The organism is Pseudomonas mercuritolerans (assembly GCF_025706525.1).
In the GTDB taxonomy this organism is placed as follows: domain Bacteria; phylum Pseudomonadota; class Gammaproteobacteria; order Pseudomonadales; family Pseudomonadaceae; genus Aquipseudomonas; species Aquipseudomonas mercuritolerans.
Genome location: NZ_JAMSHA010000011.1, coordinates 1 through 57671 on the forward strand (window position 1 = coordinate 1; position 57671 = coordinate 57671).

44 protein-coding genes and 5 pseudogenes (1 of these 49 running past the window's edge) are annotated in these 57671 nt (G+C 56.2%); 29 read left to right on the forward strand and 20 right to left on the reverse strand.

The window, feature by feature from the left end; translation table 11 throughout:
- Positions 1 to 236: 236 nt before the first annotated feature.
- From ND528_RS25630 to ND528_RS25640, 3 genes are all read right to left on the reverse strand, one after another.
- Positions 237 to 668, reverse strand: coding sequence for a bleomycin resistance protein (locus ND528_RS25630; protein WP_122750386.1), 432 nt, complete (start codon positions 666 to 668; stop codon positions 237 to 239).
- 227 nt (positions 669 to 895) lie between these two features.
- Positions 896 to 2176 (reverse strand): translesion error-prone DNA polymerase V subunit UmuC, encoded by a 1281-nt coding sequence (gene umuC, locus ND528_RS25635; protein WP_130910197.1) that lies wholly within the window; start codon positions 2174 to 2176, stop codon positions 896 to 898.
- Positions 2163 to 2594: a LexA family protein gene (locus ND528_RS25640; RefSeq protein WP_039762904.1), complete on the reverse strand. Its 432-nt coding sequence runs from the start codon at positions 2592 to 2594 to the stop codon at positions 2163 to 2165. Before ND528_RS25640 ends, umuC begins: the two co-directional genes overlap by 14 nt.
- A gap of 98 nt (positions 2595 to 2692) precedes the next feature.
- On the opposite strand from ND528_RS25640, the pseudogene ND528_RS25645 reads away from it, so the two are divergent.
- Both ND528_RS25645 and ND528_RS25650 read left to right on the forward strand, forming a co-directional pair.
- Positions 2693 to 3404 (forward strand): annotated as a pseudogene (locus ND528_RS25645) (SOS response-associated peptidase family protein).
- Positions 3405 to 3582: 178 nt separating this feature from the next.
- Complete coding sequence (locus ND528_RS25650; protein WP_130910194.1) at positions 3583 to 3948, forward strand: histone-like nucleoid-structuring protein, MvaT/MvaU family; 366 nt, start codon at positions 3583 to 3585, stop codon at positions 3946 to 3948.
- A 167-nt stretch (positions 3949 to 4115) separates the two neighbouring features.
- On the opposite strand, the pseudogene potE reads toward ND528_RS25650, so the two are convergent.
- Positions 4116 to 4273: pseudogene (gene potE, locus ND528_RS25655) on the reverse strand (putrescine-ornithine antiporter); the annotation flags it as partial.
- Between the two features lie 197 nt (positions 4274 to 4470).
- Between potE and ND528_RS25660 the strand changes: the two are divergent.
- The 14 genes and pseudogenes from ND528_RS25660 (at position 4471) to ND528_RS25725 (ending at position 23875) form a co-directional block, all read left to right on the forward strand.
- On the forward strand, positions 4471 to 4905 hold the full coding sequence (locus tag ND528_RS25660; RefSeq protein ID WP_130910193.1) for a hypothetical protein: 435 nt from the start codon (positions 4471 to 4473) through the stop codon (positions 4903 to 4905).
- Positions 4906 to 6138: 1233 nt separating this feature from the next.
- Positions 6139 to 6654: an Hcp family type VI secretion system effector gene (locus ND528_RS25665; protein ID WP_007949952.1), complete on the forward strand. Its 516-nt coding sequence runs from the start codon at positions 6139 to 6141 to the stop codon at positions 6652 to 6654.
- A 124-nt stretch (positions 6655 to 6778) separates the two neighbouring features.
- Positions 6779 to 9685 carry a type VI secretion system Vgr family protein gene (locus ND528_RS25670; RefSeq protein WP_130910192.1) on the forward strand — a complete coding sequence of 969 codons (2907 nt, stop codon included), beginning with the start codon at positions 6779 to 6781 and terminating at the stop codon, positions 9683 to 9685.
- On the forward strand, positions 9682 to 14370 hold the full coding sequence (locus ND528_RS25675; protein ID WP_263471492.1) for an RHS repeat-associated core domain-containing protein: 4689 nt from the start codon (positions 9682 to 9684) through the stop codon (positions 14368 to 14370). The genes ND528_RS25670 and ND528_RS25675 overlap by 4 nt, the downstream gene beginning before the upstream one ends.
- Positions 14371 to 14373: 3 nt before the next feature.
- Positions 14374 to 14715, forward strand: a complete 342-nt coding sequence (locus tag ND528_RS25680; RefSeq protein WP_263471493.1) for an immunity protein Imm33 domain-containing protein — start codon at positions 14374 to 14376, stop codon at positions 14713 to 14715.
- Positions 14716 to 14808: 93 nt separating this feature from the next.
- Entirely contained in the window at positions 14809 to 15072 is a 264-nt protein-coding gene (locus tag ND528_RS25685) for a PAAR domain-containing protein (protein WP_130902052.1), read from the forward strand.
- 123 nt (positions 15073 to 15195) lie between these two features.
- Positions 15196 to 19895, forward strand: a pseudogene (locus ND528_RS25690) (RHS repeat-associated core domain-containing protein).
- Positions 19892 to 20353 carry a hypothetical protein gene (locus ND528_RS25695; protein ID WP_263471494.1) on the forward strand — a complete coding sequence of 154 codons (462 nt, stop codon included), beginning with the start codon at positions 19892 to 19894 and terminating at the stop codon, positions 20351 to 20353. The pseudogene ND528_RS25690 and the gene ND528_RS25695 overlap by 4 nt, the downstream one beginning before the upstream one ends.
- Positions 20354 to 20527: 174 nt before the next feature.
- Positions 20528 to 20830 (forward strand): Imm15 family immunity protein, encoded by a 303-nt coding sequence (locus ND528_RS25700; RefSeq protein ID WP_263471613.1) that lies wholly within the window; start codon positions 20528 to 20530, stop codon positions 20828 to 20830.
- Positions 20831 to 20850: 20 nt separating this feature from the next.
- Entirely contained in the window at positions 20851 to 21033 is a 183-nt protein-coding gene (locus tag ND528_RS25705) for a hypothetical protein (RefSeq protein ID WP_263471495.1), read from the forward strand.
- Between the two features lie 108 nt (positions 21034 to 21141).
- On the forward strand, positions 21142 to 21759 hold the full coding sequence (locus tag ND528_RS25710; protein ID WP_263471496.1) for a hypothetical protein: 618 nt from the start codon (positions 21142 to 21144) through the stop codon (positions 21757 to 21759).
- Positions 21760 to 21798: 39 nt separating this feature from the next.
- Positions 21799 to 22050, forward strand: a complete 252-nt coding sequence (locus ND528_RS25715; RefSeq protein ID WP_263471497.1) for an Imm32 family immunity protein — start codon at positions 21799 to 21801, stop codon at positions 22048 to 22050.
- A gap of 384 nt (positions 22051 to 22434) precedes the next feature.
- A complete protein-coding gene (locus ND528_RS25720) occupies positions 22435 to 22899 on the forward strand; it encodes a hypothetical protein (protein ID WP_263471498.1) in 465 nt (154 codons plus the stop codon).
- 65 nt (positions 22900 to 22964) lie between these two features.
- Positions 22965 to 23875, forward strand: a pseudogene (locus tag ND528_RS25725) (DNA/RNA non-specific endonuclease).
- 538 nt (positions 23876 to 24413) lie between these two features.
- Here the strand turns inward: ND528_RS25725 and ND528_RS25730 are convergent.
- Both ND528_RS25730 and ND528_RS25735 read right to left on the reverse strand, forming a co-directional pair.
- On the reverse strand, positions 24414 to 24623 hold the full coding sequence (locus ND528_RS25730) for a hypothetical protein (protein ID WP_263471499.1): 210 nt from the start codon (positions 24621 to 24623) through the stop codon (positions 24414 to 24416).
- Between the two features lie 76 nt (positions 24624 to 24699).
- Positions 24700 to 24876, reverse strand: a complete 177-nt coding sequence (locus tag ND528_RS25735; RefSeq protein ID WP_263471500.1) for a DUF3606 domain-containing protein — start codon at positions 24874 to 24876, stop codon at positions 24700 to 24702.
- A gap of 230 nt (positions 24877 to 25106) precedes the next feature.
- Here ND528_RS25735 and ND528_RS25740 point away from each other — a divergent pair, with 230 nt between their 5' ends.
- Both ND528_RS25740 and ND528_RS25745 read left to right on the forward strand, forming a co-directional pair.
- A complete protein-coding gene (locus ND528_RS25740; protein ID WP_263471501.1) occupies positions 25107 to 27311 on the forward strand; it encodes a patatin-like phospholipase family protein in 2205 nt (734 codons plus the stop codon).
- A 133-nt stretch (positions 27312 to 27444) separates the two neighbouring features.
- A pseudogene (locus ND528_RS25745) lies at positions 27445 to 27810 on the forward strand (histone-like nucleoid-structuring protein, MvaT/MvaU family).
- A 166-nt stretch (positions 27811 to 27976) separates the two neighbouring features.
- Here ND528_RS25745 and ND528_RS25750 read toward each other — a convergent pair.
- A complete protein-coding gene (locus ND528_RS25750) occupies positions 27977 to 29191 on the reverse strand; it encodes an OmpA family protein (protein ID WP_263471502.1) in 1215 nt (404 codons plus the stop codon).
- Between the two features lie 91 nt (positions 29192 to 29282).
- On the opposite strand from ND528_RS25750, the gene ND528_RS25755 reads away from it, so the two are divergent.
- Entirely contained in the window at positions 29283 to 30926 is a 1644-nt protein-coding gene (locus ND528_RS25755) for a hypothetical protein (protein ID WP_263471503.1), read from the forward strand.
- A gap of 177 nt (positions 30927 to 31103) precedes the next feature.
- On the opposite strand, the gene ND528_RS25760 is transcribed toward ND528_RS25755, so the two are convergent.
- The 6 genes from ND528_RS25760 to ND528_RS25785 all read right to left on the reverse strand — a co-directional run bounded on the left by ND528_RS25760 (position 31104) and on the right by ND528_RS25785 (position 37642).
- Complete coding sequence (locus ND528_RS25760) at positions 31104 to 31775, reverse strand: hypothetical protein (protein ID WP_263471504.1); 672 nt, start codon at positions 31773 to 31775, stop codon at positions 31104 to 31106.
- A gap of 330 nt (positions 31776 to 32105) precedes the next feature.
- Complete coding sequence (locus tag ND528_RS25765) at positions 32106 to 32630, reverse strand: cupin domain-containing protein (RefSeq protein WP_263471505.1); 525 nt, start codon at positions 32628 to 32630, stop codon at positions 32106 to 32108.
- A 104-nt stretch (positions 32631 to 32734) separates the two neighbouring features.
- Complete coding sequence (locus ND528_RS25770) at positions 32735 to 35137, reverse strand: TonB-dependent receptor (RefSeq protein ID WP_263471506.1); 2403 nt, start codon at positions 35135 to 35137, stop codon at positions 32735 to 32737.
- Between the two features lie 67 nt (positions 35138 to 35204).
- Positions 35205 to 36155, reverse strand: a complete 951-nt coding sequence (locus tag ND528_RS25775) for a FecR domain-containing protein (protein WP_263471507.1) — start codon at positions 36153 to 36155, stop codon at positions 35205 to 35207.
- Complete coding sequence (locus ND528_RS25780; protein WP_263471508.1) at positions 36155 to 36664, reverse strand: sigma-70 family RNA polymerase sigma factor; 510 nt, start codon at positions 36662 to 36664, stop codon at positions 36155 to 36157. The genes ND528_RS25775 and ND528_RS25780 overlap by 1 nt, the downstream gene beginning before the upstream one ends.
- An 81-nt stretch (positions 36665 to 36745) precedes the next feature.
- Positions 36746 to 37642, reverse strand: a complete 897-nt coding sequence (locus tag ND528_RS25785) for a helix-turn-helix domain-containing protein (RefSeq protein WP_263471509.1) — start codon at positions 37640 to 37642, stop codon at positions 36746 to 36748.
- 162 nt (positions 37643 to 37804) lie between these two features.
- On the opposite strand from ND528_RS25785, the gene ND528_RS25790 reads away from it, so the two are divergent.
- The 5 genes from ND528_RS25790 (at position 37805) to ND528_RS25810 (ending at position 44142) form a co-directional block, all read left to right on the forward strand.
- Entirely contained in the window at positions 37805 to 39163 is a 1359-nt protein-coding gene (locus tag ND528_RS25790; RefSeq protein ID WP_122881066.1) for a glutamine synthetase family protein, read from the forward strand.
- A 154-nt stretch (positions 39164 to 39317) separates the two neighbouring features.
- Positions 39318 to 40406, forward strand: a complete 1089-nt coding sequence (locus tag ND528_RS25795; protein ID WP_263471510.1) for a polyamine ABC transporter substrate-binding protein — start codon at positions 39318 to 39320, stop codon at positions 40404 to 40406.
- The gene (locus ND528_RS25800; protein ID WP_263471511.1) at positions 40403 to 41704 is read left to right on the forward strand and encodes an NAD(P)/FAD-dependent oxidoreductase; all 1302 of its coding nucleotides are present in this window, start codon (positions 40403 to 40405) and stop codon (positions 41702 to 41704) included. Before ND528_RS25795 ends, ND528_RS25800 begins: the two co-directional genes overlap by 4 nt.
- A 216-nt stretch (positions 41705 to 41920) precedes the next feature.
- Positions 41921 to 43576, forward strand: coding sequence for a PqiB family protein (locus tag ND528_RS25805; protein WP_130910171.1), 1656 nt, complete (start codon positions 41921 to 41923; stop codon positions 43574 to 43576).
- Between the two features lie 17 nt (positions 43577 to 43593).
- Positions 43594 to 44142, forward strand: a complete 549-nt coding sequence (locus ND528_RS25810) for a PqiC family protein (RefSeq protein ID WP_212616324.1) — start codon at positions 43594 to 43596, stop codon at positions 44140 to 44142.
- Between the two features lie 6 nt (positions 44143 to 44148).
- Here ND528_RS25810 and ND528_RS25815 read toward each other — a convergent pair whose 3' ends face one another.
- Entirely contained in the window at positions 44149 to 45087 is a 939-nt protein-coding gene (locus ND528_RS25815; protein ID WP_330221325.1) for a site-specific integrase, read from the reverse strand.
- Positions 45088 to 45330: 243 nt separating this feature from the next.
- Here ND528_RS25815 and ND528_RS25820 point away from each other — a divergent pair, with 243 nt between their 5' ends.
- From ND528_RS25820 to ND528_RS25840, 5 genes are all read left to right on the forward strand, one after another.
- Positions 45331 to 46710 carry a UDP-glucose dehydrogenase family protein gene (locus ND528_RS25820; RefSeq protein ID WP_263471512.1) on the forward strand — a complete coding sequence of 460 codons (1380 nt, stop codon included), beginning with the start codon at positions 45331 to 45333 and terminating at the stop codon, positions 46708 to 46710.
- Positions 46711 to 46953: 243 nt separating this feature from the next.
- Positions 46954 to 48132 (forward strand): MFS transporter, encoded by a 1179-nt coding sequence (locus tag ND528_RS25825; RefSeq protein WP_263471513.1) that lies wholly within the window; start codon positions 46954 to 46956, stop codon positions 48130 to 48132.
- A 156-nt stretch (positions 48133 to 48288) separates the two neighbouring features.
- On the forward strand, positions 48289 to 48975 hold the full coding sequence (locus ND528_RS25830) for an HPP family protein (protein WP_263471514.1): 687 nt from the start codon (positions 48289 to 48291) through the stop codon (positions 48973 to 48975).
- 237 nt (positions 48976 to 49212) lie between these two features.
- Entirely contained in the window at positions 49213 to 50319 is a 1107-nt protein-coding gene (locus tag ND528_RS25835; protein ID WP_212616321.1) for an enoyl-CoA hydratase/isomerase family protein, read from the forward strand.
- Between the two features lie 3 nt (positions 50320 to 50322).
- On the forward strand, positions 50323 to 51474 hold the full coding sequence (locus ND528_RS25840; protein WP_212616320.1) for an acyl-CoA dehydrogenase family protein: 1152 nt from the start codon (positions 50323 to 50325) through the stop codon (positions 51472 to 51474).
- A 91-nt stretch (positions 51475 to 51565) separates the two neighbouring features.
- Here the strand turns inward: ND528_RS25840 and ND528_RS25845 are convergent, their stop codons facing one another.
- The 6 genes from ND528_RS25845 to ND528_RS25870 form a co-directional block, all read right to left on the reverse strand.
- Positions 51566 to 52339, reverse strand: coding sequence for an enoyl-CoA hydratase (locus ND528_RS25845; RefSeq protein WP_024012950.1), 774 nt, complete (start codon positions 52337 to 52339; stop codon positions 51566 to 51568).
- Positions 52340 to 52354: 15 nt separating this feature from the next.
- Positions 52355 to 53482, reverse strand: coding sequence for an acyl-CoA dehydrogenase (locus tag ND528_RS25850; protein WP_263471515.1), 1128 nt, complete (start codon positions 53480 to 53482; stop codon positions 52355 to 52357).
- A 142-nt stretch (positions 53483 to 53624) separates the two neighbouring features.
- Positions 53625 to 54818 (reverse strand): acetyl-CoA C-acyltransferase, encoded by a 1194-nt coding sequence (locus ND528_RS25855; protein ID WP_263471516.1) that lies wholly within the window; start codon positions 54816 to 54818, stop codon positions 53625 to 53627.
- 12 nt (positions 54819 to 54830) lie between these two features.
- Complete coding sequence (locus tag ND528_RS25860; RefSeq protein ID WP_263471517.1) at positions 54831 to 55592, reverse strand: SDR family NAD(P)-dependent oxidoreductase; 762 nt, start codon at positions 55590 to 55592, stop codon at positions 54831 to 54833.
- An 18-nt stretch (positions 55593 to 55610) separates the two neighbouring features.
- Positions 55611 to 57275 (reverse strand): AMP-binding protein, encoded by a 1665-nt coding sequence (locus ND528_RS25865; RefSeq protein WP_263471518.1) that lies wholly within the window; start codon positions 57273 to 57275, stop codon positions 55611 to 55613.
- Positions 57276 to 57573: 298 nt separating this feature from the next.
- On the reverse strand, positions 57574 to 57671 hold the 3' end of the coding sequence (locus ND528_RS25870; protein ID WP_263471614.1) for an AraC family transcriptional regulator. Its footprint extends 919 nt past the window's final position; only the last 98 of its 1017 coding nucleotides appear in the window; its start codon lies off the right edge, out of view — the gene reads right to left on this strand; the stop codon is at positions 57574 to 57576.

Sequence of the window (57671 nt, forward strand, 5' to 3'; positions counted from 1 at the left end):
TGCTGCAAGCTGATCAAGAACGCAGATCAGTTCTTCGGTTTTCGGTCCCATTTCTTAACATCCTTCAAGTGAAACACGGTATGGGAAGTAAGTCCCGCTGCCGAGTGTTTCTTGTCAGTCTCGCTGCGTAAGCTACTGTTTCGCCATCAGGTTGTCCAAGGGCCGCTCCTGGCCGATTGATGCCTGTCACAAAGGGCAGCAATCGACCCTAAACTGACGGTCGCCTTAGCCTGACTTCAGATTGAAAAAAACGGGCGCTCTCCCAAACGCTCTACCAACCTTACGAGATAGCCATCGGGATCCTGGACGATGAATTCGCGCTGACCGGTTTCGACATTGTTAGCCCGATACCAGGTGTCTTTGCATTCTCGATAGAGTGGAAATCCAGCCTGACCAAGTTTTTGGATGATCGGGCCGACAGCCACAACGTCAATCTGGAGGTTGATTCCTCTTCCAAACGGTTTACTCAGGGGGGCCGTTAGCCATTGACCTGCGTCCGGGTCAGCCTGCTCAAGCATTACTTGCGCACCGTTCGAATCGAGGTAAGCGAATCCGTCTTCTGGGCGTTGATAAGCCACTTCAAGTCCTAGACAAGAAACCCAAAAGGCCAGACTGCTATCCAGGTCAGTGACCATTAACTCTGGAACCAGTTTGCTACGTTCGAACATGAGATGACTTCCATTTCAATCGGCTCATTCGCCGGGGGAACAGTGTAAAAAGCTGATCGCGAAATCAGGCTGTGCTCTCCTGGCACGGTGCCCCAGGAGAAGGTGGCGTGCGTCATGATGCCCGGTCAGCTGAGTATTATCGAGTCGAGTTGAATGGCGGCTTTTGGCCGTAAGCAGCCGTTCAAGCCTGCTCGTTTCTGCGGCGGTGTATGCCCATCTTGTAGTCACTACTTGGCTCTGACCGTCCACAGCTGATCTAGCTTCGTCGTGTAACTCTGACTCATCAGCTCCCGACGCATTGCCCAATCAGGGGCGGCAGGCACGCTGGCTAAACGCAGCGCTCCCTTTCCCCAGCGGCCATTTATCTCATCCAGAACGTTCATCACTTTGTCCGCCATCACGGGTTGCGAATGGGCGAACAGGTCATCAGTGAATTCGCCGGGCTGCCGCAAATCCATCAGCAGCACTTCCGCCTTGCTGTATTTGTAGCCGGGACGGAAGAGACGATTGACCGCTTCGGTCGCAGCCTTCGTCATCAGCCGCACGTCGTTGGTCGGGTACGGCAACTCCACCAAGGCGCCATTCGCATATTTCGCTTCGTCAGGGTTGAACATGCCGGTCCGTATGCTCACGCGGATCTTCTTGCACAGCGAGTTTTGCGCTCGGAGCTTTTCCGCCGCGCGTTGGGTGTAGGTGGCGACGGCCTCTTTTATCGGCTCAATTTGGGTCAGCCGCATACCGAACATTCTGCTGCAGCAAATCTCCTGCTTCGGTGGGTCAGCTTCCCCTAGTTCTAGACATGGTGTACCGGCCAGCTCGCGAGCAGTCTTCTCGATCACCACGCTGAATTTCTGGCGAAGCATCCATGGATCGGCTTTCGCCAAGTCCATGGCGGTCTTGATGCCCATCGTTTCCAGATGAGCCTTCATTCGCTTGCCAATGCCCCAGACTTCGCCGACATCGGTGTTGCGCAGCGTCCAGTCCCGTTTGAACGGATCGCACAGATCCACCACGCCTCCCGTGACATCCAGCAGCCGTTTGGCCGTGTGGTTGGCGAGCTTGGCGAGTGTCTTGGTGCGCGCGATCCCCACCCCGACTGGAATTCCTGTGCGCTTGAGAAGGGTGGAGCGCATGTGCCTGCCAAACGCGGACAGATCTCCAGGCATGCCAGTCAAATCAGCAAATGCTTCATCAATGCTGTAGACCTCAAGTGCCGGCACCATCGATTCGATGATCGTCATGACGCGTTCGCTCATGTCTCCGTAAAGAGCGTAGTTACTGCTGAAGGCCACGATCCCATGCCGGCGAAGATGGTCCTTGATCTGGAAATACGGCTGGCCCATTTTTACGAACGGCTTGGCGTCGTAGCTACGCGCGATCACACAGCCGTCGTTGTTGGACAGAACCACGATAGGTGTCTTGGCGAGGTCCGGTCTAAAGACGCGCTCGCAGCTCGCGTAAAACGAGTTGCAGTCGATCAGGGCGAAGACAGGCTCACGTGTTGTCATGATCGCGCACGCTGTATTTCACAACGCCCCAGATCACAAGCTCATCGCCTTCCATGACATGTCTCGCCGGATATTTTGGGTTCTCTGATACAAGCACCACGGCGTTCTCGCGCAGAAGCAGGCGCTTGCAGAACGGTTCCGAATTCAACGCGGCGATAACGATATCGCCACTGACCGCTTCGATGCTCCGATCGACGATCACCATATCCCCGGAATAGATACCCGCGCCTTGCATGCTGTCTCCATCTATCTTTACCAGGTAAACGTGCGGCGCCCGGATATCGAAAAGCTCATCCAGGGAAATGTGCTTTTCGATGTGATCAGCCGCAGGAGAGGGAAAGCCCGCCGGTACCTTGGATGAATAAAGTGGCAGCTTCTTACCGCCAGTAGCGAGTGGGCCGAGAAGGGTGATGCTCATGATGCAAGCCTTAAAAGGTTAACTGTACATGCATACAGTTAACGATTTGGTTCGCTTGCGGTCAATCTCATAGGTACGACAATTCGACGGGTGACAGCATGTGCGGACGCTACTCGATCTACGAATCGATGGATCACTATCTTAAGGAGCTTGCGCCAAAGCAGTTGGTGATCAATGGCTATGACCTCTGGCCAGTCGAGCGGTACAACGTCGCACCGTTAACGCGGGTGGAAATCATCCGGCCGGTGGAAGAGGGCCTGAGCATCGATAAGGTCAAATGGAGATGGGCGCCATTCTGGGCGAAGGGAAAGCGTCCTGATCCTATCAATGCAAGAGTCGAGACCGTCATCACCGGCAAGTTTTTCAACCAGCTCTGGCCAAACGGACGCGTACTCGCGCCGGCGAACGGCTGGTTCGAGTGGGTCAGGGACGAAGAAGATCCGAAGAAAAAACAGCCGTATTTCATCACTCTGAAAGAGCAAATTCCCATGTTCTTCGCAGGGTTGGCCGAGGTGCACGAAGGTATGGAACCGGATGATCGCGACGGCTTTGTCATCATCACCGCTGCGAGTGACGAAGGCATGGTCGATATCCACGATCGCAAACCCCTGGTCTTATCGCCTCAGCACGCCCGTGAATGGGTCGATCCCGACACTTCGCCTGAACGAGCTCGCGAACTCGCAATGGAGCACTGCAGGCCTGCTACGGATTTTCACTGGTACAAGGTTGGCAAGGATGTGGGGGAATGTTCGTAATCAGGGCTCGCACCTGATTCAGCCGATATCGCTGGCTTCGGATGTGGACGACTGACTAAAACCGAGAGTCGACAGTAATCGTCCGCGGAACGACGAGCGCCCCATAATTATCCGGAATTATGGTCGAGCCATAATTATCGCCGATTTATAATTTTCCCTAGCCCGGTTACGAAGCGGGCAAGAAATGCCGATCTGCAATACACTCTTAGTTACCTATCTAATCGAGACCTGTCATGTCCAAACTCGCAGAATTCCGCCAGCTCGAAAAACACCTCGCCGAACAGCTGCAAGCACTCGAAGCCTTGAAGGGCGATGCAGGCCTCAAGAAAGAAATCGAATTCGAAACGAAGCTGCGCGATTTGCTCGCAAAATACGGCTACAGCTTAAAGGACGTAATCAACCTGCTAGATCCACAAGTAGGCCGCCGCGCTCCAGCTGTCGAGGCGAAAGCTGGCAGCCGCAAGCCTCGCCAATTGAAGGTTTATAAAAACCCCCAAACAGGCGAAGTCGTAGAGACGAAGGGTGGCAATCACAAAACGCTCAAGGAATGGAAAACAAAGCACGGCGCTGCGACCGTTGAGTCTTGGCTGACCAAGTGATTTGTTGATTGAATAAAAAAGGGCCCCATAGGGCCTTTTTTTGTGACTCTTATTTGGAGATTGCTGTTACCTGATCACTAATAAGCTGGGCCAAAATTTGAACAGGCTTCGTAGAACTCTTTCAAGGTCGATGTACCAGCCCGATAACCCGGTGAAAGGTGTGTAGTCCCAAATTTATTCCTCGTACCAATCCTGCCTGTGACCCTCGCGCCACCGACGTTGGCGAACGTTGTGATTAGAGCAAGGCGATGGTTGCCAGGCCGACTTGAAGAGAGTCGAGCTTGATCTCGAATAGAGTGTGGATGTAGCCCACTGCGGTGATACTTCGCAGCTTTGATTTGCTTGTCAAAGCATGAAGGAAATCAGTTGCTATGGTTGACGTCCGTTTCGTCTAGCTACAACCGATTGAAATCGAGGGCAATTAGCGGGCTTTCTTTCGTAACGCATCGACCTTTCCTACATTTTTCTTGCGAGTCCTTTGGTAGCGTTTCCATCTGAATTGAAAGCTTGCTCGAAAGACGGATGGTCAAACGCAAGATGAATGAAAATGTGATGGAACACATGGATGGTCTGGGCCTATCCGTATCAGACAGATTTACATGTCTTCGCAAGCGTCTGGACGACGTAGGATGTGTTTTTGAGTTTGTGATCATGCCCGTGAAGGAAGGCGCCTCGATCGATGAGCAATGCCACCGACTTGCGCTGGCCAAATTGTACGAGCAGGTAATGTTCAGCCAGATGGAATGGTTTCGTCGGCTGATTCAAAGCCTTTCTGTCGCTGACTATCCAGAACCTACGATGCGCTGGAATCTTGCTGAAGCCTTCGCCGAACAAATGACTCAACAGCAGATCCTCAGTCTCTGCGGGTGGATGCTGATCAGCACAAAACGCCTTCTCTTTACACCGACTTCTCTCGCTCACTTTGTCTGTCTCGTCAGATCGATAGTTCTAGGATGAGTGAAGCGTTGTTTGCTGAATGGACCGATGCGCTGGGACTTCGAGTGCAAGACGATCCAGTGGTGTTGAATTGGGCGGATGCACCTAGCCAAGGTTCGTCGAAACCTGCGCAGAGAAAGCTTCGATGTGCCTGGACAGATTTCTTCTGCCCAACACCGTTCGGGCAGCACAGGTGGTGTCTTACAATCTGGAATCCAGCGCGTCGGACGCTCGCAGCAGTCGCCGCCTGTTCGACCGTCCAAAGCTAGCTTTGTAACCAGGACGACGATGGAGTTTGACGACATGTCGTCAGCCTGAGCGCCATGAGACTTTCCATAGCTGCTTGAGTCGAGTGATGTGACTCATCACTTTTCGTCCCATGGCCAAAACTAGATCGGTCGGACTGCCGCTGGTCGCAGTGTTCGTCGACCCCAACGCTAATTGATCCGATATAGCACGGACATGACCTGATTGACTGCAGCAGGCTACGACACCATCGATAGATCGCCGGTACTAGCTTAGCAGACAAGACTTAGTAACAAAGCCGCGCCTTACCTGGCTGAGTCTGACCTGAACGGATGGGCGATCGCACGGGTAAGGGCTCTGATCAGCGGCCTCACATCATCCAAAAGATAGGGCAGACGTACCACTACGCCATTGGCCTACTTCGCTTCCTCTGAATTGAAAAGGCTCGTGCGAGGGGTTGATGCGATGGATTTGCACGGTGAGTGCTGCGCTCTCAGGTTCTGCAGCTCTTTGCGTGTATATGGCGGCCGTTTTTCTTGATCGACTGGAGCGTTTTAAGGCGTTCCCCAAACGTCCGCTTACAGCAATCGTCTACTATGGAGACTCCGGTACACATACTTAAACCATGGAGTGCCGGCCAGGAAAAGCCCGTTCATTTGTAACGAAAATTGGCGTTATTGGGGGCTCGATAAGGGTAGGACGCCGTTTTCTCGAAGTGCGCAAGAAGTTGCGCAGTCGATCATAATATTTCGAGTGTTAATCGGCTTGTAAGCCACGTTTTTCGTGGGCTGCAGCCAAGTGCGCAAAAAGTTGCGCAGTACTGCGCAAAAAGTTGCGCACTTTTTCCAGAAATTCGGTGCATTGATGTGCTGAAAATTAGGGAATGCCTCGCAAGGCATTGATCCATAAGGCCATAACAAATACTGGCACGTTTTTTGATGGCTGATAGCCACTCTGGCGGGCAATGGTGCCCGTCAGTGTTGTGTCCAGTAGCAAGGAGAGCACCCCATGGCAACACCAGCGTACATGTCGGTTACCGGCGAAAAACAAGGCCTGATCACTGCCGGCGCGTTCACCGCCGACTCCGTTGGCAACACCTACCAGGAAGGCCACGAAGACCAGGTCATGGTTCAGGCTTTCACCCACGACGTGATCATCCCGCGTGACCCGCAATCCGGTCAGCCGACCGGTCAGCGCGTACACAAGCCAGTTGTGATCACCAAGGTCTACGACAAGGCTTCGCCACTGCTGCAAGCAGCACTGACTTCCGGCGAGCGCATGAGCGAAATCGTTATCCAGTGGTACCGCACTTCGGCTCAGGGCACCCAAGAACACTACTACACCACCAAACTGGAAGACGCGATCATCGTCGCCATCAACAACAAAATGCACAACTGCCAGGATCCAGGCAACGCGCACTTCACCCACCTGGAAGAAGTGCAGTTCACCTACCGCAAAATCACCTGGACCCACGAAGTATCCGGTACTTCGGGTTCCGATGACTGGCGTGCTCCAGTCGTTTAATTACGGCTGATGTTGTATTCACCCCGGTCGGCACTGCTGATCGGGGTGCTTTGACCTAAAGAATTCTTGCGTGCATCAGACTTGTTGACTGATGCCCGACGCAGCATTGCGCGAGGAACAAGGGATGTTCTCACCGGCCAACCAGCCTCATTTCAATCTGACCATCGATGGCATCGACAGCGATTTTCAAGTGCTGTCCTTCACGGGTCGGGAGGCGCTCAATACACCCTTCGAATTCGAACTGGAACTGGTCAGCGAAAAGGCTTCGATCAACCTCGAAAGCGTGCTGCATAAACTCGCGTTCCTTCAGCTGTCTCCGACCGGCACCGGTATTCACGGCCTGGTCTACAGCATTGCTCAAGGCGAAGCGGGCAAGCGCCTGACGCGCTACAGAATTTCTCTGCGTCCGCAACTGGCGTATCTGGCGCATCGGGTTAACCAGCGCATATTCCAGCAGATGACCGTGCAGCAGATCATCAGCAAGGTACTGGAAGAGCACGGGATCCTGGCCAGCGATTACCATTTCCAACTCAGCGCGATTTACCCGGAGCGCATCTACTGCGTGCAGTACGATGAGTCCGACCTGCATTTCATTCAGAGGCTGTGCGAAGAGGAGGGGATTCATTACCACTTCCAGCACACATCCAGTGGTCACAAGCTCACTTTCGGCGATGACCAGACGGTGTTCCCGAAGCTGGCGCCTGTGGCTTATCAGCAAGATTCTGGGCTCGTTGCCGACAAGCCTGTCGTCAAGCGTTTCGGCTTGCGGTTGGTTACCCGCACGAGTCGCACCACGCGGCGGGACTACGATTTCGTCAAACCCAAGATCGAACTGGAAAGTGATGCAAAGAGCTCCGCTCAGCCGGATCTCGAGGATTACGATTACCCGGGTCGATTTGTAGATCGTGACCGTGGCAAGCACTTGGCCAATCGTGCGCTTGAGCGCCATCGGACTGACTACCGTCTGGCCGAAGGCAACAGTGATCAGCCGATTTTGGTCAGTGGACATTTCCTTGCGCTGACCGATCATGCCAATCCGACCTGGAATGACCTCTGGTTGCTTACCGAGATCTTCCACGAAGGCAAACAGCCTCAGGTGCTTGAGGAGTCTGTGACCAGTGACACCACTGATCTCAAAGATGATTTCCATCAGGGCTACCGCAATCGCTTCAGCGCAATCCCTTGGGACGTGCCGTACCGGCCACAACTCGAACACCCCAAGCCAAAAGTTCTCGGCTCTCAGAGCGCTGTGGTTACCGGCCCTGAAGGTGAAGAGATCTACTGTGACCAGTATGGACGAGTGAAGGTACAGTTCTTCTGGGATCGCGAAGGCCAACATGACGACATGACCACGTGCTGGATGCGCGTAGCGTCCAGTTGGGCGGCCGAGACGTTCGGTTCGATCAACATTCCGCGCGTCGGCATGGAGGTGTTGGTCAGCTTCCTCGAAGGCGATCCCGATCAACCTTTGATCACCGGCTGCCTGTACCACGGTGCGAACCTACCGCCGTACAAACTGCCTGACTTCAAAACCCTCGCCACGGTCAAGAGCAAGGAATACAAGGGCAGCCGTGCCAACGAGTTGCGCATTGATGACACGACCAGTGAAATCAGCATCGCTCTTCGCAGCGATCACGGTGCGAGTGCGATCAACCTAGGCTATCTGACCCATCCGCGCCCAAGTGGCGGCCAGCCGCGCGGCGAAGGTTTTGAGCTGCGCACAGATCGTCATGGCGCGGTGCGAGCTGGTGCGGGTCTCCTGATCACCACAGAGCCTCGGCCCAACGAATCCAAACACCATAAGGATCTGCCGGAAACCGCTGAGCGTCTGGCCACCGCGAGCGACCAGCAGGACGGTTTCGCGGTTCAAGCCAAAGAACTGCAGGCACAGGAAGCTGGCGATCAGGACGATGTGGCCAAGGCATTGCACGCTCAGCATCAAGGCGTGCTCGGCAGTGGCCCGGCCAACCTCACTGCTAATGAGTTTCCAGAGTTCACCGAACCGCATCTGGTGCTTGCCAGTCCGGCTGGCATCGCCCTGACCACGCCGCGCTCCAGCCACATCGCCACGGGTGAACACCTGGCATTGAGCAGCACCGGGCATACCAGTCTGTCGATCGGTAAACGTCTGCTGGCCAGTGCCAGTCGAGGAATGCGCCTATTCGTTCAGAGCATGGGATGGCGTCTGGTCGCCGCGTCCGGCGATATTGACGTGCGGGCACTCAAGGACAGCATTAACTTGCTGGCCAAGCTCAACATCACTGCCAATGCTGACCGCATCACCATCACGGCCAAAACCGAATTGGTGATCCAAGGGGGCGGCAGTGCCACGACTTACAACGCTGGAGGCATTACTCACGCTACCAGTGGCCCGTACACGGCGCATGCGGCGAACTTTGCCTATACCGGAGCGAAGAGTTTGGCAGGCGTGTTCCCTGAGCCGCCGAAACCTGGCAAGGGCAATCTTGAGTTGTTCAACCAGTACGCCGGACGCCAAGGCATCAAGGAAGGCGATTACGAAGTCATCGATGCGTTGGGCAAAAGCATCAAGGGCAAACTTGACGGTAAGGGCTTTGCCAGCGTTTCTGGTGCTGCACCGGGACCGGCGCGCGTGCTGTTCGGCAAGGATCCGGCCGATACCTGGAGCGAAGGCAGCTATATCGGCAAACCTGAGTGGCCATTGAATCCGCCGGGCGCGGACGAAGCTCCAAGCCAAGTGCAAGCAATGGTTGCTCAGGTGTTGCCAAGCAAGAGTTGGGATGTGCTGGAGAAGGGCAAGGATATGGCTCAGACAGGGATGAGTGCTGTACAGACGGCGCAAGGTGCAATGCAAACGGCGCAACAGGTTAAAGGTGCTGTACAGGGCGGAGTGGCTGGCTTGCCAAAACTGGCGAGTGCAGCGACACCGAGCGCGTCGAGCATTCTTAGCGCAGCCAGCAAGGCGGGCAAGCTGCCAAGCCTTCCGGCCCCGTCCTTGCCCAAACCAGCGTTTAAGACAGCTGACCTGTTGAATGGGGAGGTGTTGTCATGACTGAAGCTGCCGTTGCCAAGAAGCGCGAGCCTCAGGTAGCCGTCGTTCCGCTCAACACGCTGGATGTGCAGGACGTGGGTCGTGGTGCCGCTCGGTTTGATGCTTGGCTGCGATCCATCAGCGGTGATGTGGTCACGCTTGATCGAATCAAAGGGGTCGCCGGGTCATTGCCGGTTGTAGGCAACATCATGGCGCTGGTCGATGCGCTTGGCGACATCGTCACGCTTACCAAAAGCAAGCAGCGGGAGTTGCTTGATTGGGTCAGCTTGGGTATCAACCTGATCGGTGTTTTACCAGCCCCTCCGACCATGGCTGCTGCTCGTATGAGTTTGCGCCCGACCTTATTTTTGGTACGTCAGGAGCTGCGTAACAGCGCCAAGATGCTGTTAGGCGATTCAATGATCGAAGTGCTGGTCGGGCACTTGAACGCCACCATTGTCGGCACGATCGATGACTTCGTAAAACAGGCCCAAGGCAAACTTTCGGGCATTCTTACTGATGCCGGGAATCTGGGGGCAAGTGCGGTAGACGAAATTGCGAAAGGGCTTGAAGCCGTCGTCAACGGCAAGCTCGACGCAAAAGGCGATGCGCGCGCCGCGGGTCAGAAAATCACTGCTGCCGGCAATCAATTGCTCAGCGATCCCAAGGCGGCGATCAGCAATATCTTCGGCGCCGCCTTCAGTGCTTACAAAGCGGTCGGCAAAGGCGTTGCCAACAGCGCCGTCAATAACCTTCTGCCCGACCAAGCGAAAAAACTGGTGATGACACACACCGGTACCTTGAGAGCGATGGGGCCGGAAATCAAAACCCAATTGAGCAAGTTGGGTGATCCGGGGACGCGTCACTCGATCGGTTGGCTGCTGCAAATGCTCAGCGGTGCAGTAGTGACCTGGCGTAAGCGTCGAGGCCATGGACAGAGTGCTAGCGTTAAACCCAATGCGACCAGCAAGGCTCAACAAAAAGCCGGAGAGGGACGACTGGAAGCCTCCAGCCATCAAGCACCGGCTAAACGTGCAGCCAATCCAGACAAGAATGGCACCTGCACCGGTACCTGTCACAGTATTAGCTTTTCGCTGGGCTCAGAGATCCTTCGCCACACTGACTTCAGCCTTCCCGGTGCCTTTCCGATCGAGTGGTCGAGAACCTATAACTCTCGATTGGATGCCTATGATCAAGGCTCGATGGGTGCACGTTGGATCACTGAACTGACCACCCGCTTCGATTGCCGTGGCGACTCCTTGGTTTTCTTCGGTTCCGATGGCAGAAGCCATGAATACCCACTACCGAAGGTTGGTCTGTTTCACTATGACCCGGTTGAAAATGTCACTCTGATTCGCAGTGGCGAAGATCAATTAATGTTGTGCCGCGGGTTCGAGCGCAAGGAAACCTACGTGCGCCGCGGTGAGCATTATCTGTTGGCTGGCGTCGTTCTGCGTAATGGCGCTGGAATCATGCTCCATTATGAACATCGTCACGGTAACGAATCCATATTGTCGGATTTGATGACCTACCAAGACGACGTTACTCAAGTGCTTTCGCATCTTGGGACACTGATCGATGATCACGGTCGCCTAAGCGGTTTGTGGGAAATCAAGGATGGTGCGCCACAGCGTCAACTTTGCAGTTATCAATACGACAGCGACGGCGACCTTATCTTGGCGCAGGATGAAAACGGTTCAGCTTGGTCGTACCGCTATGAGCACCACTTGATCTCGCGTTATACAGATCGAACCGCCCGGGGCATGAACATACAATGGCAAGGGCATGGGCCCGATGCCAAGGCCGTTCGGGAATGGGCTGACGATGGCAGTTTCGATACGCGTCTTGAGTGGGATGACAATATCCGTTTGACGTATGTGACGGATGCATACGGTAACGAGACTTGGCACTACTACGACATTCTTGGTTACACCTACCGTATCCGTCATTCAGATGAACGCTCCGAATGGTTCTTCCGTGATGATGCCAAAAATCTGGTTCGTCACGTTCATACGGACGGAAGTACAGATCGCTATAGCTACGACGCGCGCGGGAACATGGTTGAACACATCCGCCCGGATGACAGCGTGGAGTACTACGCGTTTGACGACCATGACCAATTGATCAAGATCAGTGATGCCGAGGGTGGTCAGTGGCTCAGGGAATATGACGACCGTGGCAATCTTGTTGAGGCGACTGATCCTTTAGGCAATAAAACAGAATACGCCTACAACAAGGCAGGACTACCGACCGCCATCAAAGATGCCAATGGCAATGAAAAAGCAATCGAATACAACGATGCTGGGCTATTGGCCAAATACGTTGATTGCTCTGGCAAAACCAGTACCTGGGAGTATGACGTACGCGGTCAGATGATTTGTTTCACAGACGCTGCGGGGCAAAGCACCGAGTACGAATACAAGAACGGTCAGTTGTTCCTGATCAGACACCCTGACAAAACAGAGGAGCGGTTTGATAGGGATGCCGAGGGCCGGCTGTTGGCTCATGTTGATGCATTGGGGCAATGCACAACTTGGAGTTACACCGCTGCAGGGCTAGTTAGCGAGCGTGTAGACGCGGCTGAGCAAACCTTGCGTTACAACTGGGATCGATTGGGGCGACTGGTTGCTCTCGAGAACGAGAACGAACAACGCGCCCACTTCCACTATGATCCCCTTGGCCGATTGTTGGAGGAGACGGGTTTCGACGGCCGCACAACGCGCTATCAATACGATCCTGAAACCGGGCGTCTGAGTAGCAAATTTAACGGCCAGCGCGTTATCAAATTCAACTTCGACTCCATGGGGCGCCTTACTGATCGTCATGCAAGCCTCGGTGGCGAATCCCAAAGTGAGGCGTACGCTTACGATGGCAATGGCCGTTTGGTCATGGCCAGTAATTGCAACAGTCGCTTGAACTGGTTTCATGATCCTGCAGGCAACTTGATCCGAGAGCATCAACACTATCTGGATCTAGAAAAGCCCTTGGTGGCGGTCTGGAAGCATGAATACGATGTTCTGAACCAGCGCATAGCGACCGTCCGACCAGATGGGCACAAGATTAGCTGGCTGACCTATGGAAGCGGCCACCTTCTGGCGCTGCGGCTAGACGATCATGATCTTATTGCGTACGAACGTGACGACCTTCACCGCGAAGTTGCACGCCATCAAGGCAACCGGTTACTGCAGACTCAAAAGTGGGATCCGGCTGGGCGCTTGCAGGAGCAATTACTTGGCCGCAGTGATGACAAGGCAGTCCTGCTCAAACGTGAGTACAAGTATGATGCCGTAGGCCAGTTAACCGAGCTGAATGACACCCGGCGTGGGCCATTAGCGTACCGCTACGATCCGGTCGGTCGCCTGATCAGCGCCGTTAGCCGTTTGGCTTCTGAGACATTTAGCTTCGACCCGGCCAGCAACCTGCTGGGTGACACGGTCACGCAAATTCGACGACCGGTTGATCAAGATAAGCCGCGCAGCAAGTTGCTTGATAACCTTCTGCGTGAACATGCCGGTACTCACTATGAGTATGACGAGCGTGGCAACCTCATACAGCGTTGGCATAACGGAAGTTACAGCCGCATGCGCTGGGATCTATTTGATCGTTTAGTGAACTTCGATGATGCTCGGTTGAGTGTCGACTTCGCTTACGACGCACTGGGCCGGCGTCTGTACAAAAATTCCAATGCACACTACAAGGAGCGTTCAGAGGCTGGGTCGCAGTGGAACCAGAACGAGCGTGCTCGCAAACAAAGAGAGCTCAGCTGCGGTTTCACGCTGTTTGGCTGGGACGGAGACAACCTGGCATGGGAAAGCTCGCCAGCTCAAGCCGATGGACGTTCAGGACGTACTGTTCATTATGTCTATGAACCAGGCACTTTCGTTCCAGTGGCCCAGGCTCTTTCTAACAGTCCGATCCAATTGTCGGGCCTGCCGGAGTACGTGGGCGAGTACGCGCTTGAAGAGGATCCACTGTGGAATTACCAACCGACGGTGCGGTGTTTCGACGCAATTGCCTGGTATCAATGTGATCGTATAGGCACTCCGTTAGAACTGACCGACCAAAATGGTGATATTGCCTGGTGTGCCCATTACAAAGCGTGGGGCGAGGCTAGTGAGCAGCGCTCTTCTCAAGCACAGCAGTTGGGGCTAACCAACCCGATCCGCTTCCAGGGGCAATATCACGACCTTGAGACCGGTCTGCATTACAACCGGCATCGCTACTACGACCCTGGTATCGGTCGGTTCATCAGCAAGGATCCGGTCGGTTATGCCGGGGGCTTGAATACCTATGCTTACGCGCCTAATCCCACAGGTTGGGTCGATCCTCTAGGATTGACTACAACACCAGACGGCACCGGGAAAGTCGTTCCCGTAAGCAACCTTGGGATTCCCGACAAGGCACAGTTCGATCCTAAGCCCGGGATCACTAAGCCTTATGCTCGGAGTTCTGCGTGTGGACCTACGACAGCACAAACCGCATCAGTGCAGGGATTGCCATGTGTTGTATGTGGAACCGTGGCACCTAAAATGGTCGCCGACCACAAGGATGCCTTGGTGGTGGAGTATTATCGAACGGGCACAAACGATGTGACGCATCAGTCATCGGTATTGGCTGTGCAATCACACTGTCCCGTCTGCTCAAGGAAGCAGGGGGGGCACGCATCATCCTATTCAAAATGTATGAAAACGAAGTTGGGGATCTGATTAATGCAAAAGGCTGAAGCTGTTTATCCTGACGAGTTGCAGAAGAAAATTTGTGACAAGTATGGAATGCCTGTGCAAGAGCCTGAAGAAATGGTCGCCGTTGCCATTGACTCGCTTGGCCAGACACCGATTTACGGCACGAGAGTTCAATTGCCGGAAGGCGGCAACATCAGTTGGTTCATTCATTGTGGTGAGTACTCGGCAGCAGATGACTTCTACAAGCCGGTTCACGTTCACCACCTCAGTGAAATGTTGCCAGAGGTTGTGAATTATCTCTGCCTGCCCACCGGAGCAAAATTCATTATCGATAACGCCGGTTATGAAGATGTCTGGATGGAGGCGTAGAAAAAGGTGAAGCCGGATCACGACCGGCTTCATGCTTGATGTATCCAGTGGGCCAATTTGGACAGCCAGATATCTGGTCAAAGGAGTGACACCATGAAAGATGTAATCCGCTTGGGCGACTCCACCACGCACGGTGGCAAAGTGCTCGAAGCCTTCTCTCGAACCGACCTCAACGGCAAGCCCATTGCCGGTGTCGGCCACAAGGTCAGTTGCCCGCTCTGCAAAGGGGTTTTCCCGATTGCTGAGGGCAGCAGCACCTACACCGTTGATGGCACGCCCATCGCTCTGGACGGTATGAAAACTGCCTGTGGCGCCGCGCTCATTGCGAGCGGTCCGAAAGGTGCAGTGATCAGCTGATCGACCTGACGACATCCTGGTTTCATTGCTAGCGAGCGGCGACGTGCAGTCGAAATCTCTCAATGGCGATGAGCCTCATGACATCCCTGAATTCCCGAGCCTGCTGGCTGGTAAGACGCTTCCATGACGACAAATACCGCTGTTGCAACCAAACGTGAACCACAAGTCGCCGTTGTTCCGCTGAATCTGATCATGGTGGAAGACGTGGGGCGCAGTGCGGCTCAATTTGATGCCTGGTTGCGAGAGATCAGTGGCGATCTGGTGACATTGGAGCGCATCAAGACGGTCGCCGGCGCGCTGCCTGTTGTCGGCAACATCATGGCGTTGGTCGATGCGCTGAATGATGTTGTGACACTCTCCAACAGCCCACGACGAGATCCTTTGAACTGGGTCAGTCTCGGGATCAACCTGATTGGTGTCTTGCCGATGCCGCCGAACATGGCGGCCGCGCGCATGAGCTTGCGACCGACATTGTTCCTTGTCCGTCAGGAGGTCGCCAAGGTCGGCAAGCTGGTGTTGGGCGATGCGTTGATCAACGTCGTGGTCGGTCATTTGAATGCTGACATCGTCGGCGTGATCGATGATTTCGTTAAGCAGGCTCAAGCCAAACTCAAGGAATTGCTCAGTGATGCAGGGGAGTTGGGTGAGAAGATCCTCAACGAAATTGCCGTCGGTTTGGAAAGGGTTGTAAACGGACAGCTCGATGCCAGAGGCAATCTGAAAGCGGCAGAGCAGATGGCCAGCGCTGCCAGCGATCAATTGCTCCATGATCCGATGAGCGCGATCAGCAACATCTTTGGCGCCGCGGCGAACGTTTACAAAGCAGCGGGCAAAGGCGTTGCCAACAGTGCGGCCGAGCATTTGTTGCCTGAACAAGCAAAGAAAAAAGTTCTGGCTCATACGAAATCACTGCGCGCCATGGGACCTGAGCTGCGCACGCAGTTGAACAAGTTGAGTGATCCAGCCGTTCAAAGCTCCATCGGCGCGCTGCTGGTGGTGCTGGCCAGCGCCGTTGCGGCCTGGCGTATGCGCAATGCGCACGGGCAGGGCGGTAACGTCAAACCGGGCATGACCAGTCAATCCCGACGCGTTGCCAGCGACGGTAAGGTCGAAGTCAGCCGTGCTGACTCGAAGCCGAAGACGCGCCCCAATGATGAGAAAAACGAAGTATGCCCTGCGACCTGTAAACGCATCAGCTTTGCCATGGGTACGGAGACGTTTGATCACTCTGATTTCAGCTTGCCCGGCGCGTTCCCTATTGATTGGGCTCGCACGTATTGCTCAGACCTGAGCGCCTATGATTCTGGCATCTTGGGCGCGCGCTGGATCACCGCGTTCACGACTTGCATCGATGAGCAGGATGATGGTCTGGTGTTCTACGATGCAGACGGCCGAAGCCACAACTATCCGCTACCCAAGATCGGGCAGTTTCATTACGACGCGATTGAAAACATCACCTTGCTGCATGTCAGCGAGGGGCAGTTGCTGCTATGCCGGGGTTTCGAGCGCAAGGAAACCTACAGCCGTCATGGGCAAAGTTACCTGCTGGTAGGTGTTGTGCTGCGCAGTGGCGCCGGAATCATGCTGCACCATGAGCATCGTCACGGTGAGGCGCCCGTGTTGTCCGACCTGATTACCTATCAGGACAATGACATCACCAAGGTACATCGTCATCTCGGTACGCTGATTGATACTCATGGCCGTTTGACCGGCCTTTGGGAGATCCGTGACGGGGCGCCACAGCGTCAGCTGTGCGCTTATGAGTATGACGCGCTAGGCGACCTGATTCTCGCCCAGGATGAGAACGGTGCGGCTTGGTCGTATCAGTATGAGCATCATCTGATCACGCGCTACACGGACCGGACCGGGCGTGGGATGAACTTGCAATGGCAGGGCACGGGCGCCGATGCCAAGGCGGTGCGCGAGTGGGCCGATGACGGCAGTTTCGACACCCGTCTGGAATGGGATGAGAACATTCGTCTGACGTACGTCACGGATGCTCACGGCAACGAAACATGGCATTACTACGACAGCCTGGGCTACACGTATCGCATTCGTCACGCCGATGGCTTGTCGGAGTGGTTGTTCCGTGATGACGTAAAAAACGTCGTCCGGCATGTGCATCCCGATGGGGCCACTGATCGCTATAGCTACGACGAGCGTGGTAATCGGCTTGAGCACATTCGCGCCGACAACAGCGTGGTGCACTTCGCCTATGACGACCACGACCAACTCATCAAAATCATGGACGCGGAAGGCGGGCTATGGCTGCGCGCCTATGATGACGCCGGCAACCTGGTTGAAACGGTCGATCCGCTCGGCAACAAGACTGAATACGCCTATGACAAAAAAGGTCTGCCGATTGCCATCAAGGATGCCAACGGTAACGAGAAGACCCTCGAATACAACGACGCGGGTCAATTACTCAAGTATGTGGATTGCTCGGGCAAGACCAGTACATGGGAGTATGACGATCGCGGCTTGATGATCTGCGCAACGGATGCAGCAGGGCAGAGCACCGAATACGAATACAAGGCTGGGCAGGTAGCGCTTATCCGGCATCCGGACAAAACAGAGGAGCGTTTTGAGCGCGATGCTGAGGGCAGGCTTCTGGCCCATGTCGACGGATTGGATCGCTGCACGACGTGGAGCTACACGGCAGCTGGTTTCGTCGAAGAACGCGTGGACGCTGCCGAACAGACTCTGCGGTATCGGTGGGATCGTTTGGGACGTCTGCAGGCTCTGGAGAACCAGAATGAACGCTCGGCGCAATTTCTCTACGACCCAGTAGGACGCTTGTTGACCGAAACAGGCTTTGACGGACGTCTGACTCGCTACCAGTACGATATCGCTTCTGGACGCCTATCAAAGGTCGCCACCGGTGACCGTGTTGTGACGGTAGCGTATGACGAGATGGGGCGTGTGACCGAGCGTCTTGCTTCGCTTGGCGATGAGTCACAGGCGGAGCGTTACGCCTATGACGGCAGGGGCAACATGATCCTCGCCAGTAACGCAGACAGCCAAGTGCAATGGTTCCATGACCTGGCCGGCAATATGGTGCGTGAGCATCAGCACTACCTCGGTTTGGACAAGCCACTGGTTGCTGTCTGGCAACACGAGTACGACGTGCTCAACCAACGCGTGGCCACGATCCGTCCTGATGGGCATCGGGTCAGTTGGTTGACCTACGGCAGCGGTCATCTCTTGGCATTGCGCCTCAACGAGCATGAGTTGCTTGGCTATGAGCGCGACGACCTTCATCGCGAAGTGGCTCGGCATCAAGGCAATCGTCTTGTGCAGACGCAGAAGTGGGACCCGGCCGGGCGCCTGCAAGAGCAACTGTTGGGCCGTAGTGATGACAAGTCGGTTTTGCTCAAGCGTGAGTACGCCTACGACGCAGCAGGACAACTGAACGAAATCAACGATACGCGCCGTGGCCAGTTGTCCTATCGCTATGATCCGGTGAGCCGGTTGTTGAGCGCAGTGAGTCGTTTGGGTGTTGAAACCTTCGATTTGACCCGGCGGGTAACCTGCTTGATGAGAAAGCGGCCGAAAGTCGGCGGCCTTTGGAGTTGACTCCCCCGCGCAGCAAGTTGGTCGACAACCTGTTGCGCGAGTATGCAGGGACTCACTACGAATACGATGAGCGTGGCAATCAGATCAAGCGTTGGCGCGACGGTGCTTACAGCCAGATGCGTTGGGATCTGTTCGATCGGCTGGTGCATTTTGAGGACTCAAGGCTTTCGGTGGAGTTTGCCTACGACGCCCTTGGTCGGCGGTTATCCAAGAATTCAAAGGTTCACTACAAGCAGCGGCCGGCGGCAGGCTCACTGTGGAATAGCGCTGAACACGCTCGTTTGCAGCGAGAGCATGGCTGTGGCATTACGTTGTACGGTTGGGATGGCGATAACCTAGCTTGGGAAAGTCGTGCTGCTCAGCAGGATGGGGAGGCGGGGCGCACCATTCATTACGTGTTTGAACCGGGAACGTTCATTCCTGTCGCTCAGGCGATGACAAATCATTCCATTAATCTGATGGGATTGCCTGACTACGACGAGGATTACAGCTTAGAGGATGATCCGCTCTGGAATCGTTCCGTAGTATCGCCTCCTGTCGATGTATTGACCTGGTATCAATGCGACCACTTAGGCACACCTCTGGAGTTGACCGATCAGAACGGTGAGGTGGTTTGGAGTGCTCAGTACAGAGCTTGGGGCGAGATACGGGAGGAGAGGTCGCAATGGGCGAAGCAGCAAGGGATTGCGAACCCTATCCGATTCCAGGGGCAGTACCATGATCATGAGACGGGGCTGCATTACAATCGCTATCGCTATTACGACCCGTCGGTGGGCCGTTTCATAAGCCAGGATCCTATTGGGTACGAAGGAGGGTTGAATCTTTATCAGTATGTTCCTAACCCAATTGGTTGGACTGACCCGCGCGGGCTGGCTCGTCAAAAAGGAATCACGCCGAACAACAAAGGTACGCGCACTACAATCGAGTCGGGTAACCTACAAGCACCAGAAGTTGGCTATAGCGCAAAAGCAGGTGGGGAAGGTATTCAGCACCCTGTCGTTCAAGAGCTCTATGAATCGATACCAGACGATCAGCGTTCTCCTTTCATACATGGGCACTGCGGAGAAGCGGATGCCCTGAGTAAAATCGCCAAGGCTAACGATGTTAAGTCTGTCGAAGCCTTGAGAGACATTACACAAGGGGCAACGTCTACGACCGTAAGGAATGATGGTAAACAATTAAAATTCTGCCGTTCTTGCGCTCAAGTTATGGGTAAGCTCGGCGTGTGTGATGGGGTAAAAGAATGAGCGATCAGAAAGAAATTGAAGAAATCGAGAGCCTTGAGGCAGAACTGCTCACCGCTGGCGTATCGATTAATCAGTTGGTACGTCGCTATGCGAGTTTCCTGCGCCGACTGATCGAAGGCGGTGCACTAAGCGGGATTTCCTCTGAAAAACTTGAGATGATGTCTTCCTATCTTGATAAAGCCTTGATGCCGGGATTGCTTGAGTCTGATGAGGAGCAAAGGAAAAGTTTTTTTTTAGCTCTCTGGCCAATAGAGAGGAAGTACCGTGATCTGGATCCTGTATTTGCAAATTTTGTTCGTTGTGTAATCTGTTGTTTTGGTAATGAGGAAGATTGGGAGCGGGATGATACGGGAGAGGACACACCTTTGTGGTATTTCTTTTTCTATATAAAGAAGGTTTATCCCGAAGTAAAAAATGATTTTCTACAATATTTTAAGGGCGCCTTGGATAAGGTTTGAAGGCCTGACTAGGTTTTGGCTCAGGGATCGAGTGGTGCGAACTCGATCCCAGCGCTTAGAAAAAAGGGATGTAACCCACTCCAAGAAAAAAATGCATTGGCGATTATGGAGTGCCCCCTTAAATGAAGTTGGCTGATATTTACGGCAAAATAATAAGTAAAGAGCCGTAATGATATCGCTGTATTCTTTGAAAGCTATGAAGACTTCAAGGAAAAACCGCTTGTATCAAGATACAAGCGGTTGGATTTTTTGAAAAAAGAAATGAGCAACGAAAGAGTTTCGGCAGGTCTGGCTGGGGCTGCTATTTTTGTGATGAATTTGATAAACGTAATGGGGCGGGCGGGTGCACTAAATTTTTACGCCATAACCTTTACCGATTTTGACAGCCTAGATGATCAAGATGTAATTGTTCCAAATATCTTTATCTATCCGGTGCCAGCATCAGTCGGTTTTCTGGATAAGTTCAGAGGGAGCTGAGATGAAGTGACTCTCAGGAAATGAAGGAGATAAAGGGTTTTTTTGATAAGTTGGGTAGCAAGGCGCTTTTCGATTTTTATGAAAGCAGCCTCTATGATTCTGCATGCGGTCAAGATATTGTTAGGGTTTATGCAGTCTCGAAAAACGATTTATTAAAGGGTGATTTTAAACAAGATTGGAAGGTTTGGTTAGGCTTTGGCTGAGGGATCGAGTAGGTCGAGCTCAATTCCAATGTGTATTTGAATATAAAAATTGTTACTTTCATAAGTGATGTGGCGCTTCAGTCTTCCCCGGTAAACATAAGAATGCACATGATTTCTACTGATTTCTTTAAAGTGGCTGAGCTATTTTTAGGTGGTGCGGGGCACCTTCCATCAACCCTTTTCGGACTGAGAAATTTTTCTGAAACGGAGTTGCTACACTGCGACTTCGAGCTCGTGGGTGATCCCCTTAGTTTCCATTTTTTTGAGAAGGCTTACCAAGCCCCATATTTCAGGCGGAAAGTAACGGTGGTCCTAAAGCAATATTTTTTCGGTGCCGAGCGCTTAGGCTGTGGGCTTTCAATTGTAGGTAAGACTCGATTGAACACGGTTTTAAAAGGGCTTGCGTCAAAACAATATAGTGCTGATGCGAGCGGTGAATTAATAAATCTTTATTTTTCTGAAGATAAACGCGAAGGCGCGGTAATTATAGCGCCGGGATTTGTTATCCGATTTAATCAATGGTCTACTAGAGATTCATATAAGATTTCAACGCTCGAATGTGATTTTCGCTATGGACGCTTCGGTGATATAGCGAAGAAAGCGGTGTTTGAAGCGTATAAACCTATCGATCTCGGTTCAATGAAGAGCGAGGGGCGGGCAATAGGTTGCTCGAATGCGCTTAAAGGCTTGATTCGAACGATCTCCGACTACCCCCGATTAGGGTAGTTGTTTACATTGTGATTTATAACAGGATAGGACTGGCGTGTGAGCAAGCTCAATCATTTTAGTGTTCATGGTGTTGAAGAGGGTGGTCTGAAAGGAGTTCGATTAGAGTCAGTGTCGATAGTTGGAGATCCCGAAACCATACGAGAGATCGGTGCGTTTTTGATTAAAGCTGCGGAGGAAATGGCTAAAAACGGCCTCGAGCACCTACATCTCCAAGATGTCGTTGAGGGCTTTGACTATGAGAAAAATGTTGATTTCATCGCGTTGAATGGTTTAGTTGTAAATTTTTAGTTCATCTGCAAATCTTTCACGCTTCTGAAATGCTGGGAGGCCCAATAAATAAAGTTGGCCCCATACATGCTTGTTGGGCGCAGCGGTGAGAGTTCAGGAAGTGATAGCTAAGCTGTTTTGCTGCAACTCGCTTCTGAACTGAAGCAGAAGAATTTTTGGAGCAGTATTCAATTGTCTTACAACTTTGTGCTCGCGGCGTATTCGTGGATCTGAGAAAAAGATTCTCGATATGCTCTGCGTTCTGAGTGAATACATACAGACATATGCGAACAATAGGTATATCCAGGACTGCATTGCGCAAGCTCTGAAAGGACGTCACGGACGCAATGCTGCCTTACCCTCGCCTGTATTAAGATAAAGTCTGCGTAAAGGTTGGACAATAAAGTGAAAGATGATTTTGAGTGCGGAATGTTTGACAAGCTGGAAAGCGAGTTAATTTTCGCGAATGTGTCATTTAGTGAGATAACGCGTACCTATGCTAGGTTTCTGCTTAGTCTAATCGAACAAGGGAGGCTTGATTCGATTGCCTCTGCACCGTTGCACAAGCTAAAAACGCTTCTAGGCGATGCGACCTTTTATCGCATAATTAATGACGAGCTTTTGCGTAAAAAACTGTCGAGTGAATTATGGGGGATGGAGAAGCGGTTTCGAAAGGATAATGTTCGCCTCGCGGAACTAATTCGTTGCGTCCTTTTTTGTTATGAAACCGAAGAGCGCTGGGAGGCGGAGGGTGCTGGCGACGCGACACCTATTTATCTTTATTACCTGATCTTGAAAAAAGTATTACCTGATGTGGCTGAAGCCTTCATTCACTACTTCCAAGGTGAGCTTCTACGAAAACAGGAATAGCAATCGAAATAATTTTACTAACAACATTGCTGGTGGAGCGAGAAGATAGATTCTAAAATTTTTGCATTCAAAGATCACGAGCAAGGAATGCACGAGTGAAAGTTTTACCTTTTATCCTCATACCGCTTTTGAGTGCATGCGCGTCTCAGCAGCCGGTTGAATCGTTAGATCGATCGGATCTGTTACCGACCACGATGACATCGATTGATAATTGCTCAGTCGGATGCCCCGTAGGTGGAGACCACCAAACCCTCTATCGCAACGCTTATACGCTTAACAACAACGGCTCAACGAAGTTTGCAAATTGGGTAGCTTACAAGATCACTAAGCAGACCGCGGCTAGCGGTCGCCCGCGAAACTGGAAGAGAGATCCTGAGGTGCCGGCGGGGGAAACGCTCAATCCGGTCGATTACAACGGCCCAGTGTTGCACTGCGAATTGACCGCGGTCACCAAGCGAACCTGGCATCCATGGGCGGCGTGTCCGATTGGCAAACACTTAACTACCTTACCAATATCACGCCGCAAAAGGCGGATCTGAATCAGGGAGCTTGGGCCCGCCTAGAGGATCAGGAGCGTAGCTTGAGCAGGGCTGCTGATGTCGATGCGGTTTATGTGGCTACCGGTCCGCTGTACGAAAAAGACATGGGTTCACTACCTGGTACCAACAAGGTCCATACCATTCCTAGTGGTTACTGGAAGGTCATCTTCACGGGAAGTACTCCAGCTGACGGCTTGTACGCTGCGTTTGTCATGGATCAGGGTACTCCGCGTTCCGCCAGTTTCTGCGATTTTCAGGTAACGGTGGCAGAGATTGAAGAGCGGTCAGGGCTAACGCTTTGGAGTGGCCTGCCGCAGGATGTGCAGGCTGAGTTGAAGGTTAATCCTGGACGGTTGGCACCAAAAATTGGATGCGCGTCGGTGGTAGATGAGTCAGTGACGGCACAACTGCGCACGGGTTCGGATGAAGCCCTCTGAACATTTGATGAGGGCCGGAGGCGGGTTTTCGGAGATAGCGGAGTAGCGCAAAGAAAAGCCCGCGTGGGGAGCGCGGGCCAAAATCTTAGGAGCAGGATGATCCTAATTTGGTAGCCATGAAAAAATCGTGAAGCACAATCATAGGAACACTTTTCGAGAGGATGAATGGGCTATCAATAGCTCACCCCATCCGCAAACGGAAACGCGCCTGTGCTTACGCATTCGTTTCGAATCGACATCCACCCCGCCGGTGTAGCGGGGCAGGTTGATCCTAGCGCTGGTTTGGGTTCAGTTGCTTGCCACGATTACCGTGTACATGCGCATTAGTAGGATTTGATCCTGAGGTGCCACGGTTGCTATTCAGAGCATCGGCCTTATCGTTCTGCTGCCGGCGCTTTTCTTGATCTGTGGGTGTTGGTTTAGTCATTTCGGTCTCCAGTTTTTTGCGGCTCGAAGTCATCCTGCCGCGCTAGTGAAGATGGTTGAATTCTCCCGCGTACTATCAGCAGCCATACTTCAGGCAAGCACCTGACAGCGTCTAGATCGGCGCGTCAATCAACGCTAATGTCATCTGGATGAATTCCTCATTGCGGTCGATGGCTGTGAGGGCTTCTCGCACGTTATCGGCAACCTCGGCCGAGCCGTGTTGTTCAACCCAGTTGGAGAGCTCCATGATGGCTGCTTCGAGCGCGAGCTGGTTCTGGTGGATTTTCGAAAGTAATGGAGCCATCAGATCTGAATTGGGCATTTCGACTCCTGCCTAACTGCTAAATATGCAAGGTCACTTTGAATCGTGGGTGCCGCTACCTATGGCACCGCCAGAGTCATTTACCGAGCTTTGTTCTTACGTCTGCGACCATCGGCCCTACGGCCTTCACGGCAGCCTTGAGCTGGTCCGCAGTCACACCAAACTCTTTCGTCCAATACTTCAGCTCCCACTCCTCAGAAGTGTTCACTCTGTTCCTGTCTTGTGGGCCCCGGTTTTGCAGGTCATCAGCCATGTCCTTCTCCTTGGGTGTGTTCAGCAATTCTAGAAGAAATGAGCATAGGCCAAACTCGGACGTTTGGAGTTTGTGAATGAGTAATGTGCAAAACGGCGGCAAGCTTTAATCGCATTTTTACGCACGTACCAAAGGCCCGAGGTGCTCATTTATTTAGGTACTTGCGCTCAGTGTATGACGCAAACTTTCATCTATGCTATGCGCATACCAATGGAAGGATGGTTACCGCAATGAGCAAAGTACCTAGCGTCTACGTTCCGTTGTGTTTCATCCTTTTGTCTGGGTGTGCAGCAGTTCCAACGCAAGATGAATGGTTGAAGAAAAATTCGACCTATGAAGTCAAGAGCGGGTATTTCGGTCCGGCTCGTATGGATTACTTATTTCGTAACGAACGAGAAGGGGCAGGGAGGAGAGCACCTCCAAACCTGGGCTTGGCATTGGCAGGTGGAGGGACCAAAGCTTCCAGTTTTGCAATGGGGGTGCTTCAAGGCATGCACACCACTGGGCTCATGGAAAAGGTCGATATCCTGTCCACTGTCTCTGGAGGAGGTTACGCAGGCTACTGGTACTACTCGCGACTAGTTCTGGATACAGGGGACGAATTCAGAGTCCCCGGGAAATTTAGCCCTGCGCGGTTGAACCCATTTTTTGCGGATTGCTTGCCTTCTCGTTACGTCAAAATGTTTGAGGGACATCCTTTGGACCTTGAGCGATGCCCCCCTGAAAACTTCACCAATTATGAACAGAAGGTTCCTAACACTGTACCAAACGCGAAGAATCTTAATGATCCTTATCGATATCAGAACTACATACGGGCCTATCAGGATATCTTCAGCACCGGGCGCAATATGTTCGGCGCTCGTTCATTCAACTATGACACCACTGACGAGGATGGCAGCATCAATAACGAGATCGTGGAAAACTCGGTTCTGTTGATTGCCTCGGCCGTCATCAATGTGATTCCTAACATCGTCTTCGATTGGCAGTGGAATGTGTCATCTACCCAGCGTGCGTACGCCAAAGGCATAGCCCGTACTTATGGCGCGAGCCCTCCGCTCTGTCAGGACGATGGGTGTGTGAAGCCATTGCTCAAGAGCGGCGAGATACGTCGTGAAGGTGATATCAAGAAGGCGCGTCAGCTGACATTCAACGACATTCGGCGAACGTACGAAGAGAAAGGCGCTCCGATGTGGATCATCAATGCCACCGCAGGAGAGGATCGGTCTGTTCTCGACGTCGGCGAGCAATCCGATTTGCGCTTTACGTCATTCGAGTTCACACCGTATGGATTTGGGTCAGGCTTGTACGGATACAAAGATGGTGAACTTGAAGGTATCACCCCTACAGAGGCGGTTGTTTCGTCGGCGGCTTTTTTCGATGACCAGCAAAAGGGGGAGATGAGTACTCCCTGGAGAAATTTAGCAGCAGCCGGCATGAAGGTGTCGTCCTTGAACTGGGGAGGCTCATACCGAAATCCGAACGTGCAGGACTTTGCCTATTTTGGCCATATGGCATTGCCGTTCCCGCTTTATTACGTTGACCGTCTGAAGGCTCCCAAGGACTCAACCTTCATACACCTTTCTGATGGCGGTCAGTCTGAAAACCTTGGTGCTTACGCATTGATACGACGTGGCGTGCCCAACATTATTATCTCCGATCATGCAGAGGATCGCGGTGGCAACATGCATGATGTCTGTCGCCTGAAAACGCAGATACGTGAGCAAGGACTTTCGCTTCGGCTGCCAGGTCTCGAAGGCTTTGATGAGTTCTGTACCGAAAAGGGTGAGCCTACACACGCGTACGATATTTACAATTGGCGGCACCCTGTTCTGCTTGGGTGCATTGTCGAAAGTCCGGTTGATGGTGGCGCTTGCGTCGAGCCGAGCGCAAAGGAGAAGGCGGCAGGAAGATACTTCGCCAGGCTGTTCGTTATAAAGCCGGCGATAGGCAGCGAGGCAGTCGTTCGGTCGTTGCGTGATATCTCAAAGGCCTGCTCCAAGGACGTTGGTCTCTGCGCTGAGGCGCTGAGTGATGCTTGTACAAAACCAATCTCAAATGTGAAGAGCCCTTTGTGGGCAAATGCAAAGCCTGCCTCGTGTGAAATGTACGGGTTCATACAAAAAAATGGACCGGGCACTTCAGGCATGGCCAATGACGACTGTCCGCACTTTCCGCAATACGGCACAGTCGCAATGACCGTGGATTCCTCCCCCTGGATGTATGGAGCGATGCGGGATTTAGCGGCTTATTACACGGGGCGCGTTGGGGCGCTTTTCGATGCGCAGGGTGGGGTTGATATAAATTTGTTCGATACAGAGCTGGCCTATCAGGTCAAAAGGCCGGTCGAGCTTGTCCCCGCAAATGAACGATCGATGTTTTTCACACCTAAAGCTGGCCTCAAGGGGCAGTGCAGCGGATTCAGGCAAGCGGTGTGAGCGTGCCTGTTCATCTATGCGTGGCAGAGGAGTAGGCCATTAGCTTTCGAATGGTGGAGTGCTTTAGGTGGGAACCAGTCTGTTAGATTTGATTTCAATTTGAATGTCATTAGTACCAGCCCATGAGGTTTTCATTTCGAGACTCGCAGAATTTCGCCAGCTCGGAAAACATCTCGCAGAACAGTTGCAGGCATTTTAGGCTCTGAAGGGGGATGCTGGTCTAAAGAAAGAAATTGAGTTCGAAACAAAGATTCGTGATTTGCTGGCCAAGTATGACTTCAGCCTTAAGGATGTCATCAATATTTTTGATCTCCAAACGGATAGTCGCGTTTCTACGGCTCCCGCCAAAAAGGGCAGTCGTAAGGCGCGTCAGATTAAAGTCTATAAAAATCCGCACAGCGGAGAGACGATCGAAACAAAAGGCGGCAATCATCGTGGGTTGAAGGCTTGGAAGGAGCAGTACGGCTCCGACACAGTGGAGACGTGGCTCAGCAAATAGTGAGTCGCCAGCTTTTAAAAGAGCCCTAACGGGCTCTTTTTTTGATTACGTAGAGGCTTCCGATTTCTGAGGCGTAGGTTATGAAACGTCAGAACTCTACGGTTGTCAGTTTTCAGACGGTAACCAAACGCAAGCAGGGTTAAATGGCAGGCAACAAAAAAGTCCGCTATAAAAGCGTTTTCGTCTGGATGACGATCTGTACGCGACGATCCATCGCTAGACACTCCCTGAGCTCTGACTTCGGAAGATCACGCGCACAACTTGAAATCGGCTTTTGTGAACCAGCCGCTTTGATATCTATAGGAAATGCGGCCCCAAGGGTTTTGAGCTGTTCGACGACACTTTCTGCCCGACGACGTGACAGCTGTTGGTTGCTGTCGTTAGAAGCAAGGACTGGGTTCCGATCAGTATGGCCTGTGACTGTGATCGCGACCACTTGCCGCTTTGACTCTTCTAGATAGCTTTTAACTTTCGCTGAAAAAGCCGTTAGGGCTGACGTACCTTCTGGCGTCAGGGTGGAAGCTAAGCTTTCAAACAGCAAATCATTGCCGAGTGTAAAGCACAACGGAATACCTGCCTTGTCACCCGGGCGACGGACTACATTTACGCCCGATCTATTCAATTCGAACTGATACGGAGACCCATTGCTGTTAGTAAGAAATGGCATCTCGATCAGTGTGCGTTCGCCCATTCCATGCCAAAGGACATTCACATGGTGCACAACCTGCTCCGGGTGACCGTTGTTTCCACAGGTGTGTAGCGTCAGATCTAGCTCATCCACTACGCTTTTAACGATATTTTGATTGGTTAAATCAAGGCTGACCGATACATCCATCTGCCGGAAGCCAAGGCGCTGCATGGAATTGGATATAATATTCGCAGTTAGATCGGGAACAAAAATCATTGGCAGAATGATTGCAGTCGTCACGATGAGAATTTTTAGGCGCAGGTGTTCTTGTACTCGCGCCACTGGCGTGTAAAGAGGCAGGGGGTTCCAGTACCACGGAATGATCAAAAGAATCATCGCACCAAGTAGAGGAGCCAGAACTTTCACATTATGGGAGGCCAAAGCAGCGATACCAAGCACCAATGCGGAGGCCACGCCGAGCAGAAAAAGGCCACCGTCGAACTTGATTTTACCCGAGCGCCAATGGAAGAGCCCGTGAACTGCTCCCAGCGCGAGCGAGTACCATAGGGTGTAGAAAATTCCGAACATCATCGCTGCAAAAACGAAGAGCAAACTTTCGCTGATCGTTATACCGGTCGGGTAAAAATTGATTATGAAGGCCCAGTAGGCGAAAACCACGATCACGCCAAGGGTAATCGTGACTTGCAGCAATGTGGCGGCGTAAGACTTGAACAGATCGAACAGATACTTCAACGGAACATCCTTGTCATTTTTGAGTGGCTCTGTGCCACTATACCAATGACAATTTGAAAAGCTACCCGGCGTCATGAAGGATGGAACGTCAATGAAACTTACCACCGGGTGGTTGAAGCCGCCTTCCACGAGTAAAGGAATCGATCACCTAGGCACGCAGGCGCCGTGTGGAATGATCTATGGCCAGTTACTGCCAGGCATCACAAACGTGACCGATCGGGCGCGTTATTACTCTTTCTATCCCTGGCTGGTTTGGTCATACGACCAGCGCTATTCCAAAGATGACCCTGCGCATTTTGTTGAGCGTTTCCGGCGAGCAGATTGCTTGTTCACGCTGATTGCCGAGCGACACTCCCAAGTCGATGATCAAGATGATGAGCGACACGGCATCGCGATGGTTGGTCGCAACAAGCTCGTTACAGCGTTGACCCGCTTGAAGGCTGTGGGAGTCCTTCTTTTATCTCAGTACGCAACGACCGATACCAAAGAGGATCGGTACTTTGTGAATAGGTTAGGAGGGCTTTCTCAGTATTACGCAGGCACCTTGGCCAATCTGATGATCATGCAGTCGTCTACAACCTCATGGACCAGGTACAGCACAGAATACGGCAGTCTACTGGCGCAAGACTTCGAAACAAACGTTGCAGGAACGCTTTTCTGGGAGAAAGTTGAAAGTGACGAGATCACGCTGGCGGATCTGGATGAACTCAGTGGTTTTTGCGCTTGCAACATCCCTTCATGTCCCGCTGAGTGCCAGCACCTGACCGACATTTTTTTCGATGTAAAAGTTCGGTATGGAGATGAGGGCGAGCAGCGCCGCCGGAGCTTGGCACTCATCCAGCAACTGGCGAGTGCTCTTCCGGATGGCGAGGATCTCTCTGAAGAGGTTTTTCGTGCTTGCACCTACACCGGCGTATTGCCCGGAGGGCTGCCTTGGACTATCCCTCCGACGCTGCAAAGTACCTGTGCACTTTGGGTCGTCTATGTGCGTAACGATCTGCTCTCAGTGGCATTTCAGACCATCCTCTCGATTTGTCTAACGGAGCTACAGCCGCGGACGTCCGATGAACGAGGGAGGTTCGGCTCGATTGAAGCCTTCGCTGACTGGTTTGTTGGCTCTGAAAAGATGGATGAAGTCTTGAACGAGCTTGAATACGAGACTTTCTCAGACCTTGTGGAGCATGCGAGCGTGTTGGGTCCAGCTTTAGCTGATTGGGGAGACATGGGACATGAAATTCAACTTGGAAAGCAATTGATTGCTGACTGGCGTGGTGGCGCGGAAGTCCCGTTATTACTCGCCAGAAGCCTTGAGCTATTGGCCATGCTCGTTGCCCGCGATGATTTGACGAAGCAACCATATTCAGGCTTGGTGATTACTGCGGATTCGTTGCGGGATTACCCGATTAATTTGGTTAGCTTCCGTCATCGTGCCGCGGATTGGCAGACGATGTCAGTGGGCCAAGTGGCGAGCGATTTGATGCTTTGGTGCATGAACACCCACCTGCGCGTGGCGCTGCGCAAGCTCAGGCAGTCAGGTCGATCAACATTTCAGCTTCACCCATCGGAGCTTGGGGTGGAGGTTGCCTGCGTTCACGTTCCAGCACCCACTCAGACCACTCCTAGATTCAGGCAAGCAGTACGCATTTTACGAGACCTGGGGCTGTTGACGCGTGAGGGAGGTAGGACACGACTCACCGATCCGGGTAGACGTCTGATGGAGGTAGCCAGTGTCTGAAGGCGTTTCGATTCTGGAGGTGATCAAGCGAGGAGGGTATGAAGCTTCGCTTATCACCACCTACAACGCGACACTGCCGTTTTACGAGGATGTGTTGCTGCGAAAGCTAGTGAGTGCAGGATGTCGGCACAATGTGGTGCTGATGGATAGGCAGCAATGTGCAGTTGCATGGGCGAGTCAGGCCACTCGACCTCGTTCGGCTGGAAGAGTCAGGAACTGTGGGATCGCCTCCTTGAGCGGGGCTGAGTCCTGGGTGGCGAGCAGCTTGGCCAGCAGCTCTGGGAGGACTCGGGATAGGTCACCGCAGACACGATCCACGAGGTCCTTCTCCGCGGCGAATAATGAGTCCATTACCCAGTACGCCTGATTGCGCAGTGGACCATCCAGGTGAGCAATCAGGGGCTTGATGATGTGCTCAGCGACTTTGCTGCCCAAGTGGTTTTGGACTGACTCCACCCATAACTCCGGGCCTTCTATCGCTTTTGCGTAGGACTCTGCGGCTAGTTCCTCCACCGAAGCATGTACAGTTTGTAGGGATGAAGCAGGGATAGCGTTTACTTGCTCGTGGATCACTTTACGAAGCACATCACTGATCGGACGCGTATAACGCCGTGGGTCGATCGTCAGTGACAAGTCTTCGCCAGACGGACGCCCCAAAAGATTCCATAGGTCGCGATCCAAGGAGGGGTAGGGTGAGGTACGCATCCCCGATCTGAATCCGGTGTCGGTGGTCAGCACGATTCGGCGGCGCGGAGCTTGTTGACGCTTGAAATCCGAGTCTAAAAAGTCGCGGAAATACTGACTGATCCGCGTGGCGACTGGCCGAAGTTGCTGCCCCAGAGCTTCCATTAGATTCCCCTAAAAACGAACACTGGACTTCGCTGCTCGAAACCCCGTGAACTCGGTATCGAGAGCAATCCAAAAAAATAACAATGAGATGGGCGTCACAATACTGGCTCTGGCTCGACCGCGCCAACAGCAGCGTCCAGTCGTAGCGATTGCCGCATTAGGAGTGGTGGATCTGATATCTAAAACCTGAAGCCATTCGCATACATGATTTAACATAATATACATTACACGTAACAAAGTATTACAACGTTAGCATGGTCACACAGGAAATTTGAATCTGCGTTGGCCGCTTCAAGACCAGCTTTCCCTATAAACTGCATTCTTCCCAATCTACAGCCCTCGTCCATCATCACGCGTCAGCTTTTCAATCAGCGCTCCGTGCTGTGAAAACTGTGCCGTGAGTTTTGCGCGATTACCGATTTCCATGTCTGCGAAATCAAACCCAGGCGAAACCGCTTCGCTGATCAAGCCAAAGCCATTTGAGCCTTCCAGTAATCGAGAGGCTTTCCAAATTCCACCCGGTACGTGCAACTGCAGTTGCTGACCAGCCAAAACATCGCTGCCCATCACCAGCGTTTGCAATGAGCCGTCGGCGTGGATCAGGTTGTATTCGATGGCGTCGCCCAACTGAAAATAATGCAGGATGTCGGACTGGTTGAAATGAAACTGGCCCGCCGGCGATTGCTCAGTGAGCAGATAGTAGATCGAGGTCAGCAGATAACGCGGGCCTTGCTGCGTTTCGAGGCAGGCACGGTGATCGGCTTGATAGGTTCTGCGGTAATAACCGCCCTCGATATGAGGCTCTAGATTCAGCGCAGCAATCACATCAGTTGCGTTCGGCTTGCGCTGAATCATGGTTTTCTCCGTTATCGGTAATGATTTTTTGTTAGCTCAACTAAACGGTCATTTAGTGTAGTTAACGTATTATCGACGAAGATCGATGCAATCACCCTACTATCCTAGAAATCCACGGTCGCCGAAAGCAGGTACGTTCTTGGCGTAGAAAGCGTCAATCCCGGCTCACTGTCATCCGATGCACCCGCCGAGCTCCAATAGCGTTTATCCAGCACGTTTTCGACATTGGCGCGCAGGGTGATCGTCTTATCGTCCAGCTTGAAAGCATAGCGTGTGCCTACGTCGAGCCGTTCCCATGAGTCGATTTCCTTGTCGTTCGACTGGTCCAGATACTGCGAACTTGAGTAAATACCGCGACTGGTCAAGGTCAAACCCTGCACCATGGGCACGTCCCACTCCGCACCAAGGTTGACGTTGTATTTCGGTGTCGCCGGTGCGCGGTTGCCGTCGAATGTGCCGTTGGTGGTGTGGGTCAGTTCGCTGTCGATGTACATCAAACCGCCGAGCAATCGGAACCCCATGAGCGGTTCGCCGAACACGCTCAGTTCTACGCCGTTGTTCTCACGCTTGCCGTTCGGGCCGAAGACTCGCGTGGTCGCATTGGTTTCGTAGGCAGGCTGTTTGATGCGGAACACCGCTGCCGTCAGCGCGTATGCGCCGGCGTCGTACTTGGCACCAACTTCAACCTGGCGGCTGACGAATGGCGGGAAGATTTCGTCTTCGTTGATCGACGTTGATGGCGCGATCTTGCCTTGGCTGAGGCCTTCCATGTAATTGGCGTACAGCGAGAGTTTGTCGGTTGCCTTGAACAGAATGCCGCCCGATGGCGAGACTTTTTCCTCATCGTAAGCCGTGTCGCCCTTGATGCCGTCGCTCCAGTCATCAACTTTGACTCGCTGCCAGCGCGCCCCCAAAGTCAGCAACAGACGATCGTCGAAGAAGCCAAGCGTGTCGGACAGCGCCACGCCGCTGAAGCGGTTCTCGGTGTAGACCTTGGCGTCATTGCGGGTCGGCGTGCCGGGCCTGGGGATTTCCACCGGGTCGTAGAGGTTGCTGCGCCCGGCCGCGTAACGGGCGCCGCCGTTTTCGAAGTCCATATAAAAGTAGTTGGCCGCCAGATTGACTTCATGGCTGACCGGCCCGGTGTGGAACCAGTTGCGCACCCCAGCGGTGGCCGTGCGCACGTTTTCGTCGCGGGTGAAATCTCGCGGCTGGACGCTGAAGTCGCCGGCGTCGTTGCTCACCGAAACTGCATGGCGCAAGAATTCGTGATCGCTTTTACGAGCGCCGACGCCGCCATACAGCATGACCGAGTCGCTGACATCGAACTCACCGTTGACTGTGCCGAAGGTGTCTTTGGTGCGCGCCCGGCTCCAGGGTTGCGCATAGTTGTCGCGCACATCATTGGCGTTCGGCACTTTGGCATTGGCGGCGACTTGCACGCGTTCCTGCGGCGCGTCGGTGTCGCGTTCGGTGTGGCCGATATCGGTGGAAAGTCGCAAGCGTTCACCACGGAAATCCAGACCAAGGACCGCCATGTCGCGATCGACACTTTGATGATCCCATTCGGTATCACCGGACTGTTTAACCCCGTTGAAGCGCAGACCGAATTGGTTTTCGTCACCAAAACGCCGTCCGACATCCACCGCGCCGCCGGCTTGGTTGTTCGAGGCGTAATTGGCTGTCAGCGAGGTGATCGGCTTGTCGGTCGCGCGTTTCGGCACGACGTTGATCCCCCCTCCTACACTGCCCCGTGGCGAAATCCCGTTGATCAATTGGCTCGGGCCTTTGAGGATGTCGACGCGATCGGCCATTTCCATGTCGATGGTGTACGTCGGCAAGATTCCGTAGAGGCCGTTGTAGGAAACGTCACTGTTGAACAGGCTGAAACCACGGATGGTGAATTGCTCGTAGCGGCCACCGGCCGGGTTGGTTGCGCGTACCGAAGGGTCGCTGCCGATCAAGTCGCCGAGGGTGCGCGCCTGTTGGTTTTTCACCGTTTCGTTGGTGTAGGTGGTCATGCTGAACGGGGTTTCCATGAAATCCCTGGAGCCCAACAGCCCTTGCGAACCGCGCCGCGCGACCTGACCGCCGGCGAATACATCGGCATCCGCTGAACCGCTCGCGCCGAGAATCGATGTCGGTGCCAGTTGCAAGGTGCTGCCTTGCGCTGCGGGCACCAGCGTATAAGCCTGATCGCCGACCGGTTGCAGCTGCAAACCGGAGCCCAGCAACAACCTGCTGAACCCCTCCTCCACACCGAACTCGCCGGACAATCCATTGCTGTTACGGCCGCTGACCAGCGCCGGATCCACCGAAAGATTGACTCCAGCGAGACCGGCGAAACGCGTCAGCGCCGCACTCAGGCTACCGGCCGGCACCTGATAACTGCGGCGGCTGCCGTCGTCGGCCCAGCTTGATTGGATCAACACGGGGCTGGCACTCAGGCTCAGCAACAGACTCAACTGCAACAACGGACGCAAACGACCTGGGAATACTGCGGGCATTGGAAGAAGCTCTCGATTTTGTTCACTTGCCTGGAATGACCAGCGAGGCGAAAAAAAGGGACAGGCTTCAGCCAGTTTTTTCTGCGCGCGGTACCAGTGACACCCAAAATCGCGTTCGCGTATGCACATCGACGGGCAAACTGGCTGCCAGCAGTGCCAGCACTTGATCGGTATCGTCGAGGCGGAAACTGCCGGTGATACGCAGTGATTCCAGCGCCGGATCCCAACGCAGCACGCCCGAGCGGTAGCGACTCAGCTCGCGGAGGAAATCACCCAGCGCCTGGTTTTGCGCCATCAACACGCCGTCGCGCCAGCCGGGCATCAACGCATCGAATGCCGTCACCGCCCCCACGCCCGAAGCTTGCAGATTGACTTGCTGGCCCTGCTGCAATACCAGCGCCGGGCCGTGCAGTGGCTGCAATTGCACCGAACCACGCAATACGCAGACCTGGCAATCGCGCGCATTGAGGCGCACCGAGATGTCGCTGTGATTGACGATCATCCGCCCATAAGGCGCGTTGACGATAAAGGCTGAATCGCCCGCCACGTTGAGCGCCATCTCGCCACGAATCAGTGTCAGCTGACGTGCAGGCAGATCGACATTCACCGCGCTGTCGGTGTTGAGTTGCAATGAAGAATCCTGGGCCAACTGCACTTTGCGCCGCTCGCCAGTGCTGGTGTGCAAATCGGCGCGCCAGACCTCCAGCGGCAGCTCCCGACTGATCAACCACGCCGCTGGCACCAGCGCCGCCACGCCCAAGGCACGCTTGAGTGCCGCGCGCCGCGCCGGATCCGGCCGATCGAGCGTGGCCATGGCCAGTGTCGGCGGCAAACCTGCGAAACGCTGGCGAAGCTGTTGGATTTTCTGCCAAGCGTTTTCGTGGCGACTGTCACTGGCGCGCCAATACTGCAATCGGGCGTGATCTTCATCACTGGCGCCACCGGATTCGAGCAAGGCCAGCCATTGCGCTGCGGCCCGTGCCACTTCACGTGTTTCCTCGCTCGGGGCAACGCGCATCACAGCTCCACCAGCAAGCAATGCTCGTACGCCTGGGCCATGTAGCGTTTCACCGTGCGTTCAGAAACCTGCAACCGCTCGGCAATCTCGCGGTAACCCAAGCCCTCAAGCTGACTCCAGAGAAATGCCCGTCGCACCGCACGTGGTAAGCCATCGAGCAATTCATCCAGCGCCTGCAAGGTTTCCAGCAGCAACCAGCGCTGTTCCGGCGACGGCGCGCACACTTCCGGCAATTGCGCCAAGGCGTCGAGGTAGGCTTTTTCCAGATGGCGTCGCGTGTAGAAATTGCTCAGCAGCCGTTTGCCGACGGTGAGCAGATACGCGCGCGGCTCGCGCAACTCGGCCAGTGGTGGCGCGTTGCACAGGACGCGCAGAAAGGTGTCCTGACTGAGGTCCGCCGCATCCCACGCATTGCCCATGCGCCGGCGCAGCCAGGTTTCCAGCCAGCCGCGGTGCTCGCGATACAACTGCTGCAGGCTCTGCTCCGACGGTGACGTGGCTTCAAACATCTCAAGAGACCCTGCGCGAAGGTAGATTCAAATGAGACTGATTCTATTTAACTTCTCGAAGGACACAAAGCCTTTTTCTGCTCAGCGCTTGAGCGTTTCGCTCGGCAGCTCCTTGAACAGCGCGCGGTAACTGCTGGAAAAGCGTCCCAGATGCCAAAACGACCAGCGCATCGCCACTTCGGCAACGGTGGTTTCCGTGGGCCTGCGCTTGAGCAATTCACGGTGCGCACTGTTCAGCCGCCTCAGCCGTAACCAGTGGCTCGGGGTCATGCCGGTGTAGGCCTTGAACGCCTGCTGCAACTGGCGCAGCGGCACACCGGCGACGTCGGATAGTTCGAGCAGATTGACCGTGTCTTCCGGCGAATCTGCCGCCCACTCCCCCACTCGTTTCATGATTTGGCGTTCGTCGTGGCGCCGCTGCAATCCACCGCGATCGAGACGAGTTTGAGCGTTGTCGAGGATGAACAGACAGTCCTCGAGCAGTTGCCGAGTCAGGCGATCTTTATCAAGTGGATCAGCAGCTTGCGACAACTTCGTGAGATTCGAGCTTAACCAGCCGCTGAACAAAGCGTTCTGTCCGCAGTTCAGCGGCGCCATGAACAACCCTTCGAGCTTGGCCACTTGCAGGCCGTGCTCGCGGACAAAATCCGCCCCGAACACCACGGCGATTTCCCGATAGTTTTCCGGAGTGATCCAGATGTTGCGGCTCTCTTCGTTGAGCAGATACAGCGCGTTGTCGCTGCGATCAAAGCAGAACGCCAGAGCACCGGATGGCGCACTGAAATTCTGCTCGACCCGGGTGTTCATCTGTTCTTCGTAGACCTCGACGCCCTGCAGATCCAGATAACGAATCTGCCCGGCGAAATGCCCCGGCGACATCTGCTGGTAATGCTGGACCCAACCCGGTGTGGCGCGGATTTGCTCGGCCACGTCGGCGGTATTGAACGCTTGTACCTGGAGCGGATTGCACGTTGTCATGGGGTGACCTTGCGCACTCTTTTGGTGCGCTTTGGTGCTGCTGAAAGTGGATAGATGGAATCGCGAGCCGCGCCCAAGATAGTCGCCAACGCGCCACAGGGGAAGGGGCGGAAGATGAAACCCGCCCTCCCCGGCGTCTACAAAACCAATAACGAGGTCTTTATGAACGCCCCTTTCGATCAGCTGTTCACCTGGCTGAAAGATCACAAGATTACCGAAGTCGAATGTGTGGTCAGCGACCTGACCGGCATCGCCCGCGGCAAGATTGCACCGACCAACAAATTCCTGCATGAGCGCGGCATGCGCCTGCCGGAGAGCGTGCTGCTGCAAACGGTAACCGGGGATTTTGTCGACGACGACATCTACTACGACCTGCTCGACCCGGCCGACATCGACATGGTCTGCAAACCGGTTTCCGACGCCGTGTATGTCATCCCGTGGGCCATCGAGCCGACCGCCATCGTCATCCACGACACCTTCGACAAGTTTGGCAATCCGATCGAACTGTCGCCGCGCAACGTGCTGAAGAAAGTTCTGCAGCTCTACACCGACAAGGGCTGGAAGCCGATTGTCGCGCCGGAAATGGAGTTCTACCTGACCCAGCGCTGTGAAGATCCGGACCTGCCGCTCAAGGCACCGCTGGGCCGTTCGGGCCGTGCGGAAAGCGGCCGCCAGTCATTCTCGATCGATGCCGCCAACGAATTCGATCCGCTGTTCGAAGACGTCTACGACTGGTGCGAACTGCAAGGCCTGGACCTCGACACGCTGATCCACGAAGACGGCCCGGCGCAGATGGAAATCAACTTCCGTCATGGCGATGCGCTGGATCTGGCCGACCAGATCACCGTGTTCAAGCGCACCCTGCGCGAGGCGGCGCTCAAGCACAACGTCACCGCGACGTTCATGGCCAAGCCGATCGGCGACGAGCCCGGCAGCGCCATGCACCTGCACCAGAGCGTGGTCGAGATCGCGACGGGCCAGCCGATCTTTGCCGACGCCGAGGGCAACATGAGCGAGCTGTTCCGTCATCACATCGGTGGCCTCCAAAAGTACATCCCGAAAGTCCTGCCGATGTTCGCACCGAACGTCAATTCGTTCCGCCGCTTCCTGCCGGACACCTCGGCACCGGTCAACGTCGAATGGGGCGAAGAGAACCGCACGGTCGGCCTGCGAGTGCCGACTTCGGGGCCTGAATCGATGCGCGTGGAGAACCGCTTGCCCGGCGCCGACGCCAACCCGTATCTGGCGATTGCCGCGAGTCTGCTCTGCGGCTACATCGGCATGGTCGAACAGATCGAGCCGAGCGCGGCGGTCGAAGGCCGGGCCTACGAGCGCCGCAATCTGCGCCTGCCGATCACCATCGAAGAAGCCCTGACGCAGATGGAAGAGTGCCCGAAAGTCGCCGAGTACCTGGGCAGCAAATTCGTCCGTGGTTACGTCGCGGTGAAGCGCGCCGAGCACGAAAACTTCAAGCGCGTGATCAGCTCGTGGGAGCGGGAGTTCCTGCTGCTCAGCGTCTGACGGCGAGCCCATCCCTGTGGGAGCGAGCCTGCTCGCGAAGACGTCGGCACACTCACCATAGATGTCGACTGAAACACCGCTTTCGCGAGCAGGCTCGCTCCCACATGGGATTGTGCAGCGCCTGAGAATTCCAATAAATCCAAGAGGTGTCGATATGCGTCTATTGAAATCCGTACTCCCGGTCGCGCTGAGCGTGCTGTTCAGCGCAGCAGCCCACGCCGAGCCCCAAGTGAGCGTTTACAACTGGACCGACTACATCGGCGAAACCACCCTCGCCGACTTCCAGAGCAAGACCGGGATCAAGGTGATCTACGACGTCTTCGACTCCAACGAAACCCTTGAAGGCAAACTCCTCGCCGGCCGGACCGGTTACGACGTGGTGGTGCCGTCCAACCACTTCCTCGCCCGTCAGGTAAAGGCCGGGGCGTTCATGAAGCTCGATCGTTCACAGTTACCAAACTGGAAGAACCTGGATTCGAAACTGCTTGAATTGCTTGAGAAAAATGATCCTGGCAATGCGCACTCGGTGCCTTACCTGTGGGGCACCAACGGCATCGGTTATAACGTCGATAAGGTCAAGCAAGTGCTCGGCATCGACCACATCGATTCCTGGGCCGTGCTGTTCGAGCCCGAGAACCTCAAGAAGCTGAGCCAGTGCGGCGTGTCGATAATGGATTCCGCCGACGAAGTCTTCCCCGCCATCCTCAACTACATGGGCATGGACCCGCGCAGTGAAAACCCTGAAGACTACAAAAAGGCCGAAGCCAAGCTGCTGAGCATCCGTCCTTACATCACTTATTTCCATTCTTCCAAGTACGTCTCCGACCTGGCCAATGGCGACATCTGCGTCGCGTTCGGTTACTCCGGCGATGTGTTCCAGGCGGCCAACCGCGCCAAGGAAGCCAAGAACGGTGTGAATATCGCTTACGCCATCCCCAAGGAAGGCGCCAACCTGTGGTTCGATCTGCTGGCGATCCCAGCCGACGCGAGCAACGCCGAAGAGGCGCACGCCTTCATCAATTACCTGCTCGATCCGCAAGTGATCGCCAAAGTCAGCGCTACCGTCGGCTACGCCAACCCGAACCCGGCGGCCAAGCCGTTCATGGATCAGGAACTGGTCAACAACCCTGAGGTTTACCCGCCGCAGTCGGTGCTCGACAAACTCTACATTTCCTCGACCCCGCCCCAGGCGATCATGCGTCTGATGACCCGGTCGTGGAGCAAAGTGAAGTCGAACAAATGAATCAGCAAAGCGCACAACACGCCGGCTCTTATTACGCCGCTTCTGCGCGGGCGAGCACGCCCTACCCTGCGCTGGATGGTGATTTGCTTGCCGATGTCTGCGTAATCGGTGGCGGCTTCACTGGCGTCAATACCGCGATTGAGCTGGCCCAGCGCGGTATGTCGGTGGTGTTGCTCGAGGCGCGACGTATCGGCTGGGGCGCCAGCGGGCGCAACGGCGGTCAGCTGATTCGCGGCATCGGCCATGAAGTCGAGGGTTTCGCCCGTTACGTTGGCCAGGACGGCGTGCGCTATCTGCAGCGCGCCGGCATCGATTCGGTGGATCTGGTGCGCCAGCGCATCACTGAAAACGCCATCGACTGTGATCTGCGCTGGGGCTTTTGCGAACTGGCCAACACCGCCGCGCAATTCGCCGCGTTCAAGCAGGAACAGGACAGTCTCGCCGAACTCGACTATGCCCACGAAACCAGGCTGGTCGGCCCGCAGCAGATCCGTGAGCAAGTGGTCGACGCTGGTGTGTACGCCGGCGGATTGATCGACATGGGTTCGGGCCATTTGCATCCGCTTGATCTAGTCCAGGGCGAAGCGCGTCTCGCGGCATCGCTGGGCGTGCGGATCTTTGAGCAAAGTCCGGTGCTGGAAATTCTCCATGGCCCGACCGTCGAGGTGCGCTGCGCCACGGGTTCAGTGCGCGCCGGCAGCCTGGTGCTCGGCTGCAACGCGCACCTGGATGAACTGGAACCCAAACTCAGCGGCAAAGTGCTGCCCGCCGGCAGTTACATCATCGCCACCGAGCCGCTGGACGAAAGCCGCGCCGCGCAGTTGATTCCACAGAACCTGGCGTTGTGCGATCAAAAAGTCGGGCTGGACTATTACCGACTCTCGGCTGATCGACGGTTGCTGTTCGGCGGCGCTTGTCATTATTCCGGGCGCGATCCGGCGGATATCGCTGCCTACATGCGCCCGAAAATGCTCAAGGTGTTGCCGCAACTGACCGATGTGCGCATCGACTACCAATGGGGCGGCAAGATCGGCATTACCGCAAACCGTTTTCCTCAGGTTGGCCGGCTCAAGCAGCACCCGAACGTGTTTTACGCGCAGGGTTATTCCGGTCACGGCCTCAACGTCACCCATTGGTGCGCGAAGTTGTTGGGCGAAGCCATTCATGCCGGGCACAGCCAGGGCATGGACGTGTTCAGCGGCGTGCCGCACATGACCTTCCCCGGTGGCCCGGCCTTGCGTTCGCCGCTGCTGGCGCTGGGCATGTTCTGGTATCGCCTGCGCGAAATGCTCGGCTGAACCCGCCACATCCCCGGCCCCCTGTAGGAGCTGCCGAAGGCTGCGATTTTTTTATCTGTTCTGGGACGCAGAGTGTCCCCGGCGGCATTCCTTTGCTGCGCATGGGAACGATCAACGCCAGCTATACACATTTGCTCTATCGCCAAGCACTTCTATATTGATGAAGTGCTTTTGCGTTCCTGACGCTCAGTGCCCGATTAATTGAGGAGGACATGGATGAAGTCGTCAGCCAGCGATGAGCCGCGAGCACCCGGCCAGGCGCCGATCAAAACCCGCCGTTTCGCTATTTCACTGGTATGGATCGTGCCGATTGTGGCGGTGCTGGTGGGCATTTCGCTGGTGATTCACAACATCCTTCAGGAAGGCCCGGTCATCACCGTCACCTTCAAGACTGGCGATGGCCTCACCGCCAACAAGACCGAAGTCAGATACCGCAACGTGGTCATTGGCCATGTCTCCGACGTCGAACTGGCCAACGACCATAGACATGTCAACGCCACGATCAAACTGGCCAAGCAAGCCGAAGCCTTTACCCGCGAGGACTCGCAATTCTGGGTCGTGCGTCCCCGTATCGGCGCCGGCGGTGTCTCGGGCATCGATACGCTGCTGTCGGGCGATTACATCGGCGCCGACATTGGCCAGGCCAATACCCGCTCGAAAAACTTCAAGGGTCTCGAGAATCCGCCGCCGATTACTTACGGCGAGCCGGGCAAGCGCTTCACCCTGCATACCGCCGACCTTGGCTCGCTGGACATCGGCTCGCCCGTTTATTACCGCAAGATTCCCGTCGGCCAGGTTGTGTCCTACGCGCTGGACCCGGACGGTAAAGGCGTCAATATCGAAGTGTTCGTGCATTCGCCCAACGATGTCTACGTCACCGAAAATACCCGCTTCTGGAACGCCAGCGGCATCGACATCAACGTCGGCGCCAACGGCTTTGCAGTGAAAACCGAATCGCTGTCGACCCTGCTGGTCGGCGGCATCGCATTCCGCGCTCCGGACTACAGCCCCGACGATAAGCCGGCCAGCGACGACAAGAGTTTCGAGCTGTTCGCCAATCAGACCGCCGCCCTCGCCCCGCCCGACGGCAAGGCGCAATACCTGTCGCTGCGCTTTGATCAGGCCTTGCGCGGGCTCAAGGTTGATGCGCCCGTGGAGTTTCTCGGCATCGAAATCGGCCGGGTGGTGGCGGTCAATCTCGACTTCGACGAGGTCAAGCGCACCTTTCCGGTGAATGTCGGCATCGTCATTTATCCGCAGCGACTCGGCCGTGCCCACGCGAAGATTCTCAAGACCTACCATGGCGACGAAAACGACGAGGCCACCGGCGCGCGCCTGATCGGCACATTCATTGAAAATGGCCTGCGCGCCCAGGCCCGCAATGGCAACCTGCTCACCGGTCAGTTGTATATCTCGCTGGATTTCTACCCCAAAGCGCCGAAAGTCGCGTTCGACCCCAAGGCACGGCCGGTCACCATTCCGACCGTCCCTGGCAGCCTCGAACAGTTGCAGGAAAAACTCGAGGCGATGGTCAACAAGATCAACGCATTGCCGGTGGAACGCATCGCCAGCAACCTCGACGGCAACCTGGTCGAGCTGCGCAAGGGTCTGAAGCAGTTCAATGCCAAGACCCTGCCGGGCGTGCAGAGCACCCTCGCCGACGTCAGCAAGACGTTGCAGTCCGCCAATTCGACGTTGGCCGAGGACTCTCCGCAACGCGAGCAACTCACCGAGACCCTCGACGAGCTCGGGCGCATGTCGCGCTCGTTGCGTGAATTGTCGGATTACCTCGGTCGCCACCCTGAGTCGCTGATTCGCGGGCGTCCCGACAACGCCGCGCCGCTGGACCTCAAAGGACCGCCACGCAATTGAGCACAGGAGCTGAATCCATGGCTTTACCGTTGAAGATCACCGTGCTCGCTGCGTTCGTGCTGCTGACTGCGTGCCGTAGCGACCCGATCAGCTTTCACACGCTGGTCCCGGCGCAACCGGGCGCCAGTCGCAACGGCGCCGACATCGCCATCGAAAGCATCAGCGTGCCGCCGCAGGTCGATCGCGCGCAGATTGTGATTCGCCAGGGCAACAGCGGCGTGGCCATCCTCGATACCGACTGGTGGAGCGCCACGCTTGCCGATGAGTTGCGCGGTGCGCTGGCCGATCAATTGAGCGGCGGCGTCGGCCAGCATCGAGCATCGGTGCGCGTCGATGTGCAGCGCTTCGATTCGATTCCCGGCCAGTACGCCTTGATCGATGTGAAATGGCGAGTGCGCCCGCTGGATGCAACGGACGCGGCGCTGCTCACCTGCCGCTCGGTGTTGCAGACGCCTTCAGGGCCGAGCATCGAGGAACTGGTGACGGCGCAGCAGAGCAACGTCAAACGCCTTGCTGCGCAAATCACTCAGGCTGCGAGCGGCTCGCGCTGCCCGGTGCAAAACTGACTCAGCCTACAAATCGAAGCGATCCACCGCCCGCCGCCGCTCGTTGTCATCGCGCACATCATAGTTGGCGGTCGTCTGGATATTGCTGTGATGCGCCAGTTTCTGCGCGATCGACAGGTCGTGTTCTTCGATCACCCGGGTGATGAACGAACGCCGAAAATCATGCGGCATGATTTTCACCCCGACCTGCGTACCGCGCTGGCGGGCGATGTAGTAAATCGCGTGTTTGGTGATGCGCTCGCGGGTGATGTGGCTGCCGCGGCGTATACGATTGAACAGAAAAGCATCGTCGCTCTCGCCTTCCTTGAGCTGTGAACGGCGCAGTTCCAGCCAGGCATCAAGCTTGGCAAAGGCCCAGGCCGGCGCGTACTTGATCAGCTGTTTGTTGCCCTTACCGGTCACCGTCAGGCTGCGCTCTTTGAAGTCGACCTGACTCAGATCCAGATCCACCGATTCCGACTTGCGCATGCCGGTGCCGTACAGCAGCGCTATCACCGCCGCATCACGCAAACCCTGCGGGCGCGGGTCGGCAGCGCAGACTTCCATCAGTTCGTGAATCAGCGTGCGCTTGAGGTTGCGCCCCTGGGACAGCCGTGTGCCGGCTATGCCCTTGACCGAACGCATCTTCAACAGGTGATCCTGGCTGATCAGGCTCATGCGCCACGCTTCGTTCATCACCCCGCGCACGGCGTTCACGTAAAGCGACGAGGTGTTCGGTGCATAACCGTCGGCACGCAAAGCGGCGACCAGCGCCACCACGTCTTCCGGTTGCAGGCCGTGCCAGGGGATTTCTTCGATATCGACGTCCTCGAAACCGAGGCGGTCAGCGGCATCTTGCAGCACATAGCGCATGGTCAACTGGCTGGAAGGTGCCAGTCGCGCCAGGTAAACGGTCAGCGGATTGCTGTTGGACGGTGTGGGTTGGGTACTCGACAAATCACTCAAACGAAACGGCCTTGAAATAAAAAACGATTCAACAAAAACAATAAATGCATGAAATGAAACGCAAAAAACAGCATGACTCAATGAAAGGGGTTGCCGCGAAAGGCCGACAACCTGCCGTTCGAGGCAATAAAAGTCAATCGGGCATTCCCCGAACGGTCTGTTTGCTGCTTTATCAGCACGGTAGGCGAACTGAAACATCGCGCTCTTATGTTCAGTGCAGGGAACTGCAAGCAGGAGTGCGACATGAAGATCACGGTGTTTGGCAGTGGTTACGTCGGTCTGGTGCAAGCGGCGGTGCTGGCCGAGGTCGGTCATGACGTTGTGTGCATGGATGTAGACGCGCAGAAAATCGAGCAGTTGCGCCAGGGCCACGTCAGTATTTTCGAGCCGGGGCTGGCCAGCCTGGTGCGTGAGGGCCTGGATTCGAAACGCCTGCAATTCACCACTGATGAGCGACTCGCGGTGTTGCATGGGCGGGTCGCGTTTATCGCGGTGGGCACGCCGTCACGGGAGGACGGTTCGGCGGACCTGCGCTACGTGCTGTCGGTTGGCGACGCGATTGCCAGGCATCGTCAGCAGCCATTGATCGTGGTGGAAAAGTCCACGGTGCCGGTGGGCACGGGCGACGCTTTGCGCAGCCACATCGAAAAGGCCCTGATCAAGATTGGCCGCCTGCTGCAGTTCGATATTGTCTCCAACCCGGAGTTTCTCAAGGAAGGTTCAGCGGTTGCTGATTGCCGGCGGCCGGATCGCATCGTCATCGGTTGCGAAGGCGCTGAAGTGCGCGATGTGATGCGCGATCTGTACGCGCCGTTCAACCGCAACCATGACCGCATCATGTTTATGGACCTGCGCAGCGCCGAGCTGACCAAATACGCCGCCAACTGCATGCTGGCGACCAAGATCAGTTTCATCAACCAGATCGCCGAACTCGCTGAGCACCTTGGCGCAGACATCGAATCAGTACGCCAGGGCATCGGTGCCGATACGCGGATTGGCTATCAATTTATCTACCCGGGTTGCGGCTACGGCGGTTCGTGTTTTCCCAAGGACATGCGCGCGTTGATTCACAGTGCCGAACAGGCGCATTGCTCCAGTGATCTGCTGCAAGCGGTAGAAGCGATCAACCAGCGCCAGAAACACAAACTGTTTGAACGCATCAACGCCTTCTACCGTGGTGACTTGCGCGGCAGGACCTTTGCCTTGTGGGGCCTGGCGTTCAAGCCCAACACCGACGACATGCGCGACGCGCCGAGCCGGGTTCTGCTCGAAGATTTATGGGCCGCCGGGGCCAGCGTGCGCGCGTTTGATCCGGAAGCCATGGTGGAAACCCAGAATCTCTATCCAAATGAATCAAAACTGATGCTGATGGGCACGCCGGAATCGGTACTGGCCGGCGCCGATGCGCTGATCATCTGCACCGAATGGCAACAGTTCAAGGCGCCGGATTTCGAGCTGATCAAACAGCGCCTCAATAGCCCGGTGATCTTTGACGGCCGCAACTTGTACGATGCCGAGCGTCTGGCGCGCAATGGTTTCCAGTATTTCCCGATGGGGCGCGGTGAATCGTGCAAGTTGCCGATCACCTTGCGGCAGAGGCCGGCGGAGTCGGATGTGGCTTGAACTGGCCCTGTGGGAGTCATTGCAAATTGTGAGCTACACAGACCCTGTGGGAGCGAGCCTGCTCGCGAATACGGTATGTCAGCGACATCGCAGGTGACTGATCCGCCGCCTTCGCGAGCAGGCTCGCTCCCACAGGGAAATCATGTGTTCCCAGGGACGCTGGTATATCAGCTTGACCGGTGGCGGCTGCCCAGAGAGGATGGCGCTCGCCCCAGGCTTCCCGAATAAGGACATTCCCCTTCCGTGGCCATGTATTCGCCGTTCATTCGCCGGTTGATGATCAGCTCGCTGACCGTGGTCATCAGCCGCGCCTTGGTCAGTCCGTTGCTGACACTGTTCCTCAGCAATAAGCTCGGCCTCAATCCGCAGGATGTCGGCTTGCTGCTCGGCATCGCCGTGTTCAGCGCCACGCTGTTGTCGCTGTACGGCGGCTACATCATCGACAAGCTGGACAAGCGCCAGTTGCTGATTGTGGCCATGCTCTCCAGCGGTATCGGTCTGATCCTGCTGACCTTCGCGCAGAATCTTTATGTGGTCACCGTGGTGCTGATCATCAGCGAAACCGCGTCGGCGCTGTTCCTCATCGGCTCCAAGGCGATCCTCAGTGAAAATCTGCCGGTCGGCCAGCGGGTCAAGGCGTTTTCCCTCAATTACACGCTGACCAATATCGGCTACGCCGTCGGCCCGATGCTTGGCGTGGTGATTGCCGGGGTGCAGCCGTCCGCACCTTTCATCGTTGCCGGTGCGATCGCCATTGGCAGTATTTTTCTGCTGCTCGGCGCGACCAGGGATGCCAGTCCGATAACTTCCGGAACTGCGCCGCAAAGTTTCCTCAACACGCTGATGATCCTGAAAAACGACCGCACCATGGTGCTGTTCACCCTTGGCTGCCTGCTCAGCACATTGGTGCACGGACGCTTCACCCTGTACCTGTCGCAATATCTGCTGGTCACCCACTCCCAGCAACAGACCCTGGACACCATGGCCGCCCTGCTCGCCTGCAACGCAATCACAGTGATCCTGCTGCAATACCAGATCGGTCGCTGGCTCAGCCGCGAACACCTGCGTCACTGGATTGCCGGTGGCACTGCGCTGTTCATCGTCGGCTTGATTGGCTTCAGTGTGGCGGACAGCCTGCTCGGCTGGTGCGTGGCGATGTTCATCTTCACCTTGGGCGAAATGATCATTTACCCGGCAGACTTCCTCTTCGTCGACACTCTCGCTCCGGAGACACTGCGCGGCAGCTACTACGGCGCGCAGAACCTGGCGGCACTCGGCGGCGGGGCGAGCCCGGTGCTGTGCGGGTTTCTGCTGATGCACACGCCGGCGCCGAGCATGTTCTACGCCCTGAGCGGCTTGGCGGCGCTGGGTGGATATCTATGCTTCGTCAGCGCGCGGCGCACCCGTTCAATGCAAAAATAGTGCACTAAAGCTGCATTTATATGAATTTGTCAGCATCGATTTTGATCGGCAAACTACGCGCGTTCCTCCCCCAATGTTGGAACGCTTCGAGGGCTTTCCGGATATGCCGGACAAGTCCTTTTTTTTGCCCCGGATTTTGTAAAGGATCAGTTCTACATGCTTGCTCGCTGGTTGCCCGCCGCCATCAATACCCGCCCCACTGAATGGAGCCGTGCCGCGATCGGCATGGGCCTGGGCACGCTGTTCAGTGTGTGGATGTGTGCGCAGGTGTTCGGCCATGACGTTGCCTTTCACCTGGTCGGCCCGCTCGGCGCTTCGGCGGTGTTGCTGTTCGCCGTGTCCTCCGGCGCCCTCGCCCAGCCATGGTCGATTCTTGGCGGCTACCTGTGTGCTGGCGTGGTCGCCTTGTTGGTGGCCCACGTGCTTGGCCGTACGCTGGGCAGCGCCTGCCTGGCTGCCGGCATGGCGGTGATTCTGATGTGCTGGCTGCGTTGCCTGCACCCGCCGGCCGGCGCCCTGGCGCTGACACTGGTGCTGGCCGACCCCGCAACCATCGCCATGGACTGGAAAGCCATGGAGCCAGTGATGCTCGGCGCCGTGTGCATGCTCATTAGTGCGCTGGCCTATAACAACCTGACCCGCATCCGTTATCCGAAACGCGCTGCTGACCCGGCACCGCCAGTGGTCCCGGTCGACCGTCAGGCGATCACCGCCGAAGACTTGAAACTGGCGCTGGCCGACATGGAAGCCTTCATCGACGTCACCCCCGAAGACCTCGAACGCCTGATCCACGCGAGCGAACTGCACGCCAAGCGCCGCAGCATTACCGAAACGTTCAGATAACCCCTTTGTAGGAGCTGACGAGTGCAACGAGGCTGCGATCTCTTGATCTTGCTTCCAAGATCAAGATCAAAAGATCGCAGCCTTCGGCAGCTCCTACACGGACAGCGGCGCTAAGAGAAAAACGCAGATTCCCCCTGCACATATCCCCGTTGTACACGACAAATTTGCACTGTTACGATCCGCTAACGCCCGCGCGCGGGCTATTCGAATAAAGACAATAAAAGCAGGGAGTTACAGATGACAGCTCAGGCTTCATCCCGGCGGACCCCGTCCATGGATGCCATGAAAAACGACGTGCTGGCCGAGGTGCGCAACCATATCGGCCACCTGACCCTCAACCGCCCTGCGGGCCTTAATGCAATCACCCTGGACATGGTGCGTCTGCTGCAACAGCAGCTCGATGCCTGGGCGTCTGACGCCAATGTTCACGCCGTGGTATTGCGCGGTGCCGGTGAAAAGGCCTTCTGCGCCGGCGGTGATATCCGTTCGCTGTACGACAGCTACAAAAGCGGCGACACGCTGCACGAAGATTTCTTCGTCGAGGAATACGCCCTCGACCTGACGATTCATCACTACCGCAAACCGGTGCTGGCCCTGATGGACGGTTTTGTCCTCGGCGGCGGCATGGGCCTGGTGCAAGGCGCCGATCTGCGCGTGGTCACCGAGAAGAGCCGTCTGGCGATGCCGGAAGTGGCCATCGGTTACTTCCCCGACGTCGGCGGCAGCTACTTCCTGCCGCGTATTCCCGGTGAACTGGGGATTTATCTGGGCGTCAGCGGCGTGCAGATTCGCGCGGCCGATGCGCTGTACTGCGGCCTCGCCGACTGGTATCTGGACAGCAGCAAACTGGCCCTGCTCGACGAGAAACTCGATCAGATGGAGTGGCAGGACACGCCGCTCAAGTCGCTGCAGAACCTGCTGGCCAAGCACGCCGTGCAAACGCTGCCCGATGCGCCCCTCGAAGCACTGCGCCCGGCCATTGACCACTTCTTTGCCTTGCCCGACGTGCCGAGCATGATCGAGCAATTGCGCGCCGTCACCGTCGCCGACAGCCACGAATGGGCAGTCAGCACGGCGGATCTGCTGGAAACCCGCTCGCCGCTGGCCATGGCCGTAACCCTGGAAATGCTCCGTCGCGGCAGGCACCTGAGTCTGGAGAATTGCTTTGCTCTGGAGCTGCATCTGGACCGCCAGTGGTTTGCCCGTGGCGACCTGATCGAAGGCGTGCGCGCCCTGCTGATCGACAAGGACAAGTCACCGCGCTGGAACCCGCCAACCGTCGCTGAGCTGGACGCTGCGCAGGTGACGAGCTTCTTCCATGGTTTTGATGAGAGCGGGAGCTGAGTCATGCACGATCTCGAACTGACTGAAGAACAAGTGATGATCCGCGACATGGCCCGGGATTTTGCCCGTGGCGAAATCGCGCCCCACGCCCAGGCCTGGGAAAAGGCTGGCTGGATCGACGACGCGCTGGTGGCGAAGATGGGTGAGCTGGGCCTACTCGGCATGGTTGTGCCCGAGGAATGGGGCGGCACTTACGTCGACTACGTCGCCTATGCCCTGGCCGTCGAGGAAATCTCTGCCGGTGACGGCGCGACCGGCGCGTTCATGAGCATTCACAACTCGGTAGGCTGCGGCCCGGTGCTCAACTACGGCAGCGACGAACAGAAACAGACCTGGCTGGCCGATCTGGCCAGTGGGCAGACCATCGGTTGCTTCTGCCTGACCGAACCCCAGGCCGGCTCCGAAGCACACAACCTGCGCACCCGCGCCGAACTGCGCGACGGCCAATGGGTGATCAACGGCGCCAAGCAATTTGTCAGCAATGGCAAACGGGCAAAGCTGGCGATCGTCTTCGCGGTAACCGATCCGGATCTCGGCAAAAAAGGCCTGTCAGCGTTTCTGGTGCCGACCGACACACCGGGTTTCATCGTCGATCGCACCGAACACAAAATGGGCATCCGCGCCTCCGACACCTGCGCGGTGACGCTGAACAACTGCAGCATCCCCGAGGCCAATCTGCTCGGCGAGCGTGGCAAGGGCCTGGCGATTGCCCTCTCCAACCTTGAAGGCGGACGCATCGGCATCGCCGCGCAGGCATTGGGTATCGCCCGGGCGGCGTTTGAAGCGGCGCTGGCCTATTCGAAAGATCGCGTGCAATTCGACAAACCGATCATCGAGCACCAGAGCATTGCCAACCTGCTGGCTGACATGCACATGCAGATCAATGCCGCGCGGTTGCTGATTCTGCATGCAGCGCGGCTGAGGACGGCGGGCAAGCCGTGTTTGTCCGAGGCGTCACAGGCCAAGCTGTTCGCTTCGGAAATGGCCGAGAAGGTGTGTTCTGCGGCGATTCAGATTCATGGCGGCTATGGCTATCTGGAGGATTACCCGGTCGAGAAGTACTACCGCGACGCGCGGATTACCCAGATCTATGAAGGGTCGAGCGAGATACAGCGGATGGTGATTGCGCGGGATTTGAAGAACTATCAGTTGTAAAAGCTTCGCGAGCAGGCTCGCTCCCACATTGGACGGTGCAGATCCAGTGGGAGCGAGCCTGCTCGCGAAAGCGTCAGCTTAGGCACCGCATCTATTTGCCTTGGAATGCAGCCTCACGCTTGGCAATAAACGCCGCCATCCCTTCCTTCTGATCCTGCGTCGCAAACGCGGCATGGAACACCCGGCGCTCAAAGCGCACGCCCTCGGTCAGGTTGACCTCGAACGCGCGGTTGACGCTCTCCTTGATCATCATCGCAATCGGCAATGACTTGCCGGCGATCACCGCTGCAACTTTCAGCGCCTCATCAAGCAGCTCATCGCTCGGCACGATCCGCGCGACGATGCCGCAGCGCTCGGCTTCCACGGCGTCGATCATGCGCCCGCTCAGGCACATTTCCATGGCTTTGGCTTTGCCCACGGCGCGGGTCAGGCGCTGGGTGCCGCCCATGCCCGGCAGCACGCCGAGGTTGATTTCCGGCTGCCCGAATCTGGCGTTGTCGCCAGCCAGGATGAAGTCGCACATCAGTGCCAGTTCACAGCCGCCGCCGAGGGCGAAACCATTGACCGCGGCGATGATCGGCTTGCGTCGGTTGGCCACTCGATCGCTGTCGCTGAACAGGTCGTCCATGTAGATCTGCGGATAGGTCAGCTCAGCCATTTCCTTGATGTCGGCGCCGGCGGCAAAAGCTTTTTTCGAACCGGTGAGGACGATGCAGCCAATGTGCGCATCGGCTTCCAGCGTATCGAGGGCGTGGTTCACTTCGCTGACCAGTTGCGCGTTCAACGCGTTCAGTGCCTGCGGCCGGTTGAGGGTGATCAGGCCGACGCGGTCGCGGGTTTCCAGCAGAATCGTTTCGTAAGTCATGAATAAAATTCCTTGTCAGAGATTGCGCGAAATGACCATGCGCTGAATGTCGCTGGTGCCTTCGTAGATCTGGCAGACGCGCACGTCGCGGTAGATGCGTTCCAGCGGGAAGTCGTTGAGGTAACCGTAACCGCCGAGGGTTTGCAAGGCCATGGAACAGACCTTCTCGGCCATTTCCGAGGCGAACAGCTTGGCCATCGACGCCTCGACCAGCGCCGGTTGGCCGCTGTCGCGCAAGGCTGCGGCGTAATGCACCATCTGCCGGGCGACGGCAATTTGCGTGGCCATGTCCGCCAGGCGGAACGCCACGGCCTGATGCTCGATGATCGGCTTGCCGAAGGTGTCACGCTCACGGGCGTAATCACGGGCGGCTTCGAACGCAGCGCGGGCCATGCCGACTGCTTGCGCGGCGATACCGACGCGGCCGCCTTCGAGGTTGGCCAAGGCAATCTTGTAGCCCTCGCCCTCCTCGCCAAGTCGGTTGGCGACCGGCACTTTCACATCTTCGAAGAGGATCTGGCAGGTGTCGGACGCGTGCTGGCCGAGTTTGTCTTCGACCCGCGCGACTTTGTAGCCGGGCGAGTCGGTCGGCACGATAAACGCGCTGATCCCGCGTTTGCCGGCGCTCGGGTCAGTCACGGCAAACACGATCACGATGCCGGCGTTCTGCCCGGAGGTGATGAACTGTTTGCAGCCGTTCAAAACGTAGTGATCGCCTTCCAGCCGCGCGCGGGTTTTCAGGCTGCTGGCATCGGAACCGGCCTGCGGTTCGGTCAGCGCGAAGGCGCCGAGCATGGCACCGCTGGCCAATGGTTTGAGGAAACGCTCGCGCTGGTCGTCATTGCCGAACTTGAGAATCGGCACACAGCCGACCGAGTTGTGCACGCTCATGATCGTCGAGCACGCACCGTCGCCGGCGGCGATTTCTTCCAGGGCCATGGCGTACGCGAGGTAGCCGGTGTCACAGCCGCCCCACTGCTCCGGCACGAGCATGCCGAAGAAGCCCAGCTCGGCCATCTCGGCGATGGCTTCCTTGGGGAAACGGTGCTCGCGATCCCACTCGGCGGCGAACGGCTTGAGCCGCTGCTCGGCAAACTGCCGGGCCATGTCGCGGATCTGGGTTTGGTCTTCGTTGGGGATCATCGTGATTCCTTCAAATCTGAGTACGACATAGAACCCTGTGGGAGCGAGCCTGCTCGCGAAAGCGGTGTATCAGTCACGCATGTGCCGGCTGAAACGACGTCTTCGCGAGCAGGCTCGCTCCCACAGTTGATCGGCGATGCCTTCAGTAAACGCATTCCACCGCCATGGCCGTGGCTTCGCCGCCGCCAATGCAGATCGCTGCAATGCCGCGTTTGAGTTGTTTCTGCCGCAGCGCCGCGAGCAACGTCACCAGAATCCGCGCCCCCGACGCACCGATCGGATGGCCCAGCGCGCAAGCGCCGCCGTGCACGTTGAGCTTGTCGTGGGGAATCTCCAGGTGCGTCATCGCCGCCATGCCGACCACGGCAAACGCTTCGTTCACTTCAAACAGATCCACTTGATCCAGCGTCCAACCGGTCTTCTTCACCAGTTTCTTGATCGCGCCAATCGGTGCAGTGGGAAACAGCCCAGGGGTATCAGCGAACGCAGCGTGGCCATGAATCACCGCCAGTGGCTTGAGGCCCAGTTGCTGCGCGTGGGACTGTCGCATCAGCACCAGCGCCGCTGCGCCGTCGGAAATCGAGCTGGAGTTGGCCGCCGTGACCGTGCCGCCCTCGCGGAACGCCGGTTTCAGCGAGGCAACCTTGTCGAGTTTGGCTTTTGGCGGCTGTTCATCGTTGCTGATCACTACCTGCTCTTTGCCCACGGTCACCGTCAGCGGGACGATTTCGTCGTGGAAGCTGCCGTCCTTGATCGCCTGTTGTGCGCGGGTGGTCGAGGCAATGGCGAAAGCGTCCTGCGCCTCGCGGCTGAAGCCGTTGGCCTCGGCGCAATCCTCGGCGAAGGTGCCCATCAGGCGGCCCTTGTCGTAGGCGTCTTCGAGGCCGTCGAGGAACATCGAATCGAGCACGCGGCCATGGCCCATGCGATAGCCGGCGCGGGCGCGATCGAGCAGGTACGGCGAGTTGGACATGCTTTCCATGCCGCCGGCGATCACCACGTCGGCACTGCCGGCAAGCAGCATGTCGTGAGCCATGATGGTGGTCTGCATGCCCGAGCCGCACATCTTGTTGACCGTGGTGCAGCGCGTCGATTTATCCAGCCCGGCACCCAGCGCAGCCTGACGTGCCGGCGCCTGGCCGAGGCCGGCAGGCAGTACGCAACCGAACAGCACTTCATCAACCGCATCACTGGCGACACCAGCGCGTTCGACGGCAGCCTTGATCGCCGCCGCGCCGAGTTGCGGTGCGCTGAGGCTTTTCAGTTCACCTTGAAAACCGCCCATCGGTGTGCGGACAGCGCTGACGATAACAATCGGATCATTGGACATAGTCATGACTAATCCTCCTTACTTGGCGGCCATGCGCAAGGCGCCGTCGAGACGGATCACCTCGCCGTTGAGCATGCTGTTTTCGATGATGTGGCGCACCAGCGCGGCGTATTCGGCAGGCTTGCCCAGCCGCGGCGGAAACGGCACACCCGCGGCCAGCGAGTCGCGCACTTCCGGGGTCATGCCGGCCATCATCGGCGTTTCGAAAATGCCCGGTGCGATGGTCATCACGCGAATGCCGAAGCGCGCCAGTTCGCGGGCGGCTGGCAGGGTCAGGCTGGCGATCGCGCCTTTGGATGCCGAGTACGCAGCCTGGCCAATCTGACCATCAAACGCTGCGACCGAGGCGGTGTTGATGATCACGCCACGCTCGCCGTCAGCATTGGCTTCGCTCTCGGCGATCGCCGCCGCAGCCAGGCGCAGCATGTTGAAACTGCCGATCAGGTTGACGTTGATCACTTGCGAAAAGCTGCTGAGCGCGTGCGGGCCGTTCTTGCCGAGGATTTTTTCGCCACGGACGATACCCGCGCAGTTGATAAGACCGTTGAGGCTGCCAAATGCCGCGACAGTCGCCTGCACAGCCGCTTCGGCTGCAGCTTCATTGCTGATGTCGGCAACCACGCTTTGCGCACCGAGGCGCTGGGCCTGAGCGGCGACGGCTTCGGCGTTCATGTCAACCAGCATGACTTTGGCGCCGGCACTGACCAGCAATTCAGCGCTGGCGGCACCGAGGCCTGATGCGCCGCCGGTGACGATAAAAACCTTGTTCTCGATCTGCATGACGGTGTTTCCTTGGATTCAAGCTGAAACGTTGTGCGCCGCAGCCTCTTGAGCCTTGGCGATTTCCTGGTTGCGCAAGATAAAGCGCTGCAATTTGCCACTCGGGGTTTTGGGCAACTCGCTGACAAATTCGATTTCACGCGGGTACGAATGCGCGGCCAGACGCTTGCGTACGTGTTGGCGCAGTTCTTCGGCCAACTCCGGCGCGGCGCGGTACTGCGCGCTCAGCACGACAAAGGCTTTGACCAGTTCGGTGCGTTCCGGGTCGGGCTTGCCGACGACCGCCGCTTCGATCACAGCCGGGTGTTCGATCAGCGCGCTTTCGACGTCGAACGGGCCGACGCGGTAGCCCGAAGTGGTGATCACATCATCACTGCGGCCGACGAAGCTGATGCTGCCGTCCGGGTTCCATTCCACGGTGTCGCCGCTCAGGTAGTAGTCGCCGACGAAGGCCTTGGTCGGCGCGCCTTCGTAGCCGCCGAACCAGCACATCGGCGACTGCGGGCGGTCGATGGCAAGAATGCCCGGCTGACCGACGCCGAGTTCGTTGTATTGCTCATCGAGCACGACGATGCGATGGCCCGGCGAAGCGAAGCCGGCGGCGCCGACATGCACCGGGTGCGCAAGGCCGTGGTGGTTGCACAGCACCATGCCCAGTTCGGTCTGGCCGTAATGATCGTGAATGACCACCTCGAGGTTGTCAGCGAACCAGCGGATCACTTCCGGGTTCAGCGGCTCACCGGCGCTGCTGACGATGCGCAGTTTGCCCTTGATCGATCTGGCGAACTCTTCGCCACCGGCAATCAGCAAACGATAGGCAGTCGGCGAGCCGGTGAGATTGGTGATGGCGTATTTGTTGATCACCCGGCAGGTGCTTTCGAGGGTGAACGGGCCATCGTAGAAGGTAATCGGGTGACCCAGCGCCAACGGCCCGGTCACACCGAAATAAATCCCGTACGCCCAGCCCGGATCGGCGACGTTCCAGAACGCATCTTCAGGGCGCAGGTCCACCGCATCACGGGTGTAGCTCTGAAAGGCGACGATGGCTTTGAGCGGCACTGACAGCGCTTTCGCCGGCCCCGTGGTGCCCGAGGTGAACATCAGCAGGAACGGGTCTTCGCCGGTCAGCAATACCGGCTCGCAGACATTGGAATAGTTGGCCAGCTCAGCCCAGAAACTGAAATCACCACGAACGATGCCCTGACCTTTGCCGCCGGCAACGGTGACGATGGTCGGGCATGCGCTGACTTCGCTGAGCTTCGGCCGATTGACCGCATCGGTCACCACGACCTTAGCCCCAGAGCTGTTCAAGCGATGTTCGAGCGCTTTCGGGCCGAACGCGGTAAACAGCGGCTGATACACCGCGCCGATGCGCCAAGTGGCGAGCACGGTGATGAGTAATTCGACGTTGCGCGGCAGCAGGCCGGCGACCTTGTCGCCCTTTTGCACGCCTTGGGCGAGGAGGTAATTGGCGAAACGCGCGGCTTTGTCTAGCAGATCAGTGAAGGTGTAAGTCGCACTTGAACCGTCGCGTCCTTCCCAGAACAACGCAATACGCCCGGGCAAGGCATGGCGGTCGCAACATTCGACGCAGGCGTTGAGGGCAGCAAGCGTGCCGCTGAGTGCCGCGTCGACGGTGTGCTGATAATCGAACTGTTCGGTAGCAGACAAGTAATCGCGCATTGCCAGAATCCCTCGGTGTTTTTATTAGGCTGGGAACCGTAAACAACACAGGGATAGTCGCGCCGCGCGGGGCTTGGGGCAATGGTCAAAGTTATCAAAGTGGCTGACTGGTTTGGCCAAGAGGTTGGAGCTGCGTCCCCTGTAGGAGCTGACGAGTGCAACGAGGCTGCGATCTTTTGATCTTGATCTGGATTGTGAAAATCAAAATCAAAAGATCGCAGCCTCGTTGCACTCGTCAGCTCCTACAGCGGAATGCATTTCAAAGGGTGGGAGCGAGCCTGCTCGCGAAGGCGTCGGGTCAGACCACCTCATTGAGGATCAGTGTGCGGTAATGCCCCGGGTTCGACCCGGACCACTTGCGAAACGCCTTGTAGAACGAACTGGCATCCGCAAAAC

What these genes read in the sequence shown, in the direction of transcription:
- ND528_RS25850 (WP_263471515.1), bottom strand. Translation starts at nt 53,482, where the DNA reads ATGATCCCCAACGAAGACCAAACCCAGATCCGCGACATGGCCCGGCAG.
- ND528_RS25630 (WP_122750386.1), bottom strand. Translation starts at nt 668, where the DNA reads ATGTTCGAACGTAGCAAACTGGTTCCAGAGTTAATGGTCACTGACCTG.
- ND528_RS25680 (WP_263471493.1), top strand. Translation starts at nt 14,374, where the DNA reads ATGCAAAAGGCTGAAGCTGTTTATCCTGACGAGTTGCAGAAGAAAATT.
- umuC (WP_130910197.1), bottom strand. Translation starts at nt 2,176, where the DNA reads ATGACAACACGTGAGCCTGTCTTCGCCCTGATCGACTGCAACTCGTTT.
- ND528_RS25865 (WP_263471518.1), bottom strand. Translation starts at nt 57,275, where the DNA reads ATGCGCGATTACTTGTCTGCTACCGAACAGTTCGATTATCAGCACACC.
- ND528_RS25660 (WP_130910193.1), top strand. Translation starts at nt 4,471, where the DNA reads ATGGTCAAACGCAAGATGAATGAAAATGTGATGGAACACATGGATGGT.
- ND528_RS25845 (WP_024012950.1), bottom strand. Translation starts at nt 52,339, where the DNA reads ATGACTTACGAAACGATTCTGCTGGAAACCCGCGACCGCGTCGGCCTG.
- ND528_RS25710 (WP_263471496.1), top strand. Translation starts at nt 21,142, where the DNA reads ATGATTTCTACTGATTTCTTTAAAGTGGCTGAGCTATTTTTAGGTGGT.
- ND528_RS25675 (WP_263471492.1), top strand. Translation starts at nt 9,682, where the DNA reads ATGACTGAAGCTGCCGTTGCCAAGAAGCGCGAGCCTCAGGTAGCCGTC.
- ND528_RS25665 (WP_007949952.1), top strand. Translation starts at nt 6,139, where the DNA reads ATGGCAACACCAGCGTACATGTCGGTTACCGGCGAAAAACAAGGCCTG.
- ND528_RS25820 (WP_263471512.1), top strand. Translation starts at nt 45,331, where the DNA reads ATGAAGATCACGGTGTTTGGCAGTGGTTACGTCGGTCTGGTGCAAGCG.
- ND528_RS25640 (WP_039762904.1), bottom strand. Translation starts at nt 2,594, where the DNA reads ATGAGCATCACCCTTCTCGGCCCACTCGCTACTGGCGGTAAGAAGCTG.
- ND528_RS25775 (WP_263471507.1), bottom strand. Translation starts at nt 36,155, where the DNA reads ATGCGCGTTGCCCCGAGCGAGGAAACACGTGAAGTGGCACGGGCCGCA.
- ND528_RS25755 (WP_263471503.1), top strand. Translation starts at nt 29,283, where the DNA reads ATGAAACTTACCACCGGGTGGTTGAAGCCGCCTTCCACGAGTAAAGGA.
- ND528_RS25830 (WP_263471514.1), top strand. Translation starts at nt 48,289, where the DNA reads ATGCTTGCTCGCTGGTTGCCCGCCGCCATCAATACCCGCCCCACTGAA.
- ND528_RS25670 (WP_130910192.1), top strand. Translation starts at nt 6,779, where the DNA reads ATGTTCTCACCGGCCAACCAGCCTCATTTCAATCTGACCATCGATGGC.
- ND528_RS25805 (WP_130910171.1), top strand. Translation starts at nt 41,921, where the DNA reads ATGAAGTCGTCAGCCAGCGATGAGCCGCGAGCACCCGGCCAGGCGCCG.
- ND528_RS25740 (WP_263471501.1), top strand. Translation starts at nt 25,107, where the DNA reads ATGAGCAAAGTACCTAGCGTCTACGTTCCGTTGTGTTTCATCCTTTTG.
- ND528_RS25795 (WP_263471510.1), top strand. Translation starts at nt 39,318, where the DNA reads ATGCGTCTATTGAAATCCGTACTCCCGGTCGCGCTGAGCGTGCTGTTC.
- ND528_RS25785 (WP_263471509.1), bottom strand. Translation starts at nt 37,642, where the DNA reads ATGACAACGTGCAATCCGCTCCAGGTACAAGCGTTCAATACCGCCGAC.
- ND528_RS25800 (WP_263471511.1), top strand. Translation starts at nt 40,403, where the DNA reads ATGAATCAGCAAAGCGCACAACACGCCGGCTCTTATTACGCCGCTTCT.
- ND528_RS25835 (WP_212616321.1), top strand. Translation starts at nt 49,213, where the DNA reads ATGACAGCTCAGGCTTCATCCCGGCGGACCCCGTCCATGGATGCCATG.
- ND528_RS25760 (WP_263471504.1), bottom strand. Translation starts at nt 31,775, where the DNA reads ATGGAAGCTCTGGGGCAGCAACTTCGGCCAGTCGCCACGCGGATCAGT.
- ND528_RS25685 (WP_130902052.1), top strand. Translation starts at nt 14,809, where the DNA reads ATGAAAGATGTAATCCGCTTGGGCGACTCCACCACGCACGGTGGCAAA.
- ND528_RS25765 (WP_263471505.1), bottom strand. Translation starts at nt 32,630, where the DNA reads ATGATTCAGCGCAAGCCGAACGCAACTGATGTGATTGCTGCGCTGAAT.
- ND528_RS25840 (WP_212616320.1), top strand. Translation starts at nt 50,323, where the DNA reads ATGCACGATCTCGAACTGACTGAAGAACAAGTGATGATCCGCGACATG.
- ND528_RS25735 (WP_263471500.1), bottom strand. Translation starts at nt 24,876, where the DNA reads ATGGCTGATGACCTGCAAAACCGGGGCCCACAAGACAGGAACAGAGTG.
- ND528_RS25790 (WP_122881066.1), top strand. Translation starts at nt 37,805, where the DNA reads ATGAACGCCCCTTTCGATCAGCTGTTCACCTGGCTGAAAGATCACAAG.
- ND528_RS25650 (WP_130910194.1), top strand. Translation starts at nt 3,583, where the DNA reads ATGTCCAAACTCGCAGAATTCCGCCAGCTCGAAAAACACCTCGCCGAA.
- ND528_RS25705 (WP_263471495.1), top strand. Translation starts at nt 20,851, where the DNA reads ATGAAGGAGATAAAGGGTTTTTTTGATAAGTTGGGTAGCAAGGCGCTT.
- ND528_RS25855 (WP_263471516.1), bottom strand. Translation starts at nt 54,818, where the DNA reads ATGACTATGTCCAATGATCCGATTGTTATCGTCAGCGCTGTCCGCACA.
- ND528_RS25730 (WP_263471499.1), bottom strand. Translation starts at nt 24,623, where the DNA reads ATGCCCAATTCAGATCTGATGGCTCCATTACTTTCGAAAATCCACCAG.
- ND528_RS25770 (WP_263471506.1), bottom strand. Translation starts at nt 35,137, where the DNA reads ATGCCCGCAGTATTCCCAGGTCGTTTGCGTCCGTTGTTGCAGTTGAGT.
- ND528_RS25810 (WP_212616324.1), top strand. Translation starts at nt 43,594, where the DNA reads ATGGCTTTACCGTTGAAGATCACCGTGCTCGCTGCGTTCGTGCTGCTG.
- ND528_RS25860 (WP_263471517.1), bottom strand. Translation starts at nt 55,592, where the DNA reads ATGCAGATCGAGAACAAGGTTTTTATCGTCACCGGCGGCGCATCAGGC.
- ND528_RS25695 (WP_263471494.1), top strand. Translation starts at nt 19,892, where the DNA reads ATGAGCGATCAGAAAGAAATTGAAGAAATCGAGAGCCTTGAGGCAGAA.
- ND528_RS25780 (WP_263471508.1), bottom strand. Translation starts at nt 36,664, where the DNA reads ATGTTTGAAGCCACGTCACCGTCGGAGCAGAGCCTGCAGCAGTTGTAT.